This is a genomic window from Moraxella sp. CTOTU47618, assembly GCF_032017425.1.
GTDB classification, from domain to species: Bacteria; Pseudomonadota; Gammaproteobacteria; order Pseudomonadales; family Moraxellaceae; genus Faucicola; species Faucicola tetraodonis.
The window spans coordinates 1-57,671 of sequence record NZ_DALZPW010000010.1 but is presented as its reverse complement, the minus strand read 5'-3'; the positions used below and the strand labels follow the sequence as shown (position 1 = coordinate 57,671).

The 57,671-nt window shown below is 44.6% G+C and carries 47 protein-coding genes, 2 tRNA genes and 1 pseudogene (1 of these 50 running past the window's edge); 18 read left to right on the top strand and 32 right to left on the bottom strand.

Annotation, left to right across the window (positions count from 1 at the left end):
• Positions 1–348, top strand: partial view of an ATP-binding protein gene (locus tag RTS09_RS08755; RefSeq protein ID WP_312536184.1) — the 3' portion only. It extends 1,095 nt beyond the left edge of the window; the window shows 348 of its 1,443 coding nt (coding positions 1,096–1,443); the start codon falls outside the window, past its left edge; it ends in the stop codon at positions 346–348.
• A gap of 93 nt (positions 349–441) precedes the next feature.
• Here the strand turns inward: RTS09_RS08755 and ppk2 are convergent, their stop codons facing one another.
• Positions 442–1,455: a polyphosphate kinase 2 gene (ppk2, locus tag RTS09_RS08750; RefSeq protein WP_312536182.1), complete on the bottom strand. Its 1,014-nt coding sequence runs from the start codon at positions 1,453–1,455 to the stop codon at positions 442–444.
• A 57-nt stretch (positions 1,456–1,512) separates the two neighbouring features.
• Here ppk2 and RTS09_RS08745 point away from each other — a divergent pair, with 57 nt between their 5' ends.
• Entirely contained in the window at positions 1,513–2,016 is a 504-nt protein-coding gene (locus RTS09_RS08745) for a hypothetical protein (RefSeq protein WP_312385313.1), read from the top strand.
• 1 nt (position 2,017) lies between these two features.
• Here RTS09_RS08745 and RTS09_RS08740 read toward each other — a convergent pair whose 3' ends face one another.
• Complete coding sequence (locus RTS09_RS08740; protein ID WP_312536180.1) at positions 2,018–3,259, bottom strand: NnrS family protein; 1,242 nt, start codon at positions 3,257–3,259, stop codon at positions 2,018–2,020.
• Positions 3,260–3,534: 275 nt separating this feature from the next.
• Here RTS09_RS08740 and metH point away from each other — a divergent pair, with 275 nt between their 5' ends.
• Positions 3,535–7,302: a methionine synthase gene (gene metH, locus RTS09_RS08735; protein ID WP_312536177.1), complete on the top strand. Its 3,768-nt coding sequence runs from the start codon at positions 3,535–3,537 to the stop codon at positions 7,300–7,302.
• A 356-nt stretch (positions 7,303–7,658) separates the two neighbouring features.
• Here the strand turns inward: metH and RTS09_RS08730 are convergent, their stop codons facing one another.
• The 9 genes from RTS09_RS08730 to epmB form a co-directional block, all read right to left on the bottom strand.
• Positions 7,659–8,096 (bottom strand): SIMPL domain-containing protein, encoded by a 438-nt coding sequence (locus tag RTS09_RS08730; protein ID WP_312536175.1) that lies wholly within the window; start codon positions 8,094–8,096, stop codon positions 7,659–7,661.
• Positions 8,074–8,445: an SIMPL domain-containing protein gene (locus RTS09_RS08725; protein ID WP_312536173.1), complete on the bottom strand. Its 372-nt coding sequence runs from the start codon at positions 8,443–8,445 to the stop codon at positions 8,074–8,076. The genes RTS09_RS08730 and RTS09_RS08725 overlap by 23 nt, the downstream gene beginning before the upstream one ends.
• Before the next feature lie 72 nt (positions 8,446–8,517).
• Positions 8,518–10,614: a transglutaminase TgpA family protein gene (locus RTS09_RS08720; protein WP_312536170.1), complete on the bottom strand. Its 2,097-nt coding sequence runs from the start codon at positions 10,612–10,614 to the stop codon at positions 8,518–8,520.
• Positions 10,584–11,600, bottom strand: coding sequence for a DUF58 domain-containing protein (locus RTS09_RS08715; RefSeq protein ID WP_312536167.1), 1,017 nt, complete (start codon positions 11,598–11,600; stop codon positions 10,584–10,586). The genes RTS09_RS08720 and RTS09_RS08715 overlap by 31 nt, the downstream gene beginning before the upstream one ends.
• A 95-nt stretch (positions 11,601–11,695) precedes the next feature.
• A complete protein-coding gene (locus RTS09_RS08710; RefSeq protein ID WP_312536164.1) occupies positions 11,696–12,655 on the bottom strand; it encodes an AAA family ATPase in 960 nt (319 codons plus the stop codon).
• A gap of 125 nt (positions 12,656–12,780) precedes the next feature.
• A complete protein-coding gene (locus tag RTS09_RS08705; protein ID WP_312536161.1) occupies positions 12,781–13,221 on the bottom strand; it encodes a c-type cytochrome in 441 nt (146 codons plus the stop codon).
• A gap of 42 nt (positions 13,222–13,263) precedes the next feature.
• Positions 13,264–15,453, bottom strand: a complete 2,190-nt coding sequence (locus tag RTS09_RS08700) for a GGDEF/EAL domain-containing response regulator (protein WP_312536159.1) — start codon at positions 15,451–15,453, stop codon at positions 13,264–13,266.
• Between the two features lie 203 nt (positions 15,454–15,656).
• Positions 15,657–17,423: a hypothetical protein gene (locus RTS09_RS08695; protein ID WP_312536157.1), complete on the bottom strand. Its 1,767-nt coding sequence runs from the start codon at positions 17,421–17,423 to the stop codon at positions 15,657–15,659.
• 153 nt (positions 17,424–17,576) lie between these two features.
• A complete protein-coding gene (gene epmB, locus RTS09_RS08690; protein WP_312523383.1) occupies positions 17,577–18,578 on the bottom strand; it encodes an EF-P beta-lysylation protein EpmB in 1,002 nt (333 codons plus the stop codon).
• Between the two features lie 154 nt (positions 18,579–18,732).
• On the opposite strand from epmB, the gene efp reads away from it, so the two are divergent.
• Together efp and RTS09_RS08680 are read left to right on the top strand one after the other, a co-directional pair.
• Positions 18,733–19,305, top strand: a complete 573-nt coding sequence (efp, locus tag RTS09_RS08685) for an elongation factor P (RefSeq protein WP_007117135.1) — start codon at positions 18,733–18,735, stop codon at positions 19,303–19,305.
• A 300-nt stretch (positions 19,306–19,605) separates the two neighbouring features.
• Positions 19,606–20,835 carry a toxic anion resistance protein gene (locus RTS09_RS08680; RefSeq protein ID WP_312536154.1) on the top strand — a complete coding sequence of 410 codons (1,230 nt, stop codon included), beginning with the start codon at positions 19,606–19,608 and terminating at the stop codon, positions 20,833–20,835.
• Between the two features lie 79 nt (positions 20,836–20,914).
• On the opposite strand, the gene RTS09_RS08675 is transcribed toward RTS09_RS08680, so the two are convergent.
• The 4 genes from RTS09_RS08675 to RTS09_RS08660 all read right to left on the bottom strand — a co-directional run bounded on the left by RTS09_RS08675 (position 20,915) and on the right by RTS09_RS08660 (position 25,453).
• The gene (locus RTS09_RS08675) at positions 20,915–22,072 is read right to left on the bottom strand and encodes a 5-(carboxyamino)imidazole ribonucleotide synthase (RefSeq protein ID WP_040404175.1); all 1,158 of its coding nucleotides are present in this window, start codon (positions 22,070–22,072) and stop codon (positions 20,915–20,917) included.
• Positions 22,073–22,227: 155 nt separating this feature from the next.
• Positions 22,228–22,533 carry a hypothetical protein gene (locus RTS09_RS08670; RefSeq protein WP_007117138.1) on the bottom strand — a complete coding sequence of 102 codons (306 nt, stop codon included), beginning with the start codon at positions 22,531–22,533 and terminating at the stop codon, positions 22,228–22,230.
• A gap of 357 nt (positions 22,534–22,890) precedes the next feature.
• The gene (locus tag RTS09_RS08665; protein ID WP_007117140.1) at positions 22,891–23,529 is read right to left on the bottom strand and encodes a MarC family protein; all 639 of its coding nucleotides are present in this window, start codon (positions 23,527–23,529) and stop codon (positions 22,891–22,893) included.
• Between the two features lie 142 nt (positions 23,530–23,671).
• Positions 23,672–25,453: an ABC transporter ATP-binding protein gene (locus tag RTS09_RS08660; protein WP_312536238.1), complete on the bottom strand. Its 1,782-nt coding sequence runs from the start codon at positions 25,451–25,453 to the stop codon at positions 23,672–23,674.
• Positions 25,454–25,840: 387 nt separating this feature from the next.
• Between RTS09_RS08660 and RTS09_RS08655 the strand changes: the two genes are divergently transcribed.
• Positions 25,841–27,661 carry an acyl-CoA dehydrogenase C-terminal domain-containing protein gene (locus RTS09_RS08655; RefSeq protein WP_312536148.1) on the top strand — a complete coding sequence of 607 codons (1,821 nt, stop codon included), beginning with the start codon at positions 25,841–25,843 and terminating at the stop codon, positions 27,659–27,661.
• Positions 27,662–27,762: 101 nt separating this feature from the next.
• A complete protein-coding gene (locus RTS09_RS08650) occupies positions 27,763–28,668 on the top strand; it encodes a polyprenyl synthetase family protein (protein WP_312536145.1) in 906 nt (301 codons plus the stop codon).
• On the opposite strand, the gene RTS09_RS08645 is transcribed toward RTS09_RS08650, so the two are convergent.
• Positions 28,669–29,295 carry an RDD family protein gene (locus tag RTS09_RS08645; RefSeq protein WP_312115785.1) on the bottom strand — a complete coding sequence of 209 codons (627 nt, stop codon included), beginning with the start codon at positions 29,293–29,295 and terminating at the stop codon, positions 28,669–28,671. It lies immediately after the preceding gene.
• An 89-nt stretch (positions 29,296–29,384) separates the two neighbouring features.
• On the opposite strand from RTS09_RS08645, the gene RTS09_RS08640 reads away from it, so the two are divergent.
• A complete protein-coding gene (locus RTS09_RS08640; RefSeq protein ID WP_312536143.1) occupies positions 29,385–29,573 on the top strand; it encodes a hypothetical protein in 189 nt (62 codons plus the stop codon).
• A gap of 18 nt (positions 29,574–29,591) precedes the next feature.
• Here the strand turns inward: RTS09_RS08640 and RTS09_RS08635 are convergent.
• A tRNA-Arg gene (locus tag RTS09_RS08635) sits at positions 29,592–29,668 on the bottom strand.
• Between the two features lie 103 nt (positions 29,669–29,771).
• Positions 29,772–29,861: transfer RNA gene (locus RTS09_RS08630), tRNA-Ser, on the bottom strand.
• Between the two features lie 337 nt (positions 29,862–30,198).
• On the opposite strand from RTS09_RS08630, the gene RTS09_RS08625 reads away from it, so the two are divergent.
• Both RTS09_RS08625 and RTS09_RS08620 read left to right on the top strand, forming a co-directional pair.
• Positions 30,199–31,008 carry a hydroxymethylpyrimidine/phosphomethylpyrimidine kinase gene (locus tag RTS09_RS08625; protein WP_188875516.1) on the top strand — a complete coding sequence of 270 codons (810 nt, stop codon included), beginning with the start codon at positions 30,199–30,201 and terminating at the stop codon, positions 31,006–31,008.
• 10 nt (positions 31,009–31,018) lie between these two features.
• Complete coding sequence (locus tag RTS09_RS08620) at positions 31,019–32,671, top strand: phospholipase D-like domain-containing protein (RefSeq protein ID WP_312536140.1); 1,653 nt, start codon at positions 31,019–31,021, stop codon at positions 32,669–32,671.
• A 32-nt stretch (positions 32,672–32,703) separates the two neighbouring features.
• Here the strand turns inward: RTS09_RS08620 and RTS09_RS08615 are convergent, their stop codons facing one another.
• The 5 genes from RTS09_RS08615 to RTS09_RS08595 all read right to left on the bottom strand — a co-directional run bounded on the left by RTS09_RS08615 (position 32,704) and on the right by RTS09_RS08595 (position 38,556).
• Positions 32,704–33,336 (bottom strand): YggT family protein, encoded by a 633-nt coding sequence (locus RTS09_RS08615; RefSeq protein ID WP_060994533.1) that lies wholly within the window; start codon positions 33,334–33,336, stop codon positions 32,704–32,706.
• A gap of 105 nt (positions 33,337–33,441) precedes the next feature.
• A complete protein-coding gene (proC, locus tag RTS09_RS08610) occupies positions 33,442–34,281 on the bottom strand; it encodes a pyrroline-5-carboxylate reductase (RefSeq protein WP_312536137.1) in 840 nt (279 codons plus the stop codon).
• Between the two features lie 209 nt (positions 34,282–34,490).
• Positions 34,491–35,975, bottom strand: a complete 1,485-nt coding sequence (tilS, locus tag RTS09_RS08605; protein WP_312536135.1) for a tRNA lysidine(34) synthetase TilS — start codon at positions 35,973–35,975, stop codon at positions 34,491–34,493.
• Between the two features lie 129 nt (positions 35,976–36,104).
• The gene (locus RTS09_RS08600) at positions 36,105–36,914 is read right to left on the bottom strand and encodes an acetyl-CoA carboxylase carboxyltransferase subunit alpha (protein ID WP_007117151.1); all 810 of its coding nucleotides are present in this window, start codon (positions 36,912–36,914) and stop codon (positions 36,105–36,107) included.
• A gap of 106 nt (positions 36,915–37,020) precedes the next feature.
• Positions 37,021–38,556, bottom strand: a complete 1,536-nt coding sequence (locus RTS09_RS08595) for a Ppx/GppA phosphatase family protein (RefSeq protein WP_312536129.1) — start codon at positions 38,554–38,556, stop codon at positions 37,021–37,023.
• A gap of 502 nt (positions 38,557–39,058) precedes the next feature.
• On the opposite strand from RTS09_RS08595, the gene trxA reads away from it, so the two are divergent.
• Entirely contained in the window at positions 39,059–39,382 is a 324-nt protein-coding gene (gene trxA / locus RTS09_RS08590; RefSeq protein ID WP_007117153.1) for a thioredoxin, read from the top strand.
• Between the two features lie 406 nt (positions 39,383–39,788).
• A complete protein-coding gene (gene rho / locus RTS09_RS08585) occupies positions 39,789–41,057 on the top strand; it encodes a transcription termination factor Rho (RefSeq protein ID WP_144918731.1) in 1,269 nt (422 codons plus the stop codon).
• 123 nt (positions 41,058–41,180) lie between these two features.
• On the opposite strand, the gene ypfJ is transcribed toward rho, so the two are convergent.
• The gene (ypfJ, locus tag RTS09_RS08580) at positions 41,181–42,065 is read right to left on the bottom strand and encodes a KPN_02809 family neutral zinc metallopeptidase (protein ID WP_312536122.1); all 885 of its coding nucleotides are present in this window, start codon (positions 42,063–42,065) and stop codon (positions 41,181–41,183) included.
• 588 nt (positions 42,066–42,653) lie between these two features.
• On the opposite strand from ypfJ, the gene RTS09_RS08575 reads away from it, so the two are divergent.
• Positions 42,654–42,983 carry a hypothetical protein gene (locus RTS09_RS08575; protein WP_312536119.1) on the top strand — a complete coding sequence of 110 codons (330 nt, stop codon included), beginning with the start codon at positions 42,654–42,656 and terminating at the stop codon, positions 42,981–42,983.
• Between the two features lie 221 nt (positions 42,984–43,204).
• Here RTS09_RS08575 and ccmE read toward each other — a convergent pair whose 3' ends face one another.
• The 5 genes from ccmE to ccmA form a co-directional block, all read right to left on the bottom strand.
• Positions 43,205–43,690, bottom strand: a complete 486-nt coding sequence (ccmE, locus tag RTS09_RS08570) for a cytochrome c maturation protein CcmE (protein ID WP_312536117.1) — start codon at positions 43,688–43,690, stop codon at positions 43,205–43,207.
• Positions 43,691–43,777: 87 nt separating this feature from the next.
• On the bottom strand, positions 43,778–43,975 hold the full coding sequence (gene ccmD / locus RTS09_RS08565) for a heme exporter protein CcmD (RefSeq protein ID WP_312536114.1): 198 nt from the start codon (positions 43,973–43,975) through the stop codon (positions 43,778–43,780).
• Positions 43,976–44,088: 113 nt separating this feature from the next.
• On the bottom strand, positions 44,089–44,880 hold the full coding sequence (locus RTS09_RS08560) for a heme ABC transporter permease (RefSeq protein ID WP_312536111.1): 792 nt from the start codon (positions 44,878–44,880) through the stop codon (positions 44,089–44,091).
• Positions 44,881–44,985: 105 nt separating this feature from the next.
• Positions 44,986–45,654: a heme exporter protein CcmB gene (locus RTS09_RS08555; protein ID WP_007117161.1), complete on the bottom strand. Its 669-nt coding sequence runs from the start codon at positions 45,652–45,654 to the stop codon at positions 44,986–44,988.
• A gap of 11 nt (positions 45,655–45,665) precedes the next feature.
• A complete protein-coding gene (ccmA, locus tag RTS09_RS08550; RefSeq protein ID WP_312536108.1) occupies positions 45,666–46,328 on the bottom strand; it encodes a heme ABC exporter ATP-binding protein CcmA in 663 nt (220 codons plus the stop codon).
• A 284-nt stretch (positions 46,329–46,612) separates the two neighbouring features.
• On the opposite strand from ccmA, the gene RTS09_RS08545 reads away from it, so the two are divergent.
• On the top strand, positions 46,613–47,395 hold the full coding sequence (locus tag RTS09_RS08545; RefSeq protein ID WP_312536105.1) for a YbjN domain-containing protein: 783 nt from the start codon (positions 46,613–46,615) through the stop codon (positions 47,393–47,395).
• Positions 47,396–47,462: 67 nt separating this feature from the next.
• Here the strand turns inward: RTS09_RS08545 and RTS09_RS08540 are convergent, their stop codons facing one another.
• Positions 47,463–49,568, bottom strand: coding sequence for a 2,4-dienoyl-CoA reductase FMN-binding domain-containing protein (locus RTS09_RS08540; RefSeq protein ID WP_312536102.1), 2,106 nt, complete (start codon positions 49,566–49,568; stop codon positions 47,463–47,465).
• 321 nt (positions 49,569–49,889) lie between these two features.
• Here RTS09_RS08540 and RTS09_RS08535 point away from each other — a divergent pair, with 321 nt between their 5' ends.
• From RTS09_RS08535 to RTS09_RS08520, 4 genes and pseudogenes are all read left to right on the top strand, one after another.
• Entirely contained in the window at positions 49,890–50,726 is an 837-nt protein-coding gene (locus RTS09_RS08535) for a DegV family protein (protein ID WP_239743757.1), read from the top strand.
• 157 nt (positions 50,727–50,883) lie between these two features.
• Positions 50,884–52,524 (top strand): annotated as a pseudogene (locus RTS09_RS08530) (AMP-binding protein); the annotation flags it as partial.
• A 438-nt stretch (positions 52,525–52,962) separates the two neighbouring features.
• Positions 52,963–54,018: a recombinase RecA gene (recA, locus tag RTS09_RS08525; protein ID WP_138018465.1), complete on the top strand. Its 1,056-nt coding sequence runs from the start codon at positions 52,963–52,965 to the stop codon at positions 54,016–54,018.
• 110 nt (positions 54,019–54,128) lie between these two features.
• A complete protein-coding gene (locus RTS09_RS08520; protein WP_138018464.1) occupies positions 54,129–54,761 on the top strand; it encodes a regulatory protein RecX in 633 nt (210 codons plus the stop codon).
• 8 nt (positions 54,762–54,769) lie between these two features.
• Here the strand turns inward: RTS09_RS08520 and RTS09_RS08515 are convergent, their stop codons facing one another.
• Complete coding sequence (locus tag RTS09_RS08515; protein WP_312536099.1) at positions 54,770–55,858, bottom strand: sulfate ABC transporter substrate-binding protein; 1,089 nt, start codon at positions 55,856–55,858, stop codon at positions 54,770–54,772.
• A gap of 180 nt (positions 55,859–56,038) precedes the next feature.
• Positions 56,039–57,505 carry a signal recognition particle protein gene (ffh, locus tag RTS09_RS08510; RefSeq protein WP_312536096.1) on the bottom strand — a complete coding sequence of 489 codons (1,467 nt, stop codon included), beginning with the start codon at positions 57,503–57,505 and terminating at the stop codon, positions 56,039–56,041.
• Between the last annotated feature and the right edge of the window lie 166 nt (positions 57,506–57,671).

Genomic DNA, 57,671 nt, shown 5'->3' with positions numbered 1-57,671 from the left:
GCCAAAGCTATTTTGCCTTTGACAGGTAACGCCACGTTAATCGGCATTTTGCTGCGTAACCTATTGGACAATGCCATTCGCTATAGCCCTGACCATACCACGATTCGGTTAGTGTTAGATAGCGAGGTGATTTCAGTCATCGACAATGGCAATGGGGTTGCACCTATCGACCTTGCTCGGCTATCAGAGCGGTTTTTTCGTCCCGCAGGTCAAGCTGAGATTGGTAGTGGCTTGGGTCTGTCGATTGTGCGCCGTATCGCTGAGCTGCATGGTTTGCAAATTACCCTACAGAACCTAGAACACGATGGGCAGATTTGCGGTTTCCAAGTCAGTCTCTTTAAGCGCTGACTTGCCCACTGCTGAAGCTTACTTTACCAACAACAGGGGGCATTTAAAAAAGGATACATAGCGTATCCTTTTTGTGGGAGTAAACTAAAAAAATTAGTACACGTTGGGCACATACATATCTTCAGCGATAGGCTCACGTTGGTAATTGTCGTGATGCTCACGCTCTGGCAATACCACTTCATCCCGTTGTATTTCTTGGTAGGGAATTTGTGAGAGCAGATGGTTGATGCAGTTTAGCCGCGCTTTTTTCTTATCATCACCCTCAACCACCCACCAACGAGCTTCTGGGATATGGGTGCGTTCAAACATCACTTCCTTGGCTTTGGTATAATCTTCCCAGCGGCGGCGCGATTCTAAATCCATCGGTGAGAGTTTCCACTGTTTTAGCGGGTCATAAATACGGCTCATAAAGCGTGACTCTTGCTCGTCATCTGAAATAGAAAACCAATATTTGATTAAGCGAATCCCCGAGCGCACCAACATACGCTCAAATTCTGGCACTGACTCAAAAAACTCTTCGTATTGCGCGTCAGTACAAAATCCCATCACTCGCTCAACCCCAGCACGGTTGTACCAACTGCGGTCAAATAACACAATCTCGCCCGCGGCTGGCAGGTGCGCGACATAGCGCTGAAAATACCATTGGGTCTTTTCGCGGTCATTGGGCGCTGGCAGGGCTGCCACACGGCAGACGCGCGGATTGAGCCGTTGGGTGATACGTTTGATAGCACCGCCTTTACCTGCTGAATCGCGACCTTCAAAGATGACAACGATGCGCTCACCGGTTGCTACTACCCAATCTTGCAATTTAATGAGTTCTTTTTGCAGACGAATCAATTCATTAAAATAAATATGGCGAGCGATTTTTTGGCTGTCGGTTAACGGCTGCCCGTCATACCGTAAATCTTGGATGTAGTCGTCCATTTCCGACTCAATCTCTTCGTCATAGCTGTCAATCAAGTCTTCATGCATTTGTTGTCGCAGTCTATCATTGTTTTTGAGGGTTTCATCATTTAAAAACTGTGATTGGGGCAGGTCATCAAGCATATCGGTAATATGATTGCTGATAGTGAGGTTGCTATTAGCAGTGGGCTGATTATTTGGCATATTGACGTTCTCTAATGAGCATTAAAAATGCTGATAATATGACAAAATTATGAAGGTATGATGATACAAAAGGTTAAAAACATCAGCTTATCTGCGCTGGCTGAAGCATTAAGTATTGTTGAGGCGTTAAAAACCAACCAAGTTGACAAACTGCCTTTGACAGCAGACATTCCGCCTACATCAGGTTTACAGCGTCCCGATCTTTGGGCAAGTCTGTTGACCATTAAACAAACGCCTGCGTTTACCCCGCTCGTCAAAACAGTAGCCGATAGTGAAGTCAAACTTATTTGGGCAGAAGCAGAATTTTGTGAGTTTGGTTGGCGCCATTCTCGCGAGCACTATAATACTGTTGACCGCTGGGTCGCTACGGCTGAATTAACCGCCTTAAATACATCGGGTGTGGATAAACAAAGCTTTAATGCGTTAAAAGCCCAGTATTTGGCGCGCTTAAAGCTGCTTGCTGCGACTAAAAATAGTAGAGAAAGTTGCCGTGGCGCTGTGTTACCTTATATCGAGCCACCCAAAGTTGCCATAGCTGATGAGCAGTTTACCGTTAAATAAACTAACCAAATAATTTATCTGTTCTTGGCAAAGTTAAGATAGGCGCATAACTCGCTACAAATACCAAGAAGGCGACAATCCAAAACGCTTGAGCCATTGCCAGCGTAGCAAAGTAATAATCAGGCAGTATCCAACCCAATACCGCCCTCGCCAACCAAGCCATCGTCATGCTAATAAAAATGACAGTAACGGTTTTGGGCGGCTGATGGATATTACGTCCGGTATGACCCAAAGATACCCGCGACATCATTGCCAGTGTCATTAGCCCAATACCTGATATCACAACGGCATGCATCGCTAAGCTGTGATTGATGATACCAAAAGGGACTAATACAAATAGGAAAAACCCAATCACCATACCAAAAAAGCTTAGCCAAAGTGACCACAGTAGTGGTTTTGACCAAATTTCTGGCAAATACCAGTTTTTAAGTCGTATTAAATTGCTGATCGCAATGACTAGCGCTGCCGTACCGCTGGCACACACTGCCCAACGATAGCCCGTTAGAAACACATCACTCAGCATAAAGGCAAAAAATCCTAACAGACTGAGCCGATCCAGCAAATCAGAATTTTTAACTTTCTGTCGTACTTCCCCACCCGTAGCTATCCCATGTTCAATAAACATTGGCATCACGCGTCTACCGATGGTAAGCACCACGCCAACAATCAAATACAACCCAAATAACAGGCTCATATGCATGCCATTATTGTTTTGGGTAAATAGCGCAACATAAAACCAAACCTGTCCGATGAATAATAAAAGCAACTTAGCCACGATACCGATTTGGCGTTTTTGCCGAACGCGATAAATCGGTAAGATAACAAAAGAGGCGGTTAATAACCAAAATATGATATCACTCGCAGCCGCTATCAGCGTGCCGGTGTTGATATTGATGCCGTTGGCCAAAAATAACACTCGAGCCAACGCCCAAGGTACAAAAATTACCAACAACTTATAACCATAAGGCATAGACTGCTGAGTCCAAGCTTTCACGGCGGTCAACAAAAACCCTGCAATCACTGCCAGTGCGTAACCATACAACATCTCATGACCATGCCAGTAAAACGGCATCATCTGATTCGTACCATCAAACTCAAACCGCGTGGCAAACGTTATGTATGCCCATTTCAGCATCGTCAAAATCGCAAACACTGCTGCACCTAAAAAGAAAATGCGAAAGCCTAAATTGAGTACAGGATGGGGAGAATAAGGGGGTTTGTTAGGTAATCTGATTTGTTGCATGGCTATGCTCACTTATTAGGGCAACCATCGTTTTAACATGTATTTAAAATATATATTATAGCAAAGTGTATATGAGAATAGCCGTTAATCTACATATTAAAGATTAACGCTATTTTCATTCTCTCTGCCTCATGCTTTTATACACAAATTAGGTTTTAGCTAAAATTTTCATTCAACAGGTTATTCCACAAATCTAACGATTGAGCGGCGACAAAATGTTATAATCGACTTATTAACAGATACCTATGACAATTTGAATCAGGACAAGCCTTTCGATGAGTATCAGCACCAGTAACGCACCTACCAGTCACAAACCCCACGACCCAACCAATTTTCAACTTACACCCCCTGCCAGCTTTCCGTTCAAAGCCATACAAGCGACCAATAAAGCGCGTTTAGCTGACCTGTTAAAACAGCGGATTTTGTTCCTTGACGGGGCGATGGGGACAGAAATCCAAAACTATAAACTCATCGAGGCAGACTACCGTGGTGAGCGATTTGCCAATTTTGGACGTGACGTCAAAGGCAACAATGACTTATTGGTACTGACCCAGCCGCATATCATCCGTGATATTCACCGCTCGTATCTTGAGGCAGGCGCAGATATCATTGAAACCAACAGTTTTAATGGCACGCAAATTTCGATGGCAGACTACGGCATGGAAAATCTCGTTTATGAGATTAACAAATCCGCCGCCGCCCTCGCCCGTCAAGTGTGTGATGAAGTCACTGCGATAAACCCAGAAAAACCTCGGTTTGTGGCAGGCGTGATTGGTCCCACCTCTCGCACTTGCTCGATTTCACCCGATGTCAATGACCCCGCCTTTCGTAACGTCACCTTCGATGAACTGGTTGATAACTATACCGAGGCGACTTACGCTTTGATTGAAGGCGGTGCCGATATCATCTTGATAGAAACCGTGTTCGATACCCTAAACGCCAAAGCAGCGATTTTTGCGGTGACGGGCGTGTTTGAGGCCATTGGGTTTGAATTGCCGATTATGATTTCGGGCACCATTACCGATGCGTCGGGACGTACGCTGTCGGGGCAAACTGCCGAGGCGTTTTATAACTCAATCCGCCACGCCAAGCCGATTTCGATTGGGTTTAACTGTGCACTGGGCGCAGATGCGTTAAAGCCGCATATCAAAACCTTGTCGGATGTGTGCGAAACTTTTGTGTCCGCTCACCCCAATGCAGGCTTGCCCAACGAGTTTGGGGAATATGACGAAACCCCTGAACAAACTGCCACCATGGTTGCCGACTATGCCAAATCTGGCTTGGTCAATATTGTGGGCGGCTGCTGTGGTACCACGCCCAAACATATCGCCAAAATTGTCGAGATGACGTCACCCTTTGCCCCACGCCAGCTGCCAGACTACAAGCCAGCTTGCCGATTGTCGGGACTCGAAGCGTTCAACATCACCCGTGATAGCCTGTTTGTCAATGTCGGTGAACGTACCAATGTCACAGGTTCAAAGAAATTTTTGCGTCTCATCAAAAACGAACAATACACCGAAGCATTGGACGTGGCTCGTGACCAAGTTGAAGGCGGCGCCCAAGTCGTTGATATCAACATGGATGAAGCCATGCTAGATAGCAAGGCGGCGATGATTCACTTTGTCAATTTGGTCGCCAGTGAGCCAGATATCAGCCGTGTACCGCTGATGATTGATTCGTCAAAATGGGACATCATCGAAGCGGGTCTTAAATGCACGCAAGGCAAATCTGTGGTCAATTCGATCTCGTTAAAAGAAGGCAAGACAGAGTTTGTGGAAAAAGCCAAGCTATGTCAGCGTTATGGGGCGGCGATTATCGTCATGGCGTTCGATGAAGACGGACAGGCGGACAGTTTTGAGCGTAAAATCGAAATCTGCAAACGCTCATACGATATTTTGGTTGATGAAATCGGTTTTCCGAGTGAAGATATCATCTTTGACCCCAATATTTTTGCCGTCGCCACGGGGATTGAAGAGCATAACAATTACGGCTTAGACTTTATCAATGCCACCCGATGGATTACCGATAATTTGCCCAACGCCATGGTATCAGGTGGTGTGTCCAATGTGTCGTTCTCATTTCGTGGCAATCCCATTCGTGAAGCCATTCACGCCGTGTTCTTGTACCACGCTATCAAAAACGGCATGACCATGGGGATTGTCAACCCCGCCATGCTAGAGCTGTATGACGATATCGAGCCAGACGCTAGAAATGCTATTGAAGACGTGATTTTGAACCGCAACCAAGGCGAGTCAGGTCAAGACGCCACCGACCATTTGATGCAAGTGGCAGAAAACTATTTGAGCGGTAAGAAAAAAGACAGCACCGTCGATTTGTCATGGCGTGAATTGCCCGTCGAAAAACGCATTGAACATGCGTTAGTTAAAGGGGTAACCACTTATATCAATGAAGACACTGAAGAAGCACGGCTAAAATTCTCGCGTCCCTTAGACGTCATCGAAGGACCTTTGATGGACGGTATGAACGTGGTCGGTGACTTGTTTGGGGCAGGCAAAATGTTCCTACCGCAAGTGGTAAAATCCGCCCGTGTGATGAAGCAAGCGGTGGCATGGCTTAATCCGTATATCGAAAAAGAAAAAGTTGCAGGCGAAACCAAAGGCAAAGTACTCATGGCAACGGTGAAAGGCGATGTGCATGACATCGGCAAAAACATCGTTGGCGTAGTGCTTGGCTGTAATGGCTATGACATCATCGACTTAGGCGTGATGGTGCCTTGTGAAAAAATCCTACAAGTCGCCAAAGATGAAAACGTCGATATCATCGGCTTGTCAGGCTTGATTACCCCGAGCCTTGATGAAATGGTGTACGTCGCCAAACAAATGCAGGAGCAAGGCTTTAATCTGCCCCTACTGATTGGCGGTGCGACGACTTCAAAAGCCCATACCGCGGTAAAAATCGAGCCCAACTATCAAAACGATGCGGTTGTCTATGTTGCCGATGCCAGCCGCGCAGTGGGCGTAGCGACGACTTTACTCTCCAAAGAAAAACGCGTCGATTTTATCAGTGAGCTGCGTCAAGAGTATGGCGAAGTCCGTGAACGCCTTGCCAATCGCCAACCCAAAGCGGCGAAGCTGTCGTATGCGGAATCGATTGAACAAGGCTTCCAATATGACTGGGCGAACTACACGCCGCCTAAGCCCAACCAATTAGGACAAGTCATTTTGGACGATTATCCGTTACAAAATTTATTGCCTTATATCGACTGGACACCTTTCTTTATCTCTTGGGGATTGGTCGGCAAATATCCCAAAATCTTTGATGATAGCATCGTCGGGGAGGAAGCCAAAGACTTATTTGCCAATGCCCAAACCATGATTGATAAATTAATCAAGGAAAAATTGGTCACAGCTAAAGCGGTGTTTAGACTAAGCCCTGCCCAACGCCCAAGCTCAGACACGGTGCAGGTACTCGATGAGCAAGGCCATGTCACGCACACCTTTGAGCATTTACGCCAGCAATCTGATAAAGCCAGTGGTAAACCTAATTACAGCCTAGCGGATTTTATCAGTCCTGAAAAAACCGATTATCTCGGTGGTTTTACCGTGTCATTGTTTGGGGCAGAAGCACTTGCCAATGACTATAAAGCCAAAGGCGATGATTATAGTGCCATCATGGTACAGGCGCTTTGCGACCGTTTTGCTGAGGCATTTGCTGAGCATTTGCATGAGTTGATTCGTAAACAGTATTGGGGCTATCAAGCGAATGAAAGCCTAACCAATGATGAACTCATCAAAGAAAAATATGTCGGCATTCGCCCTGCGCCGGGTTATCCTGCCTGCCCTGACCACACCGAAAAAGGCAAGCTGTTTGACTGGCTTGATACCACCAATGCCATTGGGACGTATTTGACAGAAAGCTATGCCATGTACCCTGCGTCTAGCGTGAGTGGGTTTTATTATAGCCACCCAGAGAGTGATTATTTTAATGTCGGTAAAATCAGTCAAGACCAGCTTGAAGATTATGCAACGCGTAAAGGCTGGGATAAAGCTACAGCAGAAAAGTGGCTAAATCCGAATTTGTAATTTAAAGTTAAAGCTAAAAAAACGACAATATATGATTGTCGTTTTTTTATCACTTGGTGTTAATTAGCGCATATATCTCATTTGTTATCTTTACTCTTGTCACACCAAAACATATTGTTGGCATTAGGCTATGTCTTTTTACCCAAAATCATTGTGGTATAAGTGACCCTTGCACCGCCACCTGTATGAACAATCCAACTTTGCGTAATTTTTAACTTATTATTAAAACAGATAACAACGCTCTTTTTGGTTAGCATTGTCATGGGCGAAACTGGCGAATGATAACAGTATCAAACACTCTCATGCCTTAATTTTAGCAAAGCTATTCATAAAAACTGCCTTCATTGATTGTGTCATTACTGCTCAATCGCATAATCAATGGTGACAACGAGCCGTACCAATTTATCCACGCCATCTTTATCATACGTACCGCCATAATCTGAGTCATCGGTGTCAGGGTTATGCGCATCCAAAATATTAAATGACGCTTGCGATGCTGAGCGCATTACCCCTACTTTGGCATGACCAGTTTTGGCAAATTCTTCGGCGCGTTTGTTAGCATCATCGGTGGCTTTGGCAATCAAATCATGCTTGATTTTCTCAAGGTCATTGAGCAGATATTGCGGCTTTTCAAACGTCACTGATTCATGGCTGATACGATAATTTTGCACTTGAGCAAGCATATTGGTGATTTTATTGAGTTCTTGACTGCTAATTGACAGCGTTTGGGTAGCTTTATAGCCATTTTGGCGGGTGCGGGTTTGTCCCTGCTCATCCATCCACATAGTCTTCATTATACGGCTCAACGCTTATGGGCGTGACATTTTGACTAGACACGCTAAAGCCTTTGCTTGCCACAAACTGCTGCAGCGCTTTAAAGTCATTTTTACCATTGGCGAGCGCACCTGCATAGTCTTGTCCCCAAGCGCTGACACCCATTTGGATTTGGGCAAGATTGGCTTTGTAAGGGGCTTCCGCTAAGCCTTTGACAGTGATTGTACCGGACTGTTTTAGATTCTTAAACTGCGTGCCCAGTACAAATGCCGCGGCGATGAGACCAAGCGCCAAGATAATGCCAAAGATAATCAAGGGTAATGAGTTTTTACTCTCGGTTTGTAGCGGTGGCGTAGGTAAATTACTCATATTTAGTGAGCCCTATATTTATTTACTATATTTATTTCAATTCTATAGAGTATAGCAAACAAATATTGAATATTAAGGGGATTTTTTTAGCGCGATGGTTTTTGCCAAATTGTCTAATTGCCGCATGGATTGTTTGTTATCCGTGGGGTGCTGATAGCGGATTTGTCGATATAGCGCGGCAAGTGCTTGAAGGGCTACCTTATCGGTGACCTTTGGCTCAAGTCGAGTAAGCCAAGCCAGCACCCCTTCACTATCCTGCCTTGCGAGCGTTTTGTCTTTTTTTGCCAAGCGATTGGATAACTGTACCATAATCCAATCATCCCTATCCCACACCCGGCGACGACGCCACCACAGCCACAATCCCAATAGCGCAAGGACGCTCACAAGGGTGACAAACATCACCATCACTTGCTGATAGACAGATTGGATATTGAGCCATTTAAACAGCGATGACCGCTGGCGGTCTTGGTCATAGCCGACCACATCGCGTTGCCAATAATAGCTAGCTTGGTCAAACAAGCGGCGCGCTTGCTGCAGCATTTGAAACTGCTGATAGCTAATTTGTCCTGCCACGCCCTCACCAAACATTTTTGCCCCAGCGTCTTGGGTGACAGTGTCCATACCCTGCTCGACCCGATTGGGAGCGACAAAGCCCGTAGGATCTACCCGCACCCAGCCGCGCCCTTGCACCCAAATCTCGCTCCATGCATGGGCATCCATTTGCCGTACTTCCCAACTTTTGCCATCACGCCCTAACTGCCCACCTTGATACCCGGCTACCACCCGAGCAGGCACACCTGCCGCTCGCATAAGGTAAGTAAAACTTGACGCATAATGCTCACAAAACCCTGCACGGGTAGCAAATAAAAAATCATCGATGCGATTACTACCCAAGGTAGGGGGTGATAAGGTGTAGCGAAACTGCTGGCTACGCATCCACTGCGCGATGGCGTTGGTATAGGCAATCGGGTCATCGCCTGCTTGGTGGTAGAGTCGCTGCGCAAATTGGCGACTTTGCGGATTACCGCCTGCTGGCAATGCTAAATTGACCTGACGCTGCTGGGTGGATAAGGCTAAATTGATAGGCGCATCATCTAACCAATGCACTTGATAAGTAAAACGCTGATTGACAGTATCCCAATACCGTAGGGTAAAATCCGACGTCAGCCCAATGCCTTTTTGGTTGGTTATCGGATAATCAAGCCCAAATAACCAATTTTGTCCCGTCTGCTCCAAAATCACCCGATAGTCAGGGATAACGGCTAAGGTAAAGCGTTTACTCAGCTTCAACGTCGGCAACAACCAATCAGCAAACGGCTGATTGGGCGTCCAAAGCGAGGTGCGAGGATTGGCGCGCCAGGTGGTGCCATCAAAATCAGAAAATACCAAACCGCGCCAATATAAATTTTGTTGGCTTGGCTGATTGCCTAAAAATTCTACCCGAAACGCCAATTCAGTCGATTGACTGAGGTTGGCAAAATCGCCCGGTGACATACTATCTGACATGCCTGTCTTTGCTTGCACGCCGCTCAAATGCACCGACCATAGCGGCGGCAATCGGGGAAAAAATAAAAACAGAATAATGGTCAGAGGAATCGCTTGACCGACCAATAAGCCAAGCGTACGGTAGCGTCCTGTACCATCATCATTTTGCGCAATCATGGCAAACAGCACGACCATCGTGCCAATCGCCACTTGTAGCGTTGTAATCAAATCTTGGTTGATTAAGAACAGCCCTGCCAATACAAACAGTGATAAACTCAGCACCACATAGCCATCACGCCTGGTATGCAATTCTAGTAGCTTACTGACGGCACACAATAGCAAAAACGCGATACCGACATCCAATCCAAAGGCAGTACGATAGGTCAAATACAGCCCCACCAAGCTTGCAATAAATCCTGTGTACTGTATCAACTGTAATGAGCGCGGACGATACAAAGCGTTGGGCAACCAACGTCGCAGCGGTTGCAATTGAAAGAGGATAATAAAAAAGGCATACACCGATAGCCAAATGGGTAAATTTTTGACGTGAAAAGCCACCATCAACAGTTGAGATAGCAATATCCACTGAGTCGCCGAGATTTGGTTTAGGCGCTGAGATAAGGTTAAGCTAGGGGGATTTGGGTTGGGGCGACTCATGGCGTTTTTGCCAATCTTAGCAAACATTGCTGACGAAATGCTTGTCCTTCACCTATTGCGCCTTCACCATCAGGCAGTCGCAATTGAAAAGCGATTTGGCTTTGGCTCAAACTATCCACACCATAGCGCAGCTGGCTGAGTTTTTCTTCGTGCGTCACCGCAGGCATTTGATAGTAATCAAGCAATTGCTGCTGCCCCACACTCTCCACAAAACGTTTTGACATGAGTCCTTGCCCGCGCGCGACATGCGCCCACGAAATACGCGCCAATGATTCCCCTGGGACATAATTATCCAGCTGGTCAAAATCTTCCTGCCCTGCTTGGGTGTGTAAGGCAGCGGTTTGCTCATCATCAGATGGTACAAACTGACTGGCTTTCATCTCATAGCTCAGTGGCGCAGGATACACCCACGCGTGTCCTTCAAAAAACACATACGACCAAGCTTGCAAAATCCCTAAGGGATATACGGTACTCACCGTGAGTCTGGGTAACACAAATTTGCCGCGTTTGTCGGCTGCTAACCATAAGCTCACCTGTTGCGGCGCTTGTATTTGACTGACCAACAGCCAATCATTTGGTGCGGACTGTGTATTGGGTTTGCGGTGTATCGGCTGTTTAAAGTCAAAGGCGTTGTTGGCAAAACTTAACCGAATTTGCCGATGCGGCTGCCTTGACTCACTACTAATTTGCAGTCGCACTTGCACTTTGCCACCCACTTGTGTATCGCTGATATCCACCAATTTGATTTGCAACCCTGCCAAGTGGGCAAAGGTATAATGGATGGTCACCACGAGTAGACTACCTAACAAAAAGCACAAACCCAACACCAAATTATTGGCATAATTAATCCCTGCGACAAAGGTAATGATGAGTAAAAAAGCGTACAGCAATCCTTCTTTACTCAAAAAAATATATACGTTGCGCAGGTTGAGGGTGATGTCGCGGCTAATCGGCGCTCGACGCTTAAACCATGTTTGCAAGTAGTTTTCAAGTCGCTGGCGAATGGCAAACATGATAGGCGCGGGCTCTTAATCGGATAATTTAATCAAATAATAAAAATACAGCAATGAGAAAGTTTTTAACGCTAAAACACGTTATATATCATGGTTTACACCAGTACCGGCACTTGGCGTAACAATTGGGTCGCAATCGATTGGGGCTGCTCACCGCCCAAATGATTAAATGGGATAAAAGCTTGCCCCAAGCGATGATCGACAACGGCAGCAAATACCGCTTGGATATCTTCTGGCGTCACTTCATTGTAGCCACCCAAATATGCAAAGGCTTGTGCCGCTTGCTTTAGCGCCAACACACCACGGGTAGATAGACCATGATAGTCTCGGCTCTCACGCGTTTTTGCTACCAATCGCTGCAAGTAGTCAATCACAACATCTGCGATATACACGGCTTTGGCTTGCGCTTGTGCCTGCTGCAATGACTGGGTATCTAACATCGGGGTAATTTGACTCAGCATTTGACGTCTATCTTTACCCAGTAGCAACTCCCGCTCTGCATTAACTGAGGGATAACCCAGTGATAAACACATCAAAAACCGATCCAGCTGTGACTCAGGTAAAATAAACACACCTGATTGCTGCGTCGGGTTTTGGGTGGCAATCACAAAAAAAGGTTCAGGGAGTTTTCGCGTTACCCCATCTTGCGATACTTGCCGCTCTTCCATCGCCTCTAACAGCGCAGATTGGGTTTTTGGGCTAGAGCGATTAATTTCATCGGCAAGTAACAACTGACAAAATATGGGGCCTGGCTTAAATTCAAACGTGCCAGTATCAGTTTTATACAGGGAAATTCCTAAAATATCGGCAGGTAGCATATCGCTGGTAAATTGCACCCGATTAAACGATAACCCCAAATGGTTGGCAATCGCGTGCGCCAGCGTGGTTTTACCCATTCCTGGTAAATCTTGAAGCAGTAAATGACCATTGGCTAACAAACAAGCGACCGCCAGCTTCACCACCTCAGGTTTATCCAAGACGATATCATTAATACTCACCAACATGGCTTGCAATCGTTGTTGTAACGGCTGATTGTCTAAGTTACCCATCACCATGTGGTCTATCCTTTAAAGGTTTAAATTTTGTTTATTAATCATGTTAACTCAAACTATCGCTAAAAGGCATAGGCTGCCACTGCCCTAGCGAAATTATTGTGAATAAGGCATAGCCATAAAGCAATTTAACGAAGCGTCGAAATATAGGCAATAATGTCTTGGCGGACTTTGGCATCAGCAATCGGGTCAGAACGCATACGCGTTCCTGCGATGGTTTGTTTTGGATGGGCGATATATTTGTCCAAATTTTCCGCTGTCCACGTCATATTGCTGTTTTTCAGTGCGTCTGTGTATTGATAATCGGTTAATAAGGCGGATTTTGCCCCATAAATACGCAGTAATTGTGGGCCTTTCTCGTTATTTCCTGGCTGCAGCTTGTGGCATTTGAGACAGGCTTCTTCGTATTGCTTTTTACCGTTATCGGCATCCCCTTGGCTATAAACGGGCAAGGTAACTGCTGGGCGCTCGGCGGGTGGCTGATGTTGACAACCTGTCGCAATGACGATACAAAGACCCCATCCTAGCATAGGCAATCGGTTTGATTTATGAATGATTGTTTGGTGCATTTTGGCTAACTCTTTTTTACTTTATAAATTCAGCGCTTGGATTTAGCTGGTTTCATTCTCGATGTGCATGGTGTCACTCGCTTTTTGCAAATAGGCCCCTTGCAAATAACGCGCACCGACTGTCCACGCCGCTGACATGGCGGCAGGGTCTTCAATAAAAGGCATCAAACAACTGGAGCCGCGCTCAGTGATTTCGCGCACCACCGTTGCCACGGTATTGACATTGTCATTGTTGCTCAAATCTTTGATATAGCTGCGATCGAGTCGTACCAGTTGAGGTTTGACAAATTCCAATACTTCCATCGCATTGACCGCCGAGCCAAAATTATAGATACCTAGGTGACAACCCATTTGGTTAAGCTCCTGACTTTGTTTGGCTGCCACCGCTAGATAATCAATTACCATGGTTTCATTAAACTGCAACGTCAACACCCCCGGCTCGCTGGTCTCTAACGCTTGCATCAATCGACTCATAAAGCTTGGCAAGGTGGCATCGGCTAGTGATGTCGGGCTTAAATGCACTAATAATCTGGCACTGGCATCGACCTCATGACGGTAACGTTTTAAATCTTTACAGGCTTGAATCAACATCCAACGGTCGATTTTATCCATCAACTGATGTCGGGTGGCCACTTCTAAGAATTTATCAGGTGCCATTAAGCTGCCATCTGCTAGCGGCAGGCGTAAAAATACCTCAAACATGTTACTGACATCGTTTTCCACGTCATAAATCGGCTGATATAATAATTTAAATTTGTTATGTTCTAGCGCATCACGCAGCGATTCGTACAGCGCGCTGTCATCACTGCTGGCAAAACTACTTGGGTCATATAAATAGAATAAATCTTTATCGTCGTTGCTTTCCTTATTGGCTTTGGCTGCCATGCCGACGGCTTGGATGACACGGTTAATAATACTATTGGTGTCAGGTGCACTGGCGTTGACTAAGGTTGCACCAATGGTTACTGTGGTCTTAACCGTACGATGACCAATTTCAATAATGGTGCTATTAATATCGGCAACCAATTTTTGTCCCAATGCTGTCAAATCTTGTTGTCGCATATTAGGGATAATTAGCATAAACATGCTATCATTAAAGCGGCTCAAATAGCCATTTTTCACCCGCTTTTCCCCAATAATCTCAGTGAGATGTTGCTCAAGAATATTGGCAACGGCCACCACCACCCCATCAATTCCTTCAATCCCCACACTGGCATGGATTTTACCAATATTATCGACGCGTAACGCCATCAAACCCACAGATAGGTTTTTCTCAACAATCGCGTCACGCAGTCGGTGAAACAGGCTTTCAAAACCATGACGATTAAATAGCCCGGTGATTGAGTCAATGCGTTCCATCGCCTCAAGTTTTTTGGCAAGCTCAGCACTATTGGCTTGTTCATTGGGCTGGATAATGACTTGTAGGCACGGCTGACCGTCATAGGTAGCAGCCGCTAACTGCAGTTTAGCGGCGAAGGTGGTATTATCTTTTCTCACACTTTCAAATTCAAATTCGACGTTTGTACGGTTGCCTTTTTCAAAGTCTTTTAAAAACGTTTTAAAATCTTGGATATTATTGCTCGCAATCAAGTCGACGACCGGCACCCCCATCAGTTCATCGAGCGTTTTAAACCCAAACATTTCAAGATAGGGCTCATTGGCATAAATATGTAAACCATCTTCAATGTAAGCCACTGCACTCTTGGAGTTTTTGATAAGAATATTGGCACGCTGTTCGGCATCGCTCAACACCATTTTTAGCCGCTCAAGCTCGCGCCCTAGTTTATGATGCTCGTGTTCACGGCAGATACGAATGGCCATGCGCAGTAACTTATTTTTGCGCAAAGCATCCGCTGCACCCCAATAGGTATATAAAGGTAATAACTTATGGGTTTTATCAGGGTCGCTAACAAGCTGGGTCTGGGCTTGCTCATTGGCAGTTAATGCCTCTGGGTAATGAGTAGCATCATCAGACAACAGAGCGATGACGGGGATGTGAGCATCGTGGGCTTTTAAAATCTCTTTGACGTCTTTAAACGATAAATCATACGCATTCCCCATCAAAATAATGTCCCAAGACTGGCGCAATAACTTTATCAGCTCGTCTTTGGCATCCAAAAATCCTAAATTAACCTGTCTATAATAATGTTTTTCTAATAACCCAACTAAGTGTTCGGCATACAGCTGGTTATCATCAATGATTAACAGGTTGAGTTGTTTTTGTTTTTGCATCGATTAACTATCCCATTAAACGCTTGGTTTATAGAGCACTAAGCGACCTATTATAAGCGAATTTTTTGATAAATTATTTATAATATTAGATTCAATTTCTTATTATATGATTAATCAATCAAAACGGCTATAAAGCTATGAAAATCTTTTATTTTTAATGGGTTAGGTTTAATTTGGCAACTTTTGTTGCCATTTTTTAGTGATTAAAACTGAATTCTCACAAAAGCGTATTCTTCGATATCATCAGTCATATCAAGTAGCTCAGTTAAACGCACGTTAATTTCTTTGTTATCAATACGTATCACCAGCTTGTCTGCCACTTGGTAGCCAAAGCGCGACATCAGCAAACGGGTCTGGCTATTAGTGTTGTTTGGGGCGGTTGGAATTATAAATGCCGCAACAAAATGTGGCTGACGGCTACCGGCATTTTGAAAGCGTACGCCACAGGGAATCACATTTTGACAATGCACTTGCACTTGTGCTTCAATTTCCAAGTAGGTCTTGTTGGTTGGTTGCCCAGTGGGCGTATCGATAAAACCCTGACGGTTGTCTTTAATATAGCCGAGCTGCCAAGTTTTTGAACCATTCACCTTTCGCATCGCAATTAAGGAATTGACTTGCAGTTGATTCAGCGGGTGATAGCTATCGCCACGGCTGATGCTTGGATATGGGTCAACGATTTGATTGGCGTAGCTAAACACATGCGACAGGCACATGGATTGGGGATTTTCTTTGTTCAGCGCGACAACGGTATATTTTTTAAGATACTCAGTATTTTGAGCTTTGGGTTTTAACCGCTCAGGCAGCTCATTGGCCTGAATGAGATTGCCCAAACTGGTTTTATTGGCAAGCATGTAGTGGATATTATTAAAGCCGAGCACGACTTCACATTTTGAATGGCTATGATAATACTCTGCCGCTGGCTTTAAACCATCTTGCAGATTATTCAATACCAATTTGGCCTGACGCGCGCTATTTTTTATCTCAGCATCGGTGCTGATTTGACCTTGGGTAATGGTTTGATGCAAGCGTTTAAAGAACCGACTAAACATCACAAACAGACAGTTGCTAGTTGCTGCAAAAGGATTGAATAAATCATCGACTGCTAGCAGTTGGGGCGGCTGTTTACCTTCTAAATCAATATATAGGTAAGGTTTTTCAACCAAATCTTTACTGATAATAAGCTCTTTTATCAACTGGGTACTTACTTTTTGAATGGCTAAAATATCCGCACGTCGACAAGCATAAGGATTGGTGACCGCCACCGTCAAGCAGTGAAAATAAATAGCCTCAATCGATAACGGTGCGCCCTGTTTGCTATATTCATTGGCAGAATGCAGTTTGACTGGCAGGGTGATAGACTGCCAATCATTGGTGACTGCAAATCGATAGCAGGCATTCAGGTATTGCCAAATTACCTGTGTATCTTTACGATAGCCGATATATTTTTCAAACAGCGATTGGCGCAGTAATACCATGATACTATATAGGCAGCGCTGAATGACTTGGGTGGGGGTAAGGGATTGAGGTTTACGGCGAAATAAGCCAGTGATGCCTTTTTTATCAGCCACTTCAGGGCGAGCCGCCGCACGTTGCCAAATGACATGGTAAAACATGATGCTCAGATAATGTACCGATAGTACGGTATCTAAGCCTTGCTGTTTTTCTTCATCTAAAATCCCGGGCTGGGTTTGGTAATTCACCCGTAATTTGCCGAGTAACACGCTGACGGCTTTATTAACCTCCTCGAACAATGCAAAGCGTTTGACGTCGTCAATATCGGCAAACATCAACTGGTTTATCACGAATTTATATTCGTCATACATCTCACACGCCGACATACGATTAAAGTGCATCTGCCAATCGGTTGTATCCTGCAATGAACTCTGGGTCACTTTAAGTTCAATAGGACTGGTCGGTGTATCGTTTATGCGCTGTAAGAAATCGTCTAATATGAGATCCGTAACCATTTTTTGCACCCAAATGCACAACATTTTTCGACTTGTTTAACAACAATAAATAACACAAAAACCATATTTTATCTAGCTATTTTAAGATAATTGCACTATTTAACAGACAAATAAAAGCTAACCCCTTATTTAGTTGTTGTCTTTCAACAAATTTTAGTGGTTATACAAATCAATGGGGGTTTTAAATGGCTTATTAGGTAATTCTCGCACCAACTTTGGCACCAAGTAGCCAGCACATTTGGCGAGTAACTCCCAGTACAAAGCGACTGCTTGCTCATCTGAAATATAAAAATGGCTCGCCCCGGCAACTTTATCAAGCACATGCAAGTAATAGGGTAAGACGCCCGCTTGCCATAATTTTTCGTTCAAGCTTGCAAGCGTATTCGCATCGTCATTAATCGACTTGAGTAGCACAGTTTGGTTAAGTAACGTAACACCCGCTTTTTTTGCCTTACCCAGAAATATTTGTGTTTCTTGGTCGATTTCATTTGGGTGATTGGCATGAATGACCATGACGATATGACAGCGGCTGTTAGCAAATCGCGCAAGTAACGGCTCATCTAAGCGTTCAGGAATCATCACAGGTACACGGGTATGGATACGAATAGTCTGCACTTGGGGTAGTGCTTCAAGGGTGGTGAAAATCTCCAATAAACGACGGTTGCTCAGCGATAATGGGTCTCCGCCGCTTAAAATCACTTCATTGACTGCGGGGTGCGCTGTGATGTAGGCACTGATGGCTTGCCAATCGTTTTGGGTTGGTAGATTCTCGTGGTAGTCAAAGTGCTGGCGAAAACAATAGCGACAATTGACCACGCAAGCCCCGGTGACAGGAATCAGCACACGTGATGCGTATTTATGAATGATGCCTTTGACCGGATTGGCGTGTTGTTCATCGAGTGGGTCGGTGACAAAGCCGGTGACTTGTACCGTTTCTTGAAACGTCGGCAACACTTGCTTAAGCAGTGGGTCATGGATATCGCCTTTCCCCATTTTTTGCACAAAGCGACGCGGCACTTTTAGGGGAAATTGACCGACCTGACTGTCAAAACTATCTATCGGCAAATCCAACGCTTGCGCTAATTCAGCAAAGCTCGTGATGGTATCAGAAAACGCATTTTGCCAGTTTTTTTGTGTCGCCAAATAGTTTATCATATAGTGTTTATCCAATTGTCAATGCCGCTTGCTGATAACGCCTGTTGCGGATAGGGTTACAGCGTAGGCAGCGCATTTATGCAAATTGGCTATTATACAAAGATTTGATTTACCTCGGTTATTTTTTAGTCGCAACACCTTATTAGGAAATTTTATGGCAACTTACTCAACCAATGAATTTAAAGCTGGCTTAAAAGTCATGCACGAAGGCAACCCCTTTGCAATTTTAGAAAATGAATACGTTAAACCAGGTAAAGGTCAAGCATTCAACCGCGTCAAAATGCGTAACCTAAAAACGGGTAAAGTATTAGAAAACACCTTTAAATCTGGCGATAGCCTTGAAGGCGCTGACGTTGTCGATACTGAAATGAACTACCTATACAACGATGGCGAATTCTGGCACTTTATGCACCCAGAAAGCTTTGAGCAGCTACAAGCCGACAAAAATGCGATGGGCGATGCGGCAAAATGGTTAAAAGAAAATAGCAACGAAGAATGTACCATTACCCTATTCAATGGTGTGCCTTTAAGCGTTGCCGCGCCAAACTTTGTTGAGTTAGTCATCACAGAAACCGACCCAGGTCTAAAAGGCGATACATCAGGTGGCGGCGGCAAACCTGCTACGCTTGAAACTGGTGCGGTAGTACGTGTGCCATTATTTGTCCAACAAGGCGAAAAAATCAAAGTCGATACCCGCACTGGCGAATATCTATCACGGGTACAATAATATATTTTATTACCAAGAATTTTAAAAAATAAAAGCCCAACTAACTGTTGGGCTTTTATTTTTTAACATCTGATTGGAAAATTTTTTGTCACGCTATCATAGTGACGTCGCATCATGCGATAAATCATAAAAATCATTCGTCAAACGCGCATGGAAAAAATGATTACCCAAATCGAACAACAAATGAAATAATTTACCAAGATAATCAAACTAGCGTTAGCTCAAACCGCTAAAATACCAAGACAAACTAAAAGGCAAGTTAATATACAAATACCAATATAGACAACTCAAGGATATATCATGCCAGAACTCACCCCGCCAGAAACCAGCCCTGTCATCACCCTTGAAGCGCCGCAACCCGTTGCCGTTGTGCCACAAGACGAAGCCGACCAACTGGTCAAACTTGACCTAACCAAAGTGCCTGAACTTGATGCCAAAGTGAACGATTTTGTGATGCATGTATTACAAACCCCTGTCAACACGTCTGTATTCGATGAGAAAGTCAAAGCCATTCATCAGCTAGGTAGTGCCGAAATTCGCGCTTCCGCGCAGATTGCAAATCGCATGCTTGATCGTCCCGCCAAAAGCATGGATAAAGCCTTATTTGACAACTCCCCGATTGCCAAATCCTTGACTGAGCTACGCAGCGTGGTCGAAGACCTAGATCCAACCCGACAAGGTTCGCTATCAAGTCCACGCAAATTTTTGGGCATCATCCCAATGGGCAAATCCGTGCAAGATTATTTTCGTAAATACCAATCTTCGCAAACCCATATCAATGCCATCATCGAAAGCCTGTATCACGGCAAAGATGAACTGATGAAAGACAATGCCAGTATTGAGCAGGAAAAGGTCAATATGTGGGCACTGATGCAGTCGCTCCGTCAATATATTTATGTCGGTAAAAAAATTGATGAACGCCTTGAGCAAAAAATCGGGGAGCTTGAAGCCACTGACCCTGAAAAAGCACGCGTGGTTAAAGAAGAACTGCTGTTTTATGTGCGCCAAAAAAATATGGATTTTTTGACCCAACTGGCGGTTAACATCCAAGGGTATTTAGCGCTTGATATGATTCGCAAAAACAACTTAGAGCTTATCAAAGGCGTTGACCGTGCCACGACGACAACGATTGCTGCGCTACGTACTGCGGTGATGGTGTCACAAGCGCTGAGCAGTCAAAAACTGGTGCTCGACCAAATCAATGCGCTTAATTCAACGACCAGTAGTTTGATTGAATCAACGTCAGTCATGCTCAAACGCCAAACCGCGCAAGTGCATGAGCAAGCCAGTGGCAGTTCAGTGGGCTTGGAAAAACTGCAAAAATCCTTTAATCACATCTATGAGACCATGCAGGCGATTGATGCCTTTAAAGTCAAAGCACTGGGTAATATGCAGCAAACGCTCAATGTACTTACCCAAGAAGTTGACCGCGCACAAACCTACCTTGACCGCACCAATCGCCAAACGGTGAGTGAAGTTGCCAACGAGCTGCAAATTGATGAGGAGAAATTGGGTAATATCAAACTTTAACCCCCGTTTGATTTGACTATGCGCAACCTCACGGATGATTGCGGTGTGTTTGCTGACACATAGCTTTAGTTACATGGCTTTAGTCAGACAATTTATTGGGTAATTTTGCAACCACTTGCGCGACCGTGTTATCCAGTTGACTGCTATCGCTCGGCATGACAGTGATATGAGCGATTTTTCGACCTTCGCGTTCTTCTTTATCATAATTGTGCACGTGCACGCCAGCGATGGCTAGGACTTCGTCCAGTTTTGGGTATTTGCCGATGACATTTAACATAACTGATGGTTTAACAATGGACGTATCGCCAAGTGGTAATCCAGCCACCGCGCGCATGTGATTTTCAAATTGACTGGTTACCGCGCCTTCAATACTCCAGTGCCCTGAGTTGTGCACGCGGGGTGCGATTTCATTGGCAAGCAATTTTTCAGCGCCGCCTTCAAATGTCACAAATAATTCTAACGTCAACACGCCCACATAGTTTAAATGTTCGAGCAATTTTTTGATATTACTTTGGGCTTGCTCCGTAAGGTTATCAACATTGGGCGCAGGTGCGGTTGATTTGGCTAAAATACCATTGCTATGTTCATTTTGCACGAGCGGATAATAGCGGATTTCACCGTTTTGGGCGCGCACTGCAATGATAGATACTTCGCGCTCAAAGTGAATAAAGCCTTCGGCAATGAGCGGCGCTGTTTTGGTTGCGTCACCAAGTTCTGCCCACGCGGTGTCAATTTGGTCAGCGGATTTGACCACAAACTGCCCTTTGCCATCATAGCCCCCGCGTGTGGTTTTGAGTACCAAAGGTAGCCCCAATTTGTCGGCGGCAGCTTGGATATCGGCTTTGCTATGCACTGCCATAAAGGGCACGGTGGCGATATCTAATTGGTTAAATAAGTTTTTTTCATTTAACCGATCTTGTGCCACCGATAGCGCAAATGACGATGGGTACAAGGTTTTGGTCGATTCCAAAAACTGGGCAGGTTTGAGCGGGGTGTTTTCAAATTCTAAGGTAAAAATATCGCAGCTTTGGGCAAAATCTTCAAATTGCTCGCTACTAAACACTTTGCCCAGTAAGCGTGCCGGGCAATTGGCACTATCTTCCAAAAACACGCAGCGGATACCCAGTGGCAATGCCGCTTGCGCCAACATCATACCCAGTTGTCCGCCACCTAAAATTCCAATGGTTTTGACAGGATAATTGGAATGATTGATGGTATAAAAATTGGCGGTTTGCATAGGCATGGTAGCGGCTCTTTTTGATAAGTGAAACACAGAAGAAAAATTATGGCTAATTATAAAGGATTTGCTCACAAATAAAAAATCCAAGCATAAAAAAACCCATAAGTCTTTAGTCTTACGGGTTCAAAAAATCAATGAATAGGTTTTACGCGTTAACTGTAATGCACGGGTTCTTCGTCATACACATTGGCATGCCACTGCGAAAGCTGCTTTTGCATTAAGGTTTGAATGGCAGCATGAATCATACTTTGCCCAATCAGCTGGGTATCCTCTCCCAACAGTTCTTTCACTTTGTCAGAAAATTCAATACTTACCAAGTTTTCTGATTCGTCATTCGAGGTACGTAGTACCATTTTGCCGTCAGCTTGCTCAATAAACTCCAGCATCATCGCTTCTGCTTTGGCCTCTTTTGCCGCTTGCAGTAGGCTTTGGTAATCTGTTTTTGCATCTTTTTGCATCGTCGCTCCTCTATCTTTTATCCGCCCCAGTGCCTATTTTGGTTACTATGTTAGGAACTATCTTGTTAACTACTTAACTACATTCGTAATTATTAACTGCTAACTGCATTAGTAACCATGGTAGTCAACCTGTCTTATCGCTTTAATCAACTTAGCATGGTTTAACGCTTGCATCTTTTTAAAAGCTTGTTGACAGCTTATTAACAGGTTTTGGCATCTTGCATGATTATTAAAATGGCGACTTTCACGGTAAAAATCAAGCATAATTTATGATATTAACACAGCGACTACAATGCTTAATGATTGAGGGTTGCTGTAATAAATTATTGAGCGACCCGATTTAGCGACCCGGTGAACTTACAACAACTGCGGAAATACGCTTTTTAAGCCGCCAACAAAAATCTCCACTGCAACGGCTGCAAGTAGCATCCCCATGATACGATTGAGCACATTAAGCCCGGTATCACCTAAAAAACGACTTACCTGCCCCGCTGCCATAAAGCTTAGATAAGTGATAATACTGATAATCAAACCTGCGGTGATAATCGCTAGCATATTAAAATAACTATGCCCGCTCGCGGCATAAATAATCACGGTAGAAATCCCACCAGGACCAATCACCATTGGAATCGTCAATGGCACCACGGCAGATGCCGCCCCTTGAAAAGCCACCCCATTTAAATCCCCTGACTTGCCGACATGCGGTTTGGCAACATTGCCAGCGCCATTCATCATGCCAATGGCAATAATCAATACCAAGATACCGCCTGCGATACGAAATGACCCAAGCGAAATCCCCAGCACCTTTAAGATAGGCTCGCCTGCCAACGAAAATATCGCGATGGTCACAAACACGGTAATGGCTGAAATCAGTGCAACTTTGCGAGTTTGTTGTCGATTGGCGTCTTTGGTGATATCAATAAATAACGATAACGCGGCAAATGGATTGACCAGTACCACCAGTGCCAAAAATATTTTTAAGACTTGAGATTCCATGAGTATTAACTAACTTGTTAGGTGAAGTTGGGTAAATATGACAAAACAGTTATGGTAGCATAAATTTAAGTCAGCAGGGTTACGGCGTTAATTCGCTTAGCGCCACCAGTACGCAGGCTAAGCCTGCACCATAAGCCCAAAATTAATGGCTCTCTAACGTTTGGGTGATTTTATCAAGATTTAAACTATCGGACATGGCATTAAAAATCTCATAGTATTTGCCTTGCTTGCGATACAGTTCATCATGCGTGCCTGTCTCCACCACGCGCCCTTGCTCGATGACCACCAAATCATCAGCGTCAATAATCTGCGCGATATTGTGCGACACGATAATCACCGTGCGATTTTGTTTGATTAAATCCAAACTGCGCTTGATTTGCTGGCTGGCAATGGCATCTAGGCTTGCAGTCGGCTCGTCCAAAAAGACAATTGGCGGATTTTTGAGAAACATACGTGCCAGTGCAATACGCTGCTGCTGTCCACCTGACAAGGATTTGGCTTCGCTTTGGTAGCCTTTGGGCAGCTGGGTGATTTGTTCATGAATAGAGGCTTGTATTGCTGCCTGCTCAATCTGGGCTTGGCTGGCCGTTAAATCGCCATAACGAATATTTTCTTCAATAGTCCCGCCAAAAATATGGTTTTTTTGCAACACCAAACCGATGTGTTGGCGTAGCTCATGGGTATCATAATCTTGCAAATCCTTGCCATCGAGCAAAATTTGCCCCTGCGTGGGCTGATAAAATTTTACCAACAGATTGATAATGGTGCTTTTACCTGCGCCACTCAGCCCGACCAATGCCGTAATTCGGTTGCGCCGAATGCGAAAGCTGACATCCTGCAGGGCTTGGTTGCCGTTGGGATAAACAAAATCGACGTGCTGAAGTTCGATATCACCCTGTACCGTCGCAGGATTGACACCACCTACCACTTCGATTTGGCTATCATCTTCTAAAATCTCAAAAAACCCTTCGGCATAAGTCAGCGCATCATTGACCTCATCATAGATACGATGCAACTGGCGAATCGGCGATGCCACGTTTTGAAATAACAATACATGAAACATAATCATGCCAATGGTCATCTGCCCATCAAGCACAAAATACGCCGTTAAAATAATAATCGCCACCACACCAATCTGCTCGATAAAGCTTTTGAGTGCATCATAGCCAAAGCCAATACCCCGAGTTTTGAGTTGGTTATCGGTCATCTCTTTTTGAATGGCAAAATGTTTTTGCGCTTCAATCGGTTCGCGGACAAACGATTTGATCACAGTAATAGCGTTAATGAGCGAAATGATTTGCTCGCTTTTGCTCTCCCGATAGTAGCGCATCTGCCGACGAAAGCCTTGCAAGCGCGTGGCTTGTTTTTGACTGATATAAAAATAAATCGGCACAATCACCAGCCCTACCATCCCCACCCACACATTGGCGCTAAACATCACTACCAGTGCTACAATCGCATTGGCAAATAATGGCAATATATCAATAAAAAAGTTTTGCACCAAGCGCGTGAGACTACTGACACCCAAATCAATGCGCGTCTGCAGCTTACCACTGTCGTTATCAGGGTGGGTATAAAACCCCATGCGGTAACTTAAAATGCGCTCTACGACTTTTTGCGATAAATCCCGGGATAAATTAATACGGATTTTTTCACCAAAATAGCGCTGTCCAAAGCTGATTGCTGCGTACAACAGTTCTTTGAGCAGTAGCACGATGCTAATAGTCGTGAGCAATTTTGCACCTTCCTGCCACGGCTCGCTGAGTTTGAAAATCTCGGTCAAATGATCGACCGTGTAACGCAGTACGAAGGCATTAACCTGTGCGGCAAATGAACCAATCACCGTAAGCAGCAATGTCGCTACGATTAATGAGTGATAAGGTTTTGCAAAAACGGATAATTTTTTGATAATTGACCACAGCACGGCGCCGCGTTCGCGTTTGTTGAGTGATGTCGGTGCAGGTTTGGCTGGCAGTGTCGGCTTATTAGCTAGCGATGGATTAGGGGATGGATTGGGAAGATTTGGCAAGAGTAGCTCACAAATGATTTTTCAATACGTTTGGTTATTTAATATCTTTGGTAAAGTTTAAATAAAACGAGTGCGTTTAAGGTAGTTGGTAATTGTTGCATTCTTGTCCATGCGAAGCTTTGCACCACAAAATCATAAAATAATTTTATGATAATTTGTATTATTTATGAATATTTATTATGATTTGAAGCTTTTAGGGGGAAATACCTTTATACTGAGCGGACTTATTTTTACCTTTCCCTTTTTATCTTAGTTCATAGCCTATTAAAAGGATTTCAGCGTATGCCATTATCATATAAAGCCCCCCTGCGTGATATTCGCTTCTTAACCAATGAAGTATTTAATTACCCCGAACACTATAAAACCTTAAAATCTGGTGAAAATGCCGATCCGGAAACCGTGGATATGATGCTTGAGAGTTTTGCGGATTATTGTAGCAATGTCTTGATGCCACTGTACCAATCAGGCGATGCTGAAGGCTGCCATTTTGACAAGGGTGTTGTCACCACGCCAAAAGGCTTTAAAGAAGCTTATGATATGTTCGTTGAAGCTGGGTATCAAGCCATACCGTTTCCTGAAGAATTTGGTGGCTTGAATATGCCAATGTCTGTCAACCTCATCAAAAGTGAAATGATGGGCACGGCAAACTGGGCATTTGCCATGTATCCAGGGCTGTCGGTGGGCTGTATGAATACCATCATGCAATACGGCACCCCTGAGCAAAAAGCCACTTATATGCCAGGCTTGGTAGAAGGTCGTTGGTCAGGCACCATGTGTTTGACTGAGCCACAATGTGGTACCGACTTGGGTCAAGTTAAAACCAAAGCAATCCCACAAGAGGATGGTACTTATAAGATTAGTGGTACCAAAATCTTTATTTCAGCCGGTGAACATGACTTAACGGAAAATATCGTGCATATCGTATTAGCACGCCTACCCGATGCGCCTGAAGGTACCAAAGGTATTTCGTTATTTATCGTGCCAAAATTCTTGGTTACAGAAAACGGCGACATTGGTGAGCGTAATCCAGTTAACTGTGGCTCAATTGAGCACAAAATGGGTATCAAAGCTTCAGCAACTGCAGTACTCAACTTTGATAATGCCACAGGCTATCTAATCGGTGAGCCGAATAAAGGCTTAAAAGCCATGTTTACCTTTATGAATACTGCCCGCTTAGGTACAGGTATGGAAGGCTTAGCGCATATGGAATTGGCTTTCCAAAACTCATTGCCCTACGCCAAAGAACGCCGCTCAATGCGTACCCTATCAGGTACCAAAGAGCCAAACCAAGTGGCTGATGCGATTATCCATCATGCCGATGTTGCGCGCATGCTACTCACCCAAAAAGCCTTCTCAGAAGGCGCGCGCTCAATGATTTATCACGCATCACGCTATGCTGATAAAATGTTTGAAGGAGCGATGCTCGGTGACGATGCTGAATTCCACAAATGGGATGATAAATTGGGCTTTTATACCCCAATACTCAAAGGCTTCTTAACTGAACTAAGCATTGAATGTGCCAAACATGGTATGCAAATCTACGGCGGTCATGGCTATATCAAAGAATGGGGCATGGAACAAATCGCCCGTGATGCGCGCATCTCAACCTTGTATGAAGGTACCACAGGCGTACAAGCGCTTGACCTACTAGGTCGTAAAGTGTTAATCCAATCAAAAGGCAAAGTGCTACTGGATTACACCGCCAATATCATGAAATGGTGTAGTGAATACGCACTGGATAAAGGCATGCGTAAATTCGTTTGGGAATTGACCAAATATTGTGCAGAGTGGAATACCCTCACCACACGTATTATGCTCACGGCTCGTAAAGACCGTGAAATCGTCTCAGCGGCATCCGATGATTACTTAATGTACTCAGGCTATGTCATCATGGGCTATCACTGGGCACGTATGGCAGCAGTAGCGTACGACAAACTCAAAAATGGCGGCAGCGAAACCAAAGAATTCTATGAAGCCAAAATCAAAACCGCTGAGTTCTATTTTGAAAAACTATTGCCACGTGCCTCAGGTCACTCAGAGAGCATGTTGGCACCAAGCGAGTTAATGGCGATGGATTTAGATAGCTTTAATTTCCTAGACTAATGGGTTAAACTTGTTGCGCCATTTTACAAAAAGGCTGCTCAACCTTAATGGGGGCAGCTTTTTTATTGCTCAAAATTTTAACACATACAAAAGAATTGATTATGGAATTTACTGCTTTTTCGCGTCAAGTTATTGACCAACTAGAATCGGATATCACAGCCTACCTCCAAGTCTGCAAGTTACCCTCACCGCTGCATGAAGCAAGCCTATACGCGATGAGCAATGGCGGCAAACGGGTACGTCCTTTACTGGTTGCCGCAACTTTTGCCACGGTAAAAACCGACAACAGTCTTGCCAACCCATCCCATCAATTATCTAATGACGTGCGCCGTGCCATGATGGCGGTGGAGTGTCTACACGGCTATTCGTTGGTGCATGATGACTTGCCTTGTATGGATGATGATGCGCTGCGCCGAGGTCGACCTACCACCCATATCGCCTATGGTGAAGCCGCTGCCATGCTTGCTGGTGACGTGCTACAGACCTTGGCATTTGAAGCCTTGACCCATACATATTTTGGTGAAAACAGTGAGTTTGCCACTCCGCTTTCTGCTACGTTTGCGCCACGGGCACGGCGGATGGTCATGGGGCAAATGCTGGATTTAAATGGCGAGCACCAACAGCTTAGCCAAACTGCGCTTGAAGCTATCCACCGTGACAAAACAGGCGCGCTCATTGAAGCGTCAGTATTGATGGGTGCCATCTGTGCCAACGCGACTGACAGCGAGCGGCAAGCCCTCAGTAGCTTTGCCGAGCAGATTGGGTTGGCTTTTCAAGTACAAGATGATATTTTGGATGTGACTGCCGATACCGAGCAGCTTGGCAAACCCGCGGGTAGTGATGAGAAATTGGATAAATCCACTTATGTCAAACTACTGGGCGTGGAAGCTGCCAAAACCTACGCGCAAAGCTTATTTGATGCCGCTAAAAATGCGGTGATTGCTGAATTTGGCGATAATAACTATTTGCTCGATTTGGCAGACTGGTTGTGGGCGAGAGACAAATAGTCATTTTTTCCTAAACCCAGCAAACAAGCCTTCGTGGTTAATTTTTGGCATTTTCATGGTCACGGTGTTTGATAGCAAATCATGCAGCGCCAAGCCTTGCTTATTGACCCATGCAAACCAATAATTAAACAATAGCCCGATAAACATACTAAAATACAGCGCACCCACCGACTGGTGGATAAGATAGCCTATCATACCGCAGACCACCGGCAATAAACAGGCGGCTAATATCCGCATCATCGATTGCCGCCAACTTAGCAATGAGCCATCACGGTTCATGGTTTTGAGCCGCCAAGTCTGCATGCCAAGCGTCTGCCCTGCCTTACGCCAAAATACCCCATAAAACCCGACCAAGATAATCACGAACGCAGGGATTTGCACAGCATTACGATACCATAGCGGTAACGTCGCCGCTTGCTTCATATCCGTCCCTGCCAAACCTAGCAGTTTGGTACCCAATACAATAAGTAGCATCTGCACAAAAAACAGCATCGCCAAAATCAACATACCATCATACAGCATAGCAATCAGCCGAGTAGCCGCTTTTGCCATCACCGGTTGTTGTTCTGGCAATGGCGCTGATGGCAGAGATTGCGGCTGGCTGTTGGTTTTAGCTGTTTTTAACATTGGGGTTTCGGTCTTAGGCATAGGTATGGCGGGCGAATGATGGTAGCAATTAATAAGCGAAATTGTAGCCTAAATACAACCAAAACGCTATGACTCAAACACCAACTACAGACCCATCAGCGCATGGCTCAGATAAACATAACTGGGATAAAAATGCCTTAGGCAATAGTGAGGCAGTGGTGAAAAAAACGGAACGGCAAAATAACCCGCCGAGTAATATGAGGCATAAAAAAATAAGACATAAAAAAAATCGCCTGAACTCAAAGAGTGGCGATTAATTTTAACAAAATAATTAGTGGTGCGCTTGGAGGGAGTCGAACCCCCGACCCTCAAGTTCGTAGCCTGATGCTCTATCCAACTGAGCTACAAGCGCTTAACTAATGTCTTCGTTTGAAGTGGGCGCTATTATAAGTTAGAGTATTTATTTTGTCAAACTTTATTTTAAATAATTTTAAAATTAATTTTGATTCAATAAATGGCGGTGACGGAGGGATTCGAACCCTCGATACAGTTTCCCGTATGCAGCCTTAGCAGGGCTGTGGTTTCAGCCACTCACCCACGTCACCGAATTGCTCTTACTTATCTATAACACCGTACAATAATTTTAGTCAATGTCGCCATTAACCACAAGTATTGTGGGTGGGCATTATAACAAACCAATCCAAATTTGCAAGACTTTTTAAAAAAATTATGTGAGAATAATTGCAGCACCTTGGCAGCGACACCGTGCCTGCCCAGAAACAAGTCGAATGCCCATGACCCAGTCGTTATGTGATAATCTGTTTAAAACTAATGATTAAAAAAACCACTTAACCAATCCTTTATGAGGATTGATAATCAGCCTGTGAGAATCTTATGTCAACCCCTGCTACCCTTGCCCCTATTTTAGCACCCAGCATGACACTGCGCCCCACTGTATTGTGTTTTTCGGGGTTGGATCCATCAGGCGGTGCAGGCTTGCAAGCGGATATTGAGTCAATTGGACAAGCAGGGAGTCATGCAGCGATTGCTTGTACCGCAGTGACCGTTGAAAGTTCACAGCAAGTTTTTGGGTTTGAGGCATGCGCAAGTGGGCTGGTAAGGGCGCAAGCAATGGCGGTGCTCAATGATTTGCCTGTCAAAGCTATCAAGTCGGGGATGCTTGGCACCACTGACAATATTGCAATGCTCGCGCAGCTTTTCACCGATGGCAGTATTGCAAAAGATACGCCGTATGTGCTTGACCCGGTACTGGTGGCCAATAGTGGCGGTGCTTTAGGTGACAAAGACACTTTGGTGGCTGCCTTTGCCCAGTTGACCCCTTTTGCGACCCTCATGACCCCTAACAGCATTGAACTACGTGATTTGACAGGGATCGACAATCTACACGCTGCCGCCAAAGATTTGTGTCAACAAGGTGCCAAAGCAGTGCTAGTCAAGACTTCTCACGATAGCCAAGCCTCTGGTATCGAGCAGTATTTATACATTAATGACAACCAAACCTGCCGACTGGCATACCAAGCGATTTTGCCAAGACTGGCGGGTGAATATCATGGCTCAGGCTGTAGTCTAGCAAGTTATATCGCAGGTCGCTTGGCACTGGGTGATAAGCTTGTGACAGCGGTACAATGCGCAGATATTTGGACACAACACGTGCTCAAAGTCGCTGACATTGTCCATCCTCATGGTCAACGAATTCCCAAGCGCTTTCATTACACCTCAATGCTGGGTTAGGCAAGCTAGTATGGGATTATTATTGGAGTGGTCGATTGTCAAGACGTTGCTATTACAGTTAGGTGTTGTCGCCCATTTTCTCATCACGCTTTGGCTAGTTGTGAGGGTTATTCAACAGCAGCGCCACCAAAGCGTGGCAATCGCTTGGATTGCGGTGTTATTTGCCCTGCCTGTTGTTGGCATCATCGGTTATATGTTATTTGGTGAAATCAATATTGGGCACCAGTACCGTAAGCGCAGTTTGATGGCGCAAAAATTATTGCGTGACTTTGCCAACGCTCAGCAGATTGATTTTAATGAAATTTCCAAAAATTTAGATACCGAAGCACGGCAACTGAGCAATATCGCCCTACTAAAAACTGGGCTTGGCGTGTATGACCATCATACGCTGACGCTGATGACAGACGCTGACCATATTTTTGCCAGTTTATTAGCCGATATCCGTGCGGCAAACACGATGATTTTACTAGAGTTTTATATTGTCTCGCCACAAGGCCGAGTGATTGAGTTATTAGAAGCTTTGATGGCGGCTACCCAGCGCGGCGTATCCGTGCATTTGCTCGCTGATAGCGTTGGCAGTCATGCGTTTTTTCGCAGTCAGTGGGTGCAAAAATTGAGAGACGCTGATGTCTTTGTGCATGAGTCGTTGCCCGTGGGTTTGTTCAAAACCATTGTCAAACGTATTGATATCCGCAACCATCGTAAGCTGGCTATTTTTGACAACTGCTATGGCTATACGGGAAGTTTTAATTTAATCGACCCCGATTTTTTCAAACAAAACGAGCATGTGGGTAAATGGATTGATGTCATGATACGGGTGGAGAGCCATGATACCGTCAATTCGGTGAAAGCCATGGCACTTGTCACGACCACGGATATCAGCGCAGAAACCAACGCCAATTTTTCCGGCCTTAAAAAAATCGTTAATCGCTTTACCAAGTCGTTCTATACCGAGTCGCTGTATATTGGCACCTCAAAGCTGCATCATCACAAATTAAAAAACGTGACTAACGCTCGCGGGTTAGCTCAAAACGCTAATACGCGTGTCCCTAAGCCGCCCCTGCTTAACATTTTGCCGCTGCAAAGCAACCTACAAGCTTACCCATCGGTGAGTCAAGTCAGTTTGCAGCTGATTCCATCGGCGCCAGAATTAACCGGGCACGTCATCTACGAAACCTTGGTGTGTGCGATTTTTGCCGCCAAAAAACAAGTGGTTATTACCACGCCTTATTTTGTGCCAGATGATGCGCTGCTGCTTGCTATCACTACCGCTGCCAAGCGTGGGGTCAAGGTGATTTTAAATGTACCCAAAAAAGTAGATTCGGTGTTGGTACGGTTTGCTTCACAGGCTTATTTTGAGCCGCTGTTGTCAGCAGGGGTGCAGATTTATTTGTTCAATGCCGGCTTGCTACATGCCAAGATTTTGTGCGTGGATGACGATTATTGCTTGTTTGGTACCGTCAATATGGATATGCGCAGTTTTTATCTGAATATGGAGGTGAGTATGGCGATTTATAATCGTACCATGACCCAGCAAATGCTCACTTGCCAGCATGAATACCTGCAACAAAGCGAGCAATTACAGCGCGATGGATGGCAGCAGCGTAGCTTTGGGGCAAAATTCTTGGACAACGCGATTCGCCTGTTTAGCCCACTGCTTTAAAACTTAATCATTTAATCGTCGTTTGGGAAAGATTAGAGGGTTAATAGATAAACACCTACGGTTTGCACCAAGGTTTCTAGCAAAATAATCAAGAAAAAACCCAGCATAGGGGCTAAATCAAGCATGCCTGTGGCAGGTAATACTTTGCGAAATGGCTGAATAATTGGCTCACTAAGCAAGGTGAGCAGGCCAAAAATTGCTGGCATTTTTTGGGTAAAAAGCATCACCCAGCCCCCGATAAACGAGCCAATAATGATGTACTGACACATTCTTAAAAAATCAATCAGCAAGGTCACCGCCGCCACAAAAAACATCATGACGGGTGAAAAATGCCGCGATAGATAATCGACCATGGCTAAGTTCACCTCTGGCATATAAAACAGCCCAATATTTTGACTATTAATGCGCATCATGCCAAGCACGCCCCAAATAAAAATCATCCGCAGCAAAAACAGTAGCACCAAACTTGCGGTATTGATTCTGCCATCGCCAAGGGTTGGGAAAATACGTCCAAACACATCGACAATGCGTGTCATACGATAAATGGGTTTAGCAAACGCATCCTTTGCGGTAATGCCAGCAAACTGCAGCATAAATCGAAAGAAAACCAGTATCATCGCCGCCGCGACGACGATATCAAACAAACCTGCCAAAAGATTAGTCATGCCCTGTGTTTATCCTTATTTGCTGCTTACACACTTGTTAACGATAAGACGTTAAGATAGTTAATTAAAATTTGCTGTTGTAGCCAATTTTATAGCCAAACCGAGTTATTTGCCAAACGCTTGGCTGAGCTCACGCGAGCGCTGCTCACATGCTAGCATGGCATCGGCGATAATTTGATGCATTTGTTTGGCATCCATTACCTCAATTGCCGCTTGTGTAGTCCCATTGGGCGAGGTCACTTTGCGACGCAGGTCAGCTGGCGTATCATGACTGGTCAATGCCATTTGCGCTGAGCCCAGTGCCGTTTGCATCGCCAAAGCCGTGGCTTGGGTTTGAGTCAGCCCCAATTTTTCACCCGTGGCAATCATGTTCTCTAACATATAAAAGAAATACGCAGGCGCTGACCCTGAGATAGCGGTCACGGCGTGCAGTAGGTCTTCGTCATCGACCCATAACACCAGTCCTGCTGCGGACATCACTTGCTGCGCGAGTTGCCGCTCCGCCTCGTTAACCGCTGCTGTCGCGTACAAGCCTGTGGCACCCATTTGAATCATCGCAGGGGTATTTGGCATCGCCCGCACTAGCTTGACTTGCGGTCCCAACCACTCGGCTAAGCTATCAGTACCAATCCCTGCGGCAATTGAAATAACCACTTGCTCGCCCCAGCTGTCTTTGACTGGTAGTAGCACATCTTTCATGACCTGCGGTTTGACGGCTAGCACGACCACATCAGCTTTTTCGATGGCGTGCTTGGTATCGTCGATGTTGCTCGCATCGTAGGTATTTAAACCTTGGGCTTGAAAATCCGCTAACTTCTCGGCATCGGTTTCTACCACATGCAGTAGGCTAGTTGGTTGACCCTTTGCTAATAGCCCTGCAATGAGTGCCGATGCCATATTACCGCCACCAATAAAGGCGATATTAAGAGAAGTTGTGGTTGCCATAGATGTCCTTTGTAGTCATTTTTTGTAGGGTGACGAAAGCAGTTAAAGGGTTCGCCCTCGCTATTATTCGCAAATAAGTCTACCATACCTACTGCAAATTTTGATGACAAATTTACAGCGTAAATTGGTGTACATGGCGCAAATTCAAGGGATTCATAGCGGTTTGATAATCTTAATCCATGATAGCCTCAGTCCATGATAGTCTTACATCAATGACATTCACTATCAAGACTGTCTGTCCAAACCAAGTGCCACGGACAAGGCGCTTGGGTAGCCAAATTCAGCTCACCGGCATCTGCCAGCCAAACACTGGTACTCGGCAATAATAAAGCAAGCCGTTTTGGTGTTTGAGATGCAATGAGTGCCTTTTCATTGTTGTCATCCATAATGACCACTTTGGCAAATTGTCGCTCCCAGCTAGGAATATCAAATCGTTGGCACAGTTTTTTAAACGATTGGTGAAAAGATTGTGACAATAATTGAAAAGACTCATTGGGCAACACAGCTCTGCTAGCAAGCGATAATCTTACAGATAGCCCCACAGATATTCCAACAGCTAATCCCACATCAGCAGCCAAATTGGCTAATACCTTGTTATCTGATTTGCCATGAATCGCTTTTACATAATCGGCATCAAGGCGATATAACGTATCACGGTATTTTCTAATTTCAATCCCCTGCCACTGCAAAATCGCTTGCTGGTCTGTTTGCGCTGATTGTAGTAACTGCTCAATTTGTACAATCCATTGCCGAGTGGGGGCAAATTTTTGCGAGCCTTTGACCCAATAATGCAATAGGTTAAAGCGTCTGGCTTGGCTCAATGATTTTAGATTGGGGATATGCAAACATTGTTGATGACTTGTCCAGCCATTTGACCACTGGCATAGCGCCAAATCTTGTTGATATTGGTCCTCGACTATACGCTGGGCTTCGGTTAGGTTTTGCTGGGTGCGGGTGATATTTTGCACTAGCTTATGAAAGCGCTCACCCAGTAGCGGCAAAATCTGATTACGTAAAAAAGCGCGCTGATTAGCTATGCCAAAATTGGTAGGATCATCGACATAAGGGATATGTTGCGCTGCTACAAAGTCGCTAATCTCATCACGGGTTACCCCAAGCAACGGACGCCATAACCAAATGGGTTTGCCAAATTCGTCCTGCACCCCAAACGCCGTCATACCTGTCAGCCCTGCCAATCCTGTCCCTTGGCATAGGTTCATCAACAAGGTCTCCACCTGATCGTTGGCGTGATGCGCCAAGGCAACAATGGCATTTTCGCCTGCAATCTGTATGATGGCATGATAGCGGGCGGTTCTGGCTTGCTGTTCATTGACTTGTTTTGTGCCGACTTGTTGTTCTTGGCTGATTGTACTATCGGCGGCATAAACTTGCTGCGATTGCCAATCGATACAAACGCTGTCATAGTCGATGCGGTGCTTGTGGCAATAGGCTTCTACGAGTTGTTGCCAGTCATCACTGACTTTTTGCAATTTATGGTTGATATGAATGACATGAATCGGTAGTTGTAGCTGCTGGCAGGCTAACAGTAATGCCATCGAGTCTCGCCCGCCACTGCACGCAATATAAATTTTAGTGGCAGCCTTGGGGTGCGGGTTGATATGGGTTTGATAACTTTGCTTAATCGCTTCAATGACAGATGACGTAGGGACAGGTGACATAGGAATAGACGACATAGGGATAGACGAAATAGTGCTCAAGCTCATGCGGCAAGAGAAAAACAAAGGGATAAAACAAATGGGATAAAATAATGGGCGCCTCAATAAACGCCCATGGGTCATTAAAATAGGTTAAATCACTGATAATTAAGCAGAGGCTTTTGGTAAGGACACCGTAGAATTAAAGCTCATCAGTTTTTCATAGCGTTGTTGCAGACGTGTTTGCTCATCAAGCTTTATAAGCACCGCTAGCTGTTGCTCCAGCGTGGCTTTAAGGTTGGTCATAGCCACATCGCTGTTGATATGCGCGCCTTCGCCTTCTGCGATGACTTCATCAATTAAGCCAAGGGATTTTAAATTTGCTGCACTAAGTTTCAACGCCTCACTGGCTTGGGGCGCTTTTTCAGCCGTTTTCCACAAAATCGATGCACAGCCTTCAGGCGAAATCACAGAATAGATGCTGTTTTCTAGCATATTGATACGATCAGCGACACCAATCGCCAATGCACCGCCCGACCCCCCTTCACCAATTACCGTGGCAATCACAGGGACGTTCAAGGATGAAAATACCGCAATACTTTGGGCAATCGCTTGGGCTTGACCACGCTCTTCTGCTCCCACGCCAGGATATGCGCCTTGGGTATCAATAAAGGTCAGCACCGGCAATTTAAACCGTTCTGCCATTTGCACCAGTCTAACTACTTTGCGGTAGCCTTCTGGGTTTGCCATACCAAAATTGTATTCAATACGCTCACGGGTGCTGCGACCGCGATGTTGACCAATCAGCATGACAGGCTGGTCGTTAAACATCGCCATACCCCCCAAAATCGCTTTGTCATCGGCATACGCGCGATCCCCTTGCAGCACATCAAATTCCGTGAAAAGCTGGTTGGCATAATCCAAAAATAATGGTCGTTTTGCATGACGTGCAAGCTGTACTTTTTCCCAAACACTCATTGTCGTTATTCCCTTGTTTTACTGCGACTGTTGTCATCTCAATATCGTATGACAGACCTAAACGCTTAATTTTATTTAAAATTTAAAAATTTGCTTAGCTGTTTGTTCAGCTATTTACTTGCCCAATAGCTGGCTCGTAAGTGGTAATGGATAAGCTCATGCCCCACTTTTGCCAAATATCAATTTCATCTTGCAAATCTGACAGCACAAGATTTGCGTTATCATCGGCTAAATTTACCGAAACTTCCCAAGTATGGTTATCTTTAGCCGCTAGCTGAATCGGTAGCGTATCATGTTTGCTACGGCTGTGATGCACCAGTACCGCTAGGCGTAAAATCAAAGTTAAATACACCAGATTGTCACCGCCGACCATTTTGACTTCATCATAACTATCAGGTTTTAATTTACGGCGATGGTGCATCACGAGCTGCGACAAGCGTGTTTTATCCACTTGTGAAAATCCGTCAATATCCGAATTTTCTAGTAAATAGGCACTGTGCCTGTGATAGCTACTATGGCTGATGGCAAGACCAATTTCATATAAATAGGCACCACGGCGAAGTAAATCCGCGTCCTCTTCATCAAGCCCCAAGCGATTTTTTACTTGGTCAAACAGCTGCTGCGCGGTACGTACCACACGTTTTGCTTGTTTTCTATCGACCGAATAACGCGTCATCAAGGCTTGTACACTGCGATCGCGTACATCTTCACTGGCAAAACGCCCGAGCATGTCGTACATGACACCTTCACGCAGCGCACCATCTGAATAAGAGATGGTATCAATGCCCAAAACATTCATCGCTGCCAACAGCACGGCGACACCAGCCGGCAACACTACTTTACGGGTGTCTTTAATGTCGGCAAAATCAATATTGTCGATATGCTTTGCTTTAATCAGTAATTTTTGGATTTCTTTGACACCGCTGTAGGTCACCCGAGCATTTTCATCGGCAAGTCCAAGTTGCACCAAAATTTGATTGACCGCTTTAATCGTGCCACTTGAGCCCGTGACACTGTCCCAACCCGTTTTTTGGTACAAACGGCTAATGCCAAGCACTTCTTTTCTCGCCGCAGCAATCGCTTTTTCAAACGCTTTTTCGGTGATGGCGCCGTCAGTAAAATAAGATTTGGTAAAGGCAACACAGCCCATCTGTAGGCTTTCGGTCAAAATCGGGTCAAAGCCTTTACCAATAATAAACTCCGTCGAACCGCCCCCAATATCAATCACCAAGCGTTTATCGGTACTGGCATTGGTATGAGAAACCCCCAAATAAATTAGACGCGCTTCTTCTCGCCCCGCAATGACTTCTAAGGGTTTGGGTAAAATTAAATTGGCTTGTCGAATAAATTCATCCGCATTCTTGGCTTGGCGCAGCGCATTGGTAGCCACAATCCGTAACCGCTGTGGGGAAACAGCGTCTAGTCGTCCAACAAAACGGGTCAAACAATCCAGCCCGCGTTTTTGTGCCTCAAGCGACAAATAGTTGTTTTCATCAAGTCCAGCGGCAAGCTGCACTTTTTCTGACATTGATGCTAATTTTCGTACTTCCCCATGGTCTAACCGCGCGATGGCAAGATGAAAGCTATTTGAGCCAATATCAATGGCGGCCATAAGTTCGTTGTTAGCAAGTAAGTCAGGCATATTTCACTTAGTGTCGGTTAAAGTCAATAATTCGATTAGACACCATTTTACGCATTTTCACCCCTGAGTAAAAGCCATTTTATTGCAACTGCAACTTTTGCCTCCCCCCATGCCTGTCCATTGATGAAAAAAATTGACTTTAATATTTTCTAAAAAATTCTATCGTTACAATCATTTAGATACGATTAGTTAGATACCATTAATGTTTCTTATCATAATTATCAAAACAATTAACCATAGCCATACCCTGTTTTGGGGTTGTGTTATGCTAAGATGACCCTATCATAATAATCACTATAAATTAATTTGCCGTTGGGTGTCTGTTTAATAGATTTCATTATCCTATCATTGCTTCTATCACTGTTTGATTGTATCCAATATTAAGATTTTTTTATTAGGCAAAAACAAGCACTGGGCAAAAACAAGCGTTTGGGTCATTACTTAACCGTAATCCAAAACCTAACAGTTAACAACATCAACACGTAAACACGTAGGAGTTACTATGTCTTCAGTTATTCATGCCGATGAAGGTACGTTTGAAAAAGCAGTACTACAATCAGATACCCCAGTATTGGTCGATTTTTGGGCAACTTGGTGTGGTCCATGTAAAGCCATCGCCCCTGTATTAGACGAGCTTTCCTCAGAATTTGAGGGTAAAGCGCGAATCGTTAAAATCGACGTTGACCAAAATCCAAACCTAGCCGCACAATATGGTATCCGTAGTATACCTACCTTATTTATGTTTAAAAACGGTGAAAAAGTGGATGCCACTATGGGTATGCAACCAAAAGCCCAATTGACTGCTCTTATCAACAAACACTTATAATCGCTAGGGTAAGAATCACTAGCGTAGGTTAAATTGAATTTTTATATTGGTAACGGTATATTTTTTTGATAATTACCAATAAGATTCGCCGCGATTTTGATACTTGTGAGTAAAAAAATCGCGGTTTTTTATGCCCATACATTGACAAATGAATATGTCAAGTCGTATAGTGTGTCTCACAAAATAACTATCTTATCGATATGCTTAACGTTACGTTAGCAGGCATTTACTATTATTTGGTTTAGTACTTGGTATTGTCTGTTTGCAACGCTCAGTTAATCATTTCAAACGTTTCTATTTTTTTCTCTTTATATTCTCTTCACACCCTACTGTCTTAAAACGATGCAGCGCCTTTGCTCGACTCACGTTTTGAGGTGGTTCAAAATTAGTTATTGATGATTTACCTATGAATTTGACTGAACTAAAGAAAAAATCGATTGCTGAATTGTTGTTGATTAGCGAGCAAATGGGTCTAGAAAACATGGCCCGTAGTCGCAAACAAGATATCATTTTTGCTATTTTAAAAACCCACGCCCGAAACGGTGAAGCTATCTATGGGGATGGCGTGCTTGAGATTTTGCCCGATGGCTTTGGTTTTTTACGATCGTCGGAAGGCTCTTACCTAGCGGGTCCCGATGATATCTATGTGAGTCCGAGCCAAATTCGCCGTTTCAATCTCAAGACGGGTGACTCAATCGCAGGGACGATTCGCCCACCCAAGGATTCTGAGCGCTATTTTGCCCTATTAAAAGTTAACGAAATCAACTTCGACACCCCAGACCGCTCTCGCCACAAACTGATTTTTGAAAATTTAACCCCACTTTTCCCCACCCAGCAGCTTCGCTTAGAACTGGGTAACGGTACCACAGAAGACTTAACCGGCCGTATCATTGACTTGATTGCCCCGATTGGTAAAGGTCAACGCTCAATTATTGTCGCCCCACCAAAAGCGGGTAAAACTGTACTGCTACAATCTATCGCGCAATCCATCACCAAAAACAACCCAGAATGTTATCTCATCGTGCTGCTCATTGACGAGCGTCCTGAAGAAGTGACCGAGATGCAGCGTACGGTGCGTGGTGAAGTGGTCGCATCGACCTTTGATGAGCCGCCAACCCGTCATGTACAAGTCGCCGAAATGGTGATTGAAAAAGCCAAACGCTTGGTTGAGCACAAACAAGACGTGGTGATTTTACTTGACTCCATCACACGCCTTGCCCGCGCTTACAATACTGTATTGCCTTCATCGGGTAAAGTATTGACGGGTGGGGTGGATGCCAATGCCCTAGAACGCCCAAAACGCTTTTTTGGTGCCGCACGTAATGTCGAAGAAGGCGGTAGCTTGACCATTATTTCAACCGCTTTGATTGACACAGGCAGTACCATGGATAAGGTAATTTATGAGGAGTTTAAGGGGACAGGTAACCAAGAAATTACCCTTGAGCGTGAAATTGCCGAAAAACGGGTATTCCCTGCCATCAATATCAAAAAATCGGGCACTCGCCGCGAAGAGCGGTTGATGGATGAAGCGATGCTACGCAAAGTATGGATTCTGCGCAAACTGCTACACCCCATGGATGAACTACAAGCCACGGAATTTTTGCTAGAAAAACTTAAAGACTCAAAAACCAATGATGAATTCTTTGAGCAAATGACGCGTAAAGATAAATCTTAATCATGTTACCGCTTAATCGTTTTAATTAGCTGACTTATAAAAATAAAAAAGCTCAACCTAGTGTTGAGCTTTTTGTTGGTGTCTTTTTTATTGGCGTCCTTTGGGCTTAAATCGCACCGCTACTTAAATTGCGCCACTAAAAGTATCGCATTGGTTGATATCACCCGATTTTAAACCGCGTGAAAACCACGTCATACGTTGTTGACTGGTACCATGAGTAAAGCTATCAGGGACAGCGGCACGACCACTGGCTTGGGCCAAACGGTCATCACCGATTTGCTCCGCCGCATTCATCGCTTCTTCAATATCGCCTTGCTCTAAGAATTGAACACGTTGTTGGTTACGGTTTGCCCAAACACCGGCAAAACAGTCCGCTTGTAGCTCTTGACGCACTGATAAATTGTTGGCTTGTGCTTCAGTAGCACGGCGACTGGCTTCATCCACTTTTTGACTAATACCTAATTGATTTTGTACATGGTGACCCACTTCGTGAGCAATCACATAAGCCTGTGCAAAGTCACCTGCTTTACCTTGGTTTTGTGCATCACCTGAGCCATTTTGGTCACCTGTAATCCCCAATTTTTGGCGCATTTCTTGGAAAAAACTGGTATCAAGATAGACGCGTTGGTCAGCAGGGCAATAGAAAGGTCCTGTCGCTGAAGAAGCGTTACCACAACCCGAGCGTACCATGCCATTAAATAACACCAACTTAGGCTGTTGGTATTGCATATTGTTTTCACTAAAAATTTGACCCCAAACTTCTTCCGTGTCTTTTAATACCACTGAGGCAAATTTTTGGTCACGGTCAGCGGTTTGCTGGTCAAGGGTTTGTTGACCGCTACTATTTCCACCGGTGATTGCAGAACCTGTTTGCATGGCAGTCATAGGGTTCATACCAAATACCAGCCACAAAATCAACCCAATGATAATACTACCGATACCGCCGCCCACAGCTTTACCGCCGCTGACCAATACATTTGAACTACCGCCACGATCTTCCCACTTCATACCAATACCTCCTTAAATACTGTCTTGCTTTTATGAGATGCTCATATAATATGTTTATTTTGGCATTGTAGCATTTTGCCTAAAATTTACTGTGTGAAATCGTAGTTTTATACAGATTTCGACAATAAACCCTAACAATATGCAACTAATGTAACTTATTATTACCTATCTAAAATCTGCCAAACCTGATTAAAACTAACCATTTATTGCGATAAAAATTTATTTTTTAGGTATTGTTTAATCCAGTACTGCAAATAGAAAAAATTTTGTAAATTTACAAAAATAAAGATATCCTTGCCAAATTTTTATGCGTATAATACGTCATTTTCTGCGAAAAGCTGAAAAAAGATATCTTTTTCGTGCGATATTAATAAGCCTAAAAAGTTGTATTTGTGTTTACGGTGTTATTTTGTTACAACCTTTTATCAGATTTATTATATTTTTTTATACGAAAGTTATTTTATCTTGACTAAGTTTCAGCTACAATATTGCCAGTTTCATGTCCCGTGTGTCTTTAATTCTAAATAAACGCTTTATTTAGAGTATCGTCGAGTGAATACGGGGTTATTTTCTTTAGGAGAACACGTAATGAACGTTAAATTAATCGCTGTATCAAGTTTAGTTGCTGCATCTTTAGCTATGACTGCATGTAGCAAAAAAGAAGAAGCTGCACCAGCTGTTGCCTCTACCACTGCTTCAACTACTGTTGCTTCATCAACTACTACTACCACTGTTGAAGCTTCTGCACCCGCAGTAACTGCATCTGCTGCAACTGTTAACGCTTCTACTGTTGTAGTAGAAACTGCATCTGCTGCTGCACCAGCTTCTGCTGTTGCTGACGCTGCCAACCAAGTTGCTGACGCTGCCGCTTCTGCTGCTGCAACTGTTGCTGACGCTTCTGCATCTGCTGCAAAATAATCAGTTTTTTAAACTGAACAAAAAGGAAACCCGAGCGGTTTCCTTTTTTTATGCTTAAAAATTTTATGGTTAAAGATTTTGTATGGCATAAATTTTTTAACACTATTTAGATATTAAAAAATTTAGATATTAAAAAAGTGGGTCATTGCCCACTTTTTTAGCTCTATAGCTTTGTTAACCAGCTGATTTTTTTAGCTAATTGGCTTTTTAGCTAAGTGACTTTATTGTTTGACAGGAGTAGCTGGCATAAACTGGGCTTGGTTGACATCAGTGCCATTGGCTTGATGCTGGGTTTTTAGTGATTTTGCCACTTCAGGCGGCATATAATTCTCATCATGCTTTGCTAATACTTCGCTTGCTATAAAGGTATTGCCTTCAAGCGAACCTGTGGCTACCACGCCCGAACCTTCGGCGAATAAATCTGGCAAGATGCCTTTATAAGATACCGGTACAGTGGATTTAAAATCGGTGATTTTAAATTTGACATTGAGTGGGTCTTTGCTATCTCGCTCGACACTACCACGCACAACCATGCCCCCTGCTCGGATACGGGTATTTTCAGGTGCCTTGCCTTGACTAATGGCTGTGGGGTCAAAATAATAGTCAGTTTGTTGTCCCACCGCATAAATCACAAGAACGACGGCAATGATTGCGCCAAATAAGGTTGCCATCACCCACATTAATTTTTTTTGTCGTACTTTATTCATCGCTTTTTTTCATCTCACTTTTGATGAACCAAACCCTATGGGGCTACTTGTTTATTATAACACCGATTAGGCCGATAGATACTATTATCACCTGCCCTTAGCGGTACGCTGTTGTTGGCGCGCCTGCTGGGTAGCGATATCTCGGTAGGTTGCTTTACGCTGACTACGACTAAAAAAGACAAGCGCGACAATGCCTAGTAAGGTCAGTAGCCAAGTTGACCACACATAGCTACCATGCCCACCCATGGCGATAAACTCGGCAACATTATGAAAATACGGGCTCATTGGTGACCTCAGATTTGGATTTAGGTTTAGAGAATGGATTGATGCCATAGAATTAAAGCTATCGCTAGTTAAATGGCGACAACTTTATCTAGGATAAGCTTAGCAATAACACTTTAACGATATAGCCGTTTGCATTCATCAATCACCCACTGCTTGCTACTTTCGCGTTGCAAAATTAAGGTGTTGGTACGATAGATTGTCAGTGCAGCCACCAAAAAATAGCTGCCTAACATCATCAGTAATAACGGAATATACATATCAGGCGGCATTTTTGGACGCTCAGTTAGGGTAAATGTCGAGCCTTGGTGCAGGGTGTTCCACCAGTTGACAGAATATTTGATAATCGGCAAATTAACCGCACCGACAATCGATAAAATCGCCGCCGCTTTACCACGACTGGCGGTATGCTCAAATGCGGCAAATAGTGCCATCACGCCTGCGTACAAAAACGCCAAAATCAGCATAGAAGTCAGACGCGCATCCCATACCCAGTATGTGCCCCAAGTAGGCTTTGCCCAAATAGAGCCTGTAAGTAAACTTAACACACAAAGCATGAAGCCAATCGGCGCAATCGCTTGGGCAACCAAATTGGCGGTTTTAATTTTCCAGACCAAAAAAATCACCCCCAGAATTGCCATGCCCAAATAAATTGACATGGCTAGACTGGCAGTGGGGACATGGATAAAGATAATGCGATAGCTATTGCCTTGCAAATAGTCAGGAGGCGCAAACGCTAATCCCCAAACGGCACCCACCGCTAATAGCAGCGCAGCAATGACAGCTAAATATCTCACCCAAGGGGCAAAAATACGATAAAACTCTTTGGTGCCAACAGTTTTAAGAAATCCTTGCCAAAGGCGAGAAAAAAAGCCAGTTTTGCCAACGTTTGGGGTAATTTCTGCCATGGAATGCGCCTTGCTTTTTTTTCTAAAATGAATGTAAGCCATCAACAATAAGGTATTTGTTCGCTTATTTTACTGGTATTTGGGGATTTTTTCATCTAAAAATCATCAGCTTAACCAAGCCAGTTTTAATGAAAATGCAATCACAAAAGGCGTGACGATGACTGCCAAAATACTGCCCGCCAGTAATAGTGCTAAAATCGGATAACCGTTCAGCCCCATGGCAAATTGCCCCACTGCCCCCGTAGCAAAAATCAGCACAGGGAGCTGCATCGGTAACGAAATCAATGGCACTAACACCGCGCCGTTTTTTAGCGATAATGTCAAGCTACTGGCAATCGCTGATAAGCACAACAAAATCGGACTGCCCACCAAAATAGAAGCACTCAGGGCAATGGCTGCTTGGCTCGTCAAACCAAAAAGCGGCATCGCCAAAAATGCGAGCAGACACACCATACCCGCACTGGTTAGCCAATGCACGATGAGCCGTACTAGTACCCAAGTGGGAATCGAGGCACGAGCGACAACCAATTGCGCCAGTGTACCGTTATCGAGGGCTGGGCGAAATAAGTTTTCCATACCCATAATCAGCGACAATAACGCTGCAATCCATACCGCAGGCACGCCCAGTTGCTGCAGTAATTTTGGCTCGGTGCCCATCGCCAGTGGAAATAAGGTGATGATAATTAAAAACAACACCAGTGGATATAACCACTGCACTTTGTTTTGCTGTTTGATTTGCCATTCGCGTTGCCACAGGGCAGAAAAATCAATCATTGCAGTTGCCCCTAAACCATATACAAGGTTAAATCTAATTGCTTGTTGGCGACGGCGACAGTTTGGTGACTGGTCATGAGCACTGCCCCACCGCGCTGAACGAATGTTTGCATCAAGTGTTCAATTTTGGCAATCATATTGACATCAAGCGCGGTCAGCGGCTCATCAAGTAGCCAGCAAGGAAATTGCGCTACATACTCCAGCGCAAACAGCAAACGTGCCAGACCCACGCGGCGCGTCTGCCCTGCCGAGAGTTGATAGCAGTTGATTTTCTCATAACCTGCTAACCCAACCCAATCGAGTGCTTGCTCAAGCGCCTCTGCGCTTGGTTTGATGCCATACAAGGCTAACAAAAATCGCAAATTTTGCTCAACGGTGAGTTGCAAATGAATACCCAATTGGTGCGCCACATAAAATGGCTGCACAGGTAGTCCTGCCTTGCCCTGCCAGCTGATATCACCGGTCAAAACAGGAATCAACCCTGCAAGCTGCATCAAAAATGTGGTTTTGCCGGTGCCATTTTCACCCACCAAATGACAAATATCGCCACGGTTTAGCACTAAATTCACCGCTTCACACAGCGGAAATTCGCCACGTTGTATGGTGACGTTTTGACAGTTTAGCAGCGAATGGGTCGCCGAGATAGGCATAGCAGTGGGTGTTGGATTTGGCATGGCATTGGTTAAAATTTGCAAGTCATTAAATAGATAACAGATTAAATTGATAAATCACAGCCTCATACCCATTGTATAGATAATTGGCTAAAGTTGTGTAGAAAGCTTATTATATACTAACTTGCGACAGGTCTTTGCTATTATCAATATAAAGTATCCATATAAAGCTTGGTGATAGCTTCAAAGTTTTGCCAACCTGTTTGTTAACTTTTTTGTTTTTTAACTGTTCTGCTTTTCGTTTTTCTTTCTATTTTTAGCTATTTTTTCTTGGGTAAGTGAAATCAATGTCCAAAAATCCGAAGCGCTTATGGCAACGCCTAAAACTGTTGTTTACTGCTGAAAAACCAGCGTCACTCCCTGTAGCCGATAAAAAAACTGACTCTGGCTATTATGCTGAGACAGGCGAGCATACCGAAGCTACTGGTTATCAGCCTTTTGCCAAAAATCCAGTCAATGCGGCGTTCGATGAACATAGCCATTCACAAGATGAACAGATTTTAGCCAGTGAGTCGCTTGATGCAGATGACGAATTAGAGTTACAACCGATTACCCCCGATGACATAGAGCATATCTTAGCCAGTATGGGTTATCAATTTATGTATCACCCTGCCAGCGAACAAGATGAGCAAAGTATTCATCATTATACGATGCAAGTGTCGGATAAAGAGCGGCATTGGGGTTGTATGATTCGTTTTTTTAGTGAGCAGCAATTGATAGCGGTGTACAGTGTTTATCCTACTGCGATTGCTGAAGCCAATCGCCCCGAGATGCTCGCCATGCTGGCTTATCTGAATTATGATTTGATGATTGGCAATTTGGAAATGGATGTGATGGATGGCGAGCTGCGCTTTAAGACGTCGCTTGATTTGGAAGTGACGGGGGTGAGCGAGCTAATTATGAGTTACTTGCTACAGAGTAATTTCTCGTTGTTTTCACGGCTGTATGACACCATTCGCGAGATGATTGAGCAGCCCCATACTACGCACGATTTGCAAGGTGCTGTAGACAAGCTGATTGACTCTCAGCAAGCCCGCAATTTTTTCTTGGCGTCTGATGCCATTCAATAACACGCGGTCGATATAAAAAAGGCGATGACATTCATTCATCGCCTTTTTTATGACATAGTAAAAGCTGCTACAACATGGCAGCGACTTCCGCGCCTTCACGAATAGCACGTTTGGCGTCCAATTCGCCTGCCAATTTTGCCCCACCAATCAAGTGATATTGGGCTGTCAAGTCATCACCCACGGCAGGCATTAAGTCATTGACCGATTCTTGCCCCGCGCAGATAACGATACTATCAACGCGCAATAATTGACTATGACCGTCTGGGTTGGTAATCCAAATGCCTTCATTGGTAATTTTCTCATAGCCAATGCCGCTCACCTGTTTGACGCCATGCTTATTGATATGAGCACGGTGCACCCAGCCTGAGGTTTTATTGAGACCTGCCCCCAAGCGACCTTTTTTACGCTGCATCAAATACACTTCACGGGTCGGGGTAATGGGCTCTGGTTTTACCAGTCCACCTTCGCTGTCATAGTGTGGGTTGGTGTCTACGCCCCACTCACGTTTCCATGAGATTACGCTTTGCGGATGGGGTTGATAAATTACGTTACCTTGGGCATCTTTTTCAAACGGTTTAACATGGGTAGAGGTCAAATATTCGCTAACATCGAAACCAATACCGCCTGCGCCGATTACCGCGACTCGCTTACCTGCAACTTTTTGACCCGATAGCAATTCGGCATAGCTCATCACTTGCGGTAACTCCACCCCTTCAAAGTCAAGCGCCCGTGGCACAACGCCTGTGGCAATAATCACATCATCAAACTGACCCGACTCTAGTTCCTCTTTGCTTACTTTATGATTCAGTTTGAGCTCAATGTCTAAACTGTCCACCAAATTGGTAAAATAGCGGATGGTCTCAAAGAACTCTTCTTTACCGGGAATCACTTTGGCATAGTTAAACTGGCCGCCGATTTTATCCTGTGCTTCAAACAAGGTGACCTGATGACCGCGTTTGGCGGCGACCGTCGCCGCTGATAAGCCTGCCATGCCTGCGCCCACTACGGCAATTTTTTTGGCTTTTTTGGCAGGTTTATAGACCAGTTCGGTTTCATAACAGGCTTGGGGGTTGACCAGACAAGTTGAGCGTTTATTGTCAAATGTATGATCTAGACACGCTTGGTTACAGCCAATACAGGTATTAATTAAGTCAGTTTGTCCTAAACTGGCTTTTGCCACCCAGTCTGGGTCTGCCAAGAACGGACGCGCCATTTGTACCAAGTCAGCTTGGTTCTCTGCTAGCAGCTGCTCGGCAGTCTCTGGCATATTGACACGGTTGGCAGCAATCACAGGAATAGTCACGTGGCGTTTGACTTCAGCAATCACATCGGCAAACGCTGCGCGTGGCACTGACGTGACGATGGTCGGGATACGTGCTTCATGCCAGCCAATCCCCGTATTTATTATGGTCACACCGGCTTTTTCGATGGCTTTGGCGATAGTAATGACTTCATCCATGGTGTTGCCATCGGGCACCAAGTCAATCATCGACAAACGGAAGGTGATAATAAACGCTTCTCCCACCGCCTCGCGTACCGCTTTGATGACTTCAAGCGCAAAACGCATACGGTTTTCTAGACTACCACCCCATTGGTCGGTACGCTGATTGACGTGATTGCTTAAGAACTGATTGAGCAAATAGCCTTCTGAGCCCATGATTTCGACACCATCATAGCCCGCCATTTTTGCAAGTTTGGCAGTTTTGGCATAGTCTTTGATAGTCGCCAAAATATTTTTTTCACTCATTTGACGGGGTTTGAAGGGTGAAATAGGCGATTTGATGGGACTGGCTGATACCGCCAATGGATGATAACCATAGCGACCGCTGTGCAGAATTTGCAAGATGATTTTGCAGTCATATTGGTGCACAGCTTTGGTGACTTTACGATGGTTTATCACATCGCCTTTGTGATTGAGCGTCCCACCTGCCGGCACCAACCAACCTTCACGATTGGGAGAGATACCGCCCGTAATCATCATGGCAACTCCCCCTTTGGCGCGCTCGGCAAAATAAGCGGCTAGCTTTGGATAGTTAAAGAACCGATCTTCAAGCCCTGTGTGCATCGAGCCCATCACAATACGATTTTTTAACGTGGTAAATCCTAAATCTAGGGGCTCAAAAATATGCGGATAATGGGTGTTATGAGTGGATATCTGGCTGTTATTTGACATAAATAATCCTTGGCAGTAATTTCCTTTCACTATTTGGTCACATTAAGGAATTAATCTTGTCACTTTGTCAATGAGCTCGTTTTCATAATCAATTCGTTAATGTGGGAATTCGTCAATGTGGTCACGCGATGTAGCTGTATCAACATACCTTAAGCATACATCAAACCAAAAATAGGTCAACCTATTATAAATAGTCATCTTTGAAAGCATAAGGCAAATTTTGTCCCGATGAGTCTACAAAAAAATCATGCTTATTTTTGTGATAATGCTAATATCAAGCTAGGATAAAAGTACAACCGAAGGGAAATTACTGTGAAAAAAATGATTGTGAGCACGTCCACGTCTTGTCTTGACGACCTTGGCATTCCAGAAAATGTCAAAATGTTGCCAATGAATATCCATATGGGCGGTGCCAATTATCTAGATGGACAAAACCTAAGCTTAGACAGTCTATCGCGTATTCTACTCGATACCCCCAATATCGACATCAGTACCTCTGCCCCCACTGAAAATCAGCTCATTGAATTCTTTTATCAGCTCATCAAAGAAGACGTGCAAGAAGTTTTATTCATCTGTTTGTCCTCTTCTTTAAGCCAGACCTACAAAAACTTGCTCAATATCAGCTCGATGTTTAGTCATCGCATGAAAATTTATATTTATGATTCACGCACGATTTCACATGGCGAAGCGATTCTTGTACAAGAAGCCTCACGCTTACTCAAAAAAGGCACAGAAATCCCTCAAATCATCACCGAAATCAACCGCCTGCGCGATAAAATCCATATCTATTTGGCCGTTGATAACCTTAAAGGCATGATTCGTACCAAGCGTATTTCAGCCCCAGTCGGCTTTTTTGCCAATTTATTCGGTATTAAACCGATTGTAAAAGTCGAATACTCAGGTCAAATAGTCGCCTTTGAAAAGGTGCGTAGTTTTGAAAAATGTATTGAGCGACTCGCCGATGCTATCATCACCGCCGCCAATGGCAAAAAAGGTACAATGTATGTGCTTAGCGGCAATTTAAACCCTCATACCAAGTCATTACTCAACTATTTATCGTTACGCGGTTATGCTAAAACCGAAGTTCTTCCTGCCGCCAGTGTTTCTATAGCAAATATCGGTGTGTTTACACTTGGCTGCGTATTTGTCGAAGACTAAACCCTGACTGTGTTGTGCTAGCTTGTAAAACACAGTCAAGGCTTATCTATTTTGGTCATTTTTTTATATTTTATCAAAAAGCACACTGATATATAGGATTTGGTCAAAATCCTTGTTATGATAAAGGCGTTTATTTGTTAACTACAGGGATGTCGTTATGCCAAACTTCCATACAGGGCTGGAAAAAAATCCTGCCAACTATACCCCGCTTACTCCCATTGATTTTATTGAGCGTACTGCTAGCATCTATCCCGATCAAACGGCGATTGTGTATAAAGATTATGAGCACAATGACTTACGGCAAACTTGGGGCGAGACCTATAATCGCTGCCGCAAAATGTCGGATGCCCTAAAAAAATTGGGCGTCGATAAAGACGATACCGTTGCAGTGCTACTACCCAATACCCCAGCCATGGTTGAAGTCGCGTTTGGCGTACCGATGTCTGGTGGTGTGCTATGTACCTTAAATACCCGTTTGGATATCAATGCCTTGGTCTTCTGCCTACAGCACAGTGAAGCGAAAGTATTGATTGTTGATACTGAATTTGAACAGCATATTGCCCTGGTTCAAGAGTCATTTCCTAACTTAATTATCATTCATGCCACCGACCCTGCGGTCACGCCCACTGAACAATTTGGCAATATGACGTATGAGGAATTGATCGCCTCAGGAACCGACTTAGACAACTGGGAAAAACCAACTGATGAATGGGATGCCATCGCGCTCAACTACACATCAGGTACCACAGGTATCCCAAAAGGCGTGGTGTATCACCATCGTGGTGCCACCTTAAATGCCGTCTCTAATATTTTAGATTGGGATATGCCAAAGCACCCTGTGTATTTATGGACGCTCCCCTTGTTTCACTGCAATGGCTGGAGCTTTCCTTGGAGCATTGGCGAGCGGGCGGGTACCAATGTGTGCTTACGCAAAATTGATGCTGATTTGATTTTACGGTTGATTGCCGATGAAACAGTTACCCATTATAGCGCAGCGCCTATCGTGCACAACATGATTGCCAATGGTAATGAAGCGCTGAAAAAAGCCATCAAACATGAAGTACGTTGTAATGTCGCAGGCGCGCCACCCCCTGAGTCTTTGCTCGCCAAAATGGAAGAAATGGGCTTTAAAATCACGCATGTCTACGGTTTGACAGAAGTATATGGTCCCGTCACCCTGTGTGTTGAGCGCCCAGAATGGGATGATTTGACTGTCAGTGAACGCGCGCAAAAAAAATCCCGCCAAGGTATGAACTCACATCTATTAGCGGGGTTTGATGTATTCAAACAAGGCACCACTACCCCAGTTGCAGCCGATGGTAGCGAAATTGGTGAGCTGGCTATCCGCGGCAATATGGTGATGAAAGGCTATCTAAAAAACCGCAAAGCCACCGCAGAAGCCTTTAACGGTGGCTGGTTTAAGACCGGTGACTTGGGCGTCAAATACCCAGATGGGTACATCAAAATTATGGATCGGCTCAAAGACATCATCATCTCGGGCGGTGAGAATATTTCAAGTATCGAAGTAGAAAACGTACTGTATCGTATGCCAGAAGTGGAAAGCTGTGGGGTGGTTGCTGCTCCCCATGACAAATGGGGTGAAGTACCGGTAGCCTTTATTGAAATCCGCGAAGGCTCAACGCTAGATGGGGAAGACATCATTGCACATTGCCGTAAATATTTGGCAGGTTTCCAAGTGCCCAAACATATTATTTTTGCGCAAATTCCAAAAACCTCGACGGGTAAAGTGCAAAAATTTGAGCTACGTCAAGCGGCGCGCTCACTGGCGCATGAGGAAGCAAAAATCACTCACCATCATCCACAAAGCTATTTGGCAGCGACAGCCGACTCAAATCCGAGCACTGCCATGCCTAGTTCCGGCATACATAGCAACACCCAAACCCTACCCAATGATTCACCAGAAGATGCGGCACACTAAGGCTCAATATTGGCGACTCGTATTGCATATCCTCACTTCGTTAGTGGGGATTTTTGTTGCAAAATATGCCTTGAAAACACCCAAAAAACACCCATTTATTTAGAGATTTTCTCATGTTATTTTTAATTAATTATTAACAATAATAAGCGACAATATATGTCGTATATCAGTGATTTAGCCCTATAATTTTTCATATATTTTGTTATTATAGACTTATCAATTCACTTCTTTTTTAACTTATCCCTGCTTTTAAATTATTCACGTTTTTATTAACCTTTTTTATAACAAGGAGTCCTTATGGACGACAATAAAGCCAAAGCTTTAACTGCCGCTTTATCACAAATTGAAAAACAATTTGGTAAAAATACCATCATGCGCCTGGGTGATGAGTCAGCAAAAATTAACGTGGATGTAGTCTCCACAGGCTCATTGGGTTTGGATATTGCACTGGGCATTGGCGGTTTGCCAAAGGGTCGTATCGTCGAAATTTATGGTCCTGAAAGTTCGGGTAAAACCACTTTAACCTTGCAAGCAATCGCCCAATGTCAAAAGCAGGGCGGTACCTGTGCTTTTATCGATGCGGAGCATGCGCTAGACCCTATTTATGCCAAAAAATTGGGCGTTGATGTCGACGCTTTACTTGTCACGCAGCCTGACAACGGTGAACAAGCGCTTGAAATCACCGATATGCTAGTGCGCTCAGGTGCGGTGGATATGATTGTTGTTGACTCGGTCGCTGCCCTTACCCCACGCGCGGAAATTGAAGGCGAGATGGGCGACAGCCATATGGGTCTGCAAGCGCGCTTGATGAGCCAAGCGTTACGAAAAATCACCGGTAACGCCAAACGCTCTAACTGTATGGTGGTATTCATTAACCAAATTCGTATGAAAATCGGTGTCATGTTTGGCTCGCCAGAAACCACAACCGGTGGTAACGCCCTTAAATTCTATGCGTCGGTGCGCTTGGATATTCGTCGTATTGGTGCGGTTAAAGACGGTGAAAACATCATCGGTTCTGAGACCCGCGTTAAGGTAATCAAAAATAAACTGGCGCCGCCGTTTCGCCAAGCAGAATTTGACATCATGTATGGGACAGGTACCAATCATCTAGGTGAAGTGGTTGACTTGGGTGTCGATATTGATGCGGTCAAAAAATCGGGCGCTTGGTACAGCTACAATGACAGTAAAATTGGTCAAGGTAAAGCCAACGCCATTAGATTCTTGGAAGAAAATCCCCAAATCGCCCAAGAGATTGAAGCCAAAGTGCGCGCTGCTAAGCTTGGTAATGTCGAACCTGTTCCAGAAGAAGCGCATGACGTTGAACCCCCTGAGTTTATCGAAGGTATGCAATAACTACCTAGCTACCCAAAACCCTAGTTTTTACTGGGGTTTTTGTTTTTATACTGCTCAACTTGTTCGCCAGCCGATGTTTAACCTTTTTTTTAATCACCCTTAAAACCGCTATGCCAGATCCTAAATCCTTGTTAGAAACTATCGAAAATCAGTTAATGACTGATGAACAACGCCAAGCTTACCATGACAAGCTTAAAGCCGAGAGCTACATGCGTTGGCTGGCGTTTTATTATCTTGGGCGGCGTGAGCAATCTAAAAAAGAGCTGCGGGACAAACTATTGGCAAAAGGATGTGATGCGGCGGCTATCGAAGCGCTTTTGAGCGAATTTGAAGCAGAAGGCTATCAAAGCGATGAGCGTATGACGTCTGCATTGATCAAAGAAGGTATCGGCAAGCAGCATGGTACCCAGCGGATTTTTCAAACGTTAAAAAAACACGGCTTAACCACCGTCAGTTCGGTCAGTGCGATTAATACATGGATTGAGACACACAATGATTTTTTTGAAGATTTATTACTCAATGACATTGAATCAGACACGGCGGATGACGACCCAGATGAGACCTATGAAGTGGATTGGCTTGCCCAAGCAGTGGCAGCACGGGTACGAAAATACGGTGATGCCATCCCGACAGAGCCTAAAGAAAAAGCCCGTCAACTGCGATTTTTGCAATATCGGGGCTTTGCTGCAGATGTGTGTTTTGATGCCTTAAAGTATGACCTAACTACCCTAGCCAATCGCTAGGATGACTGCTATTTTTTTACCGCCAATTGGTCAAAAATTGCGCCATCTTTAAAAAACTTGCTCATAATCTCATCCCAACTACCAAAAACTTGATTTGGCTCAAACGTGGCAATTGCAGGAAATTGGCTTTGGTATTTTGCCAAAGTCGCCGCATCCACAGGGCGCAAATAATTCTTGGCCATAATCTCTTGGGCAGGCGTATCCCACAAACCTTTTAAATAGGCTTTTGCCAATTCAGTGGTACCTTTTTGCTCGGTAACCGCATTCACCACAGCGACAGGGTTACTAATCTTGACCGAATAACTGGGATAAATAATCTGTAAGTTTTTATCGGCAAATTCTTTTTTGGTGATTTGTGCTTCATTCTCTGTGGTAATCAGCACATCACCGATTTCTCGTTGTAAAAAGCTTGTTGTCGCTGCCCTTGCGCCACTGTCATACACTGCCACATTGCTCAAAATTTGCTTCACCAGGGTTTTGGTTTTGGCTTCGTCATTATTGAAGTGGTGCAATCCATATCCATACGCACCCAAGAAACCATATCGCGCTGTACCACTGGTTTTTGGATTGGCAATCACGATACTGACACCGGGTTTTGCCAAGTCATCCCAGTCTTTGATTTGCTTGGGGTTGTTGTTGCGAACTAGTAGTACCATGGTGCTAGTATAAGGTATCGCGTTATTGGGAAACGCTTGTTGCCAGTTTTTATCCACCAAGCCTTTTTTCACCAGCAGTTCTACATCTGAGGTTTGGTTCATGGTCACCACATCCGCTTTAAGCCCATTGGCTACGCTCAAGGCTTGTTTGCTTGAGCCGCCATGCGACTGCTGGATAGTGATGGCTTGTTTTTGCTGCCCCGTAAAAATCGGGTTGTATTCTTTATACAACTCGCGGGACACGTCGTAAGATACGTTTAGCAAAGATACACCATTGCCGTTAGCGGCTGAAGCGCTGGCTGCACTCTCGTTTTTGGGCGGGGCTTTTTGGCAGGCAGTTAAGCTTGCCACTGCCATCACTGAAATACCGGCTAATGCCAAGACTTTGCCTTTAGATTGCGTACGGGTGGTGAATGGGTGATTTTGGGTCGCGTTTGTCATGTTTTCCTCATAAGTTTTCAAAGTGCCACGCTAAACATCCAATGGCTTAATGATTGAGAATATAGTAAGGATTTTTATTTATACTGTCTTGGAATATTTAATACTTTCATTATTCCTTAGGTGAATAAAAAAGCCCGTAATGTATACGGGCTTTGAAAGTACAATCCTGCGATTAAAATTTTAAAAACGGGTTTTGAATTTTGGCGCAACTGGATTGGCTTGACCGTTAACTGTCGTAGTATTTGCGCCTGCTTGGTTGTTTTGTCCAAACAATGGACCACCGCCACCGCCCATGCCTTTGGTCAAACCTTGCACCGCTTTCATCATTTTGCTGATGCCCGATGGGTCGGATAGCATTTTCATCATTTTTGCCATTTGCTTGTGCTGCTTTAACAGCTGATTGACATGCTGCACGTCTTTACCCGCGCCTGCCGCAATACGGCGTTTACGGCTCGGGTTGATTTTATCGGGGTTTTTACGTTCAAATGGGGTCATTGAATGAATGAGCGCTTCCATTTCTTTGACCTTTTCTTCTGGCTTGGCATCTGATACCGCTTTTTGAACATCCGCACCGCTCATGCCTGGCATCTTATCCAAGAAGCCCGCCATGCCGTCCAAATTCTTCATTTGTTGGAATTGGGTTAGCAAATCCTCAAGGTCAAACTCACCGCCTTTTTGGATTTTTTTCGCCATTTTTTCCGCTTTTTCGCGGTCAATTTTTTGCTCGACTTCTTCGACCAGTGACAGCACGTCACCCATGCCCAAGATACGCTGTGCCACACGCTCAGGGTGGAAGGGCTCAAGCGCATCAAGTTTTTCACCACGACCCAAGAATTTGATCGGTTTGCCAGTGATGGCACGTACCGATAACGCCGCACCACCGCGCGCATCGCCGTCAGTCTTGGTCAAAATCACGCCGGTCAAAGGTAGCGCATCATTAAAGGCTTTTGCAGTATTTGCCGCATCTTGACCGGTCATTGAGTCAACGACAAATAAGGTTTCTGACGGAGTGACCGCTGCGGTTAAGGCTTTGATTTCATCCATCATGGCTTCGTCGATGTGTAGACGACCTGCGGTATCGATAATCAAAATATCTTGAAACTGTACTTTGGCTTGTTCGATGGCGCGTTTGGCGATATCAATCGGGTTTTGGTCAGCACTCGATGGCACAAAATTGGCTTTGACTTGCTCAGCGACTTGCTCAAGCTGCTTGATTGCCGCGGGGCGATAGACGTCCGCAGAGACTAACATGACTTTTTTCTTATGGCGCTCTTGCAGATATTTGGCAAGTTTACCGGCTGTGGTGGTTTTGCCCGCCCCTTGCAAACCCGCTAGTAGATAGACAACAGGTGGTTTGCCTGTCATTTCAAGTGATTGGTTCGCACTGCCCATCATCTCGGTCAATTCGTCATAGACGATTTTGACAAAGGCTTGACCTGGGGCGAGTTCTTTAAGGACTTCTTGACCTAGGGCTTTGTCTTTTACCCGTGACACAAAATCGCGCGTCACTGGCAAGGCGACATCCGCTTCTAGTAGTGCCATACGCACTTCACGCAAGGTGTCTTTGATGTTGTCTTCAGTTAGCTGCCCTGTACCAGAGATACTACGTAAACTCGTCGACAGGCGTTCGGTTAAGGTTTCAAACATATAATTTCTCTAATCTATTGCTATCAATTTTATAATCTTACTATTTTATGCTAAATTAGCTAAAACTGCTAATATAATACCGATAAAATCGCGATTTGTTACATGGGTCATGCTATAGTTAAAGAAATATAGAAGTGCTACAATAACAAAATGGCATACTCAACCG

What these genes read in the sequence shown, in the direction of transcription:
- ppk2 (WP_312536182.1), bottom strand. Translation starts at nt 1,455, where the DNA reads ATGCCAAATAATCAGCCCACTGCTAATAGCAACCTCACTATCAGCAAT.
- RTS09_RS08745 (WP_312385313.1), top strand. Translation starts at nt 1,513, where the DNA reads ATGATGATACAAAAGGTTAAAAACATCAGCTTATCTGCGCTGGCTGAA.
- RTS09_RS08740 (WP_312536180.1), bottom strand. Translation starts at nt 3,259, where the DNA reads ATGCAACAAATCAGATTACCTAACAAACCCCCTTATTCTCCCCATCCT.
- metH (WP_312536177.1), top strand. Translation starts at nt 3,535, where the DNA reads ATGAGTATCAGCACCAGTAACGCACCTACCAGTCACAAACCCCACGAC.
- RTS09_RS08730 (WP_312536175.1), bottom strand. Translation starts at nt 8,096, where the DNA reads ATGAAGACTATGTGGATGGATGAGCAGGGACAAACCCGCACCCGCCAA.
- RTS09_RS08725 (WP_312536173.1), bottom strand. Translation starts at nt 8,445, where the DNA reads ATGAGTAATTTACCTACGCCACCGCTACAAACCGAGAGTAAAAACTCA.
- RTS09_RS08720 (WP_312536170.1), bottom strand. Translation starts at nt 10,614, where the DNA reads ATGTTTGCTAAGATTGGCAAAAACGCCATGAGTCGCCCCAACCCAAAT.
- RTS09_RS08715 (WP_312536167.1), bottom strand. Translation starts at nt 11,600, where the DNA reads ATGTTTGCCATTCGCCAGCGACTTGAAAACTACTTGCAAACATGGTTT.
- RTS09_RS08710 (WP_312536164.1), bottom strand. Translation starts at nt 12,655, where the DNA reads ATGGTGATGGGTAACTTAGACAATCAGCCGTTACAACAACGATTGCAA.
- RTS09_RS08705 (WP_312536161.1), bottom strand. Translation starts at nt 13,221, where the DNA reads ATGCACCAAACAATCATTCATAAATCAAACCGATTGCCTATGCTAGGA.
- RTS09_RS08700 (WP_312536159.1), bottom strand. Translation starts at nt 15,453, where the DNA reads ATGCAAAAACAAAAACAACTCAACCTGTTAATCATTGATGATAACCAG.
- RTS09_RS08695 (WP_312536157.1), bottom strand. Translation starts at nt 17,423, where the DNA reads ATGGTTACGGATCTCATATTAGACGATTTCTTACAGCGCATAAACGAT.
- epmB (WP_312523383.1), bottom strand. Translation starts at nt 18,578, where the DNA reads ATGATAAACTATTTGGCGACACAAAAAAACTGGCAAAATGCGTTTTCT.
- efp (WP_007117135.1), top strand. Translation starts at nt 18,733, where the DNA reads ATGGCAACTTACTCAACCAATGAATTTAAAGCTGGCTTAAAAGTCATG.
- RTS09_RS08680 (WP_312536154.1), top strand. Translation starts at nt 19,606, where the DNA reads ATGCCAGAACTCACCCCGCCAGAAACCAGCCCTGTCATCACCCTTGAA.
- RTS09_RS08675 (WP_040404175.1), bottom strand. Translation starts at nt 22,072, where the DNA reads ATGCAAACCGCCAATTTTTATACCATCAATCATTCCAATTATCCTGTC.
- RTS09_RS08670 (WP_007117138.1), bottom strand. Translation starts at nt 22,533, where the DNA reads ATGCAAAAAGATGCAAAAACAGATTACCAAAGCCTACTGCAAGCGGCA.
- RTS09_RS08665 (WP_007117140.1), bottom strand. Translation starts at nt 23,529, where the DNA reads ATGGAATCTCAAGTCTTAAAAATATTTTTGGCACTGGTGGTACTGGTC.
- RTS09_RS08655 (WP_312536148.1), top strand. Translation starts at nt 25,841, where the DNA reads ATGCCATTATCATATAAAGCCCCCCTGCGTGATATTCGCTTCTTAACC.
- RTS09_RS08650 (WP_312536145.1), top strand. Translation starts at nt 27,763, where the DNA reads ATGGAATTTACTGCTTTTTCGCGTCAAGTTATTGACCAACTAGAATCG.
- RTS09_RS08645 (WP_312115785.1), bottom strand. Translation starts at nt 29,295, where the DNA reads ATGTTAAAAACAGCTAAAACCAACAGCCAGCCGCAATCTCTGCCATCA.
- RTS09_RS08640 (WP_312536143.1), top strand. Translation starts at nt 29,385, where the DNA reads ATGACTCAAACACCAACTACAGACCCATCAGCGCATGGCTCAGATAAA.
- RTS09_RS08620 (WP_312536140.1), top strand. Translation starts at nt 31,019, where the DNA reads ATGGGATTATTATTGGAGTGGTCGATTGTCAAGACGTTGCTATTACAG.
- RTS09_RS08615 (WP_060994533.1), bottom strand. Translation starts at nt 33,336, where the DNA reads ATGACTAATCTTTTGGCAGGTTTGTTTGATATCGTCGTCGCGGCGGCG.
- proC (WP_312536137.1), bottom strand. Translation starts at nt 34,281, where the DNA reads ATGGCAACCACAACTTCTCTTAATATCGCCTTTATTGGTGGCGGTAAT.
- tilS (WP_312536135.1), bottom strand. Translation starts at nt 35,975, where the DNA reads ATGTCGTCTATTCCTATGTCACCTGTCCCTACGTCATCTGTCATTGAA.
- RTS09_RS08600 (WP_007117151.1), bottom strand. Translation starts at nt 36,914, where the DNA reads ATGAGTGTTTGGGAAAAAGTACAGCTTGCACGTCATGCAAAACGACCA.
- RTS09_RS08595 (WP_312536129.1), bottom strand. Translation starts at nt 38,556, where the DNA reads ATGCCTGACTTACTTGCTAACAACGAACTTATGGCCGCCATTGATATT.
- trxA (WP_007117153.1), top strand. Translation starts at nt 39,059, where the DNA reads ATGTCTTCAGTTATTCATGCCGATGAAGGTACGTTTGAAAAAGCAGTA.
- rho (WP_144918731.1), top strand. Translation starts at nt 39,789, where the DNA reads ATGAATTTGACTGAACTAAAGAAAAAATCGATTGCTGAATTGTTGTTG.
- ypfJ (WP_312536122.1), bottom strand. Translation starts at nt 42,065, where the DNA reads ATGAAGTGGGAAGATCGTGGCGGTAGTTCAAATGTATTGGTCAGCGGC.
- RTS09_RS08575 (WP_312536119.1), top strand. Translation starts at nt 42,654, where the DNA reads ATGAACGTTAAATTAATCGCTGTATCAAGTTTAGTTGCTGCATCTTTA.
- ccmE (WP_312536117.1), bottom strand. Translation starts at nt 43,690, where the DNA reads ATGAATAAAGTACGACAAAAAAAATTAATGTGGGTGATGGCAACCTTA.
- ccmD (WP_312536114.1), bottom strand. Translation starts at nt 43,975, where the DNA reads ATGAGCCCGTATTTTCATAATGTTGCCGAGTTTATCGCCATGGGTGGG.
- RTS09_RS08560 (WP_312536111.1), bottom strand. Translation starts at nt 44,880, where the DNA reads ATGGCAGAAATTACCCCAAACGTTGGCAAAACTGGCTTTTTTTCTCGC.
- RTS09_RS08555 (WP_007117161.1), bottom strand. Translation starts at nt 45,654, where the DNA reads ATGATTGATTTTTCTGCCCTGTGGCAACGCGAATGGCAAATCAAACAG.
- ccmA (WP_312536108.1), bottom strand. Translation starts at nt 46,328, where the DNA reads ATGCCAAATCCAACACCCACTGCTATGCCTATCTCGGCGACCCATTCG.
- RTS09_RS08545 (WP_312536105.1), top strand. Translation starts at nt 46,613, where the DNA reads ATGTCCAAAAATCCGAAGCGCTTATGGCAACGCCTAAAACTGTTGTTT.
- RTS09_RS08540 (WP_312536102.1), bottom strand. Translation starts at nt 49,568, where the DNA reads ATGTCAAATAACAGCCAGATATCCACTCATAACACCCATTATCCGCAT.
- RTS09_RS08535 (WP_239743757.1), top strand. Translation starts at nt 49,890, where the DNA reads ATGATTGTGAGCACGTCCACGTCTTGTCTTGACGACCTTGGCATTCCA.
- recA (WP_138018465.1), top strand. Translation starts at nt 52,963, where the DNA reads ATGGACGACAATAAAGCCAAAGCTTTAACTGCCGCTTTATCACAAATT.
- RTS09_RS08520 (WP_138018464.1), top strand. Translation starts at nt 54,129, where the DNA reads ATGCCAGATCCTAAATCCTTGTTAGAAACTATCGAAAATCAGTTAATG.
- RTS09_RS08515 (WP_312536099.1), bottom strand. Translation starts at nt 55,858, where the DNA reads ATGACAAACGCGACCCAAAATCACCCATTCACCACCCGTACGCAATCT.
- ffh (WP_312536096.1), bottom strand. Translation starts at nt 57,505, where the DNA reads ATGTTTGAAACCTTAACCGAACGCCTGTCGACGAGTTTACGTAGTATC.